Raw genomic sequence first — 54,876 nt, forward strand, 5'->3', positions numbered from 1 at the left:
ACGACGATGCGTTCTGAACCCGATAAACCTTGAGAAACAATTCGCAAACCATTGATTTGCTCACCCAAAACTACCGGGCGGTACTGTACTTGGTTGTTTTCATCTAGCACCAATACAAACTTATTGTTTAAGTCGGTTCCAACGGCTTTATCGTCAATGAGCACGGCTTGATAAGAGCTGCTTCCAGCAATTTGTAAGCGAGCAAACATGCCCGGCAGTAATTCACCACTGGGGTTACTAAAGCTGGCGCGCAAGCGAATAGTGCCAGTGCCGCTAGCAACAGCATTGTCGATAAAGTCAATTTGGCCTAAGTGCTTGAAGATTTGCTCATCGGCTAAGGCCATTTGCACAACCGCTACGGTGTCTAGTGCGCCTTGCAACGGCAATACATTGTTTAGCTCTTGGTATTTCAAAAAGCTTTGCTCGTCTACGTCAAAATAAGCATGCATATGCTGGGTAGAAACAATCCGCGTAAGCTGACTAGCGCCGAGGTTTACATAGTTGCCCTCGGTGATTAGCGCGTTAGACACACGGCCACCAATGGGAGCGCGCACCTCGGTAAAATCTAAATCCAAACGAGCTCGCGATAAGGCGGCGGTGATAGATGCTACAGCAGCCGCACCTTGCTCTCGCGCCGAAAAGCGATTATCTAAAATCTCATCGGAGATAGCGTTTTGTTTATTCAAGGCCTGGGCGCGTTTATAGCCTTTCCTAGCCAGCTCTAAACTGCTTTTAGCACTTTGTAGCTCAGCCTCTAGGCGGGCAACTTCGGCGGCAAAAATGCGGCTATCGATCTTAAATAGCACATCACCTTTGTTAACTAGGCTGCCCTCGGCAAACAATACTTGCTCGATATAGCCTGACACTCGCGGCACGACCATCACGGTTTGTGGTGCTTGTAGGCGACCAGTATAAACATCGGTCTCGGTAATGCGCTCAAGCAATACTTCGGCTACATCTACACTTGGTGGTGGAGGTGCTTGATTGGTCGCAGCTTCCGGTTTTCCGCAAGCCACTAGGAAAATGCTTAAAGCACTTACTGCGATGAGTTTTGGTAGATCAAAAACTGATGCCATCTTCGTTCCCTAAAGTGATGATTAATTGATATCTGAATGATATTTTGTTTTGTACTGGCTGGTATATTAATCACTAAATATGATCGGGATCAAGATATTTTTGTACCAAGTGGTATTTATTTATCTAGACAGGTCTGAGCGGCTTAGCTATGATCAATTCAATGTTAAATTGAGGTAGAAAAATGTCCCCCAAGTGCTGTTCTCACATTGGTCGTCCACGCAGCTTTGACGCGAATCAAGCGCTAGAAAAAGCCTTAGAAGTATTTTGGCAAAAAGGTTACGAAGGGGCATCCTTAAACGATCTAACCCAAGCCATGGGCATTAATAAACCCAGTATGTATGCGGCTTTTGGCAATAAAGAGCAGTTGTTTTTGCAGGCCATAGAGCTTTACGAATCTCGACCACAAGCCTATTTCTACCCCGCCCTAGAGCAAGATACCATTTACGACGTAGTGGATTACATGTTGAAAGGTGCCGTGGCAAACTTAAGCGACCCCTCACAACCGCAAGGCTGCGTGATTGTGCAAGGTGCGTTGTCGTGTAGTGAGTCTGCTAGCACCATTAAGCAAGCCCTGCAGGAACGCCGGGCCCAAGGCAGTATCGCCTTACAGCAACGCTTTGAGCGCGCCAAAGTTGACAAAGATTTGACCGCCGATGCCGATCCAGAAGCCCTTGCCCATTACTTAGCCACAGTGCTGCAAGGCTTAAATGTTCACGCCACTAATGGCGCAACAGAGCAGCAATTACAGCAAGTGGCTTCACTCACCCTAGACACTTTTAAACGAGTAAGCAGTGCCAAAGTCGCAGCGAGCTTACAAAGCATCAACAAATAAGCGCCATTGGCTAGGTCACTAGCCAGCACTTACTTGCTAGTTTGAGCTAGTTGTAATTACGCCGATAACGCCCAGGCGAGACTCCAAAGCTTTTTTTAAAGCGGTGGGCAAAGGCAAAACCGTCTTGGTAACCTAACTGACTGGCGATAACCTCTATCGACCAGTGGCTTTCACGTAATAAATAGCTGCCATGCTCTAAGCGTAATCGCGTGAGATATTGCTTAGGACTCACCTTAAACTCTTGCTGAAATAAACGATAACAGTGAGCTTCTGACACCGACAAGCGTTGCGCCATTTCGGCTACTGTCCAAGGGTAGTGCAAGGAAGATCGCAATTGCTGCTCGAGTTTATGTAAGGGGCTTGGCTCAGCATTTTTTAGCGGTTTAAGCAGTTGCAATAAGTAGCGTTTTATCAGCTGAGTTAAAGCCGATTCAACCAGCGGATCGGCTTTCGCCTTAGTTTCCTCATCTAGCAGTAACTTCATGCACTTATCAATGTTTTGACTCGAGCTAATGTTCAGCACTTTGGCTTTTTTGGGGAAACGATACCAGCTAATATCAGGTGAAAACTGAAACCAATTGTGCCGCCAAAAGTGACTGGCTAGACTAAACGAATAATGAGTTCCAGCGGGTAGAATGACCAGCTCATTTGGTCCTAAGCGTTGCCGTCCCTCGGCGGTATGCAAACTTCCAGCGCCAGCCATAGAAATTAAAACAGAGTGCTCCTGCGGTGCTCGCCGACTCACAAAGTACTCACCTCGAATATACGATACTCCCGCCAAATTCACCTGAAGCTTGGTGAGCTCAGAAAAGCGCTCGGTGGTTAAGAAGCGCTCAACACACGCTGGGCCTATCTCAAACTTATCTTGCCAATGTTGCTCATTCATAGATGATAGTTTTGAACATATTTTTGATAGCTTCAATTATGTGGCACTTCCTATATATAAGATAGGATCGCAGCCATAAATTTAAATCACCACTTCTAACTAGATAGTTTATATCTGATGCAAGTCACATTTTGAGGTTGTTATGCACGCATCTCCTATTTCATTGAATCGCTCATGGCTAGAGCAGTTCTGGCGCCTAGCTTGGCCTATATCCTTGCAAGCAGTATTGCTAAGCCTATTAGGCTTAGTAGATGTACTGATGGTTGCCACCTTAGGTGATGCCGAAGTGGCCGCAGTAGGTTATGCAGGGCGGGCATTTTTTGTTGCCATCGTCATTTTAAATGGTTTCTCAACTGCTTGTGCCATTTTGAGCGCGCAACACTGGGGAACAAAAAACTGGACGGCGATTGGCCGTACAGTTGCATTATCTTTTTATGCTGGGCTTATTTTTACCTTAGCCACCTTAGCCTTCATGGTATTTAGCCCAAGTACCATCATGCAGTGGGGCAGCAACGACGCACATCTTATTGCCATTGGCAGCGACTATATTCGTGCCACCGCATTAATGGTGTTATTCACTTTACCAGTGATAGTGATTGAATCGGCACTGCGCGCTAGCGGTAATACCAAGCTGCCGCTGTATATTAGTGTGTTTGCGGTAGTCGCCAACATTGCGCTAAACCAACTGCTTATTTTTGGCCTTGGGCCTATTCCAGCAATGGGCATTGTAGGCGCAGGTGTAGCTACGGTGATTGCTCGTTTACTGCAGTTTGTGGTGCTGTGGGCCAGCCTTTGGTGGCAATCTCATCCATTATTGAAAGTATGTATGATCGGCTTTTGGCAGTTTAAGCAAACCGAGCTAAGCAAATATGCCAAGCTTGCCGTGCCATTGGTGATTAACTTTAGCATTTGGTCGAGCGGTGTATTTGTATTTGCCACTTTATACGGCCAGTTAGGGACCAACGCGCTGGCAGCAATGAGCTTGATTAGCCCAATAGAAGGCATTGCTATCTCTTGCTTCATGGGGTTCTCGGCAGCTTGCTCGATAATGGTGGGCAATAAACTTGGCGCTAACCAGTTTAACCAAGCCTGGGTAGATGCCCGTTTAGCACTGCTAGTAAGCCCCATTGCGGCAATTGGTATTGGTGTGGCAATTTGGTTATTGAGCTATCCTTTATTGAACTTGTTTGGCGCTTTAGAGTCTGAAACATTGCAACTGGCACAACAGCTAGTATTAGTTCTGGCAGCCTCTACTTGGCTACGCATATTTAATATGGTGCTAATTAACGGAATTTTGCGTAGCGGAGGCGACAACAGCTTCTGCCTTATGTCGGATACATTTTGCCAATGGGGCGTAGGTTTAATGCTTACTTCCATCGCCATTTTTGTCTTCGATGTAAGCTTAATAACGGCTTTTTGTATAGCCTTAAGTGAAGAAGTATTTAAGGCCATGCTGTGTTTTTGGCGGATGAATCAGAAAAAATGGCTACGTAACCTTACTACCGAGCCTCTCGCCGAAACCAACTGATTAGACCAGAAAAATGCTGCCATTTTCTGCGAAAACCCTATAATTGTCGAAAATGTCGATGACTTAGCACATTTATCCTTGATAAATGTGCTAATCTTAAGAAATCGACACGTTCTATAATTTAAGCTGACTTTTCAACGAAAATGACTAATAAATTCTCTATTTTGTTACTCAACGGTCCAAATTTAAACTTATTGGGCAAACGTGAGCCCGAGGTTTACGGCCACCAGAGTTTAGATGACATTGTTGAACAACTACGCCAACAAGCCAATGACATGGGTGTCACCCTTCAGGATTTTCAATCCAATGTCGAAGGCGAATTAATTAACCGCATTCATCAAGCCATGGGCGAGATAGATTTTATCATCATCAATCCTGCGGCTTTTACTCATACCAGCGTGGCACTGCGCGATGCGCTACTTGGTGTGAACATTCCATTTATAGAAATTCACCTATCTAACGTACATGCACGTGAATCATTCCGTCATCACTCTTTCCTTGCCGATAAAGCTGAGGGAGTGATATGTGGTTTAGGTAGTCAAGGATATCAATTTGCTTTAACTGCAGCGCTAAACAAGCTGCAGAAATAGCTGTTTAATTAACCTAATACGATAAAGAGAGCCCTTATGGATATTCGCAAGATTAAAAAATTAATCGAATTAGTTGAAGAATCTGGTGTAGCTGAATTAGAGATCACCGAAGGTGAAGAAGCAGTACGTATCAGCCGTAACTTCAGCGGTGCAGCTCAAGCCGTATACGCTCCTGCACCTGTAGCAGCACCGGCTCCAATTGCCGCGGCTCCAGCCGCAACTGCTGCAGCACCAGCTGCCAGCGAAGCAGTTTCTGGCCACCAGTTACTATCGCCAATGGTAGGTACGTTCTACCGTTCTTCATCTCCAGAAGCGCAACCATTTGTGCAAGAAGGCCAGCAAGTAAACGTAGGTGACACCCTATGTATAATTGAAGCTATGAAGATGATGAACCAAATTGACGCTGACAAATCTGGTGTTGTTAAAGCCATTTTGGTTGAAGACGGTGAAGCCGTTGAGTTTGATGAACCGCTATTCATCATCGAATAAAGAGGCATTTGTATGCTAGATAAAGTAGTTATTGCTAACCGTGGTGAAATTGCTCTGCGTATCTTACGCGCTTGTAAAGAGCTTGGCATTAAAACGGTAGCTGTGCACTCAACAGCCGATCGTGACCTTAAACACGTATTGTTAGCCGACGAATCAATTTGTATTGGTAAGCCTGCGGCAACCGAAAGTTACCTAGACATTCCGCGCATTATTGCCGCTGCAGAAGTGACCGATGCAGTAGCGATTCACCCCGGTTATGGTTTCTTATCTGAAAATGCCGAATTCTCTGAAATAGTAGAGAAAAGTGGTTTTATCTTCATTGGCCCTAAAGCTGAAACCATCCGTATGATGGGTGATAAAGTTGAAGCGATTAAAGCGATGAAGAAAGCCGGTGTACCTTGTGTACCGGGTTCAGATGGCCCATTGGGCAGCGATGAAAAACAAAATGCCGCCATTGCCAAGCGCATTGGTTACCCGATTATCATTAAAGCCGCTGGTGGCGGTGGTGGTCGTGGTATGCGTGTTGTTTACAAAGAAGAAGAACTACATACCTCTATCGATTTAACCCGTACAGAGGCTGGCTCATTCTTTGGCAACAACATCGTTTACATGGAGAAATACCTAGAGAATCCTCGTCACGTAGAGGTACAGGTATTGTCAGATGGCCAAGGTGGCGCTATTCACTTAGGTGAACGTGACTGTTCAATGCAGCGTCGTCACCAAAAAGTGGTTGAAGAAGCTCCCGCTCCGGGCATTACCGAAGATATGCGTCGCAACATTGGCGAACGCTGTACTCGCGCATGTATCGAGATTAACTATCGCGGAGCCGGTACCTTCGAGTTCTTATATGAAAATGGCGAGTTCTACTTCATTGAAATGAACACCCGTATTCAGGTTGAGCACCCAGTAACAGAAATGGTTACCGGTATCGACTTAATCAAAGAGCAGCTGCGCATTGCCGCTGGCCAACCTTTGTCATTTAGCCAAGAGCAAGTGAAACTAACCGGCCACGCAATTGAGTGTCGTATTAATGCCGAAGATGCGGAAACCTTTATCCCATCTCCAGGTCGCATTAATCGCTTCCACCCACCAGGTGGTATGGGCATTCGCTGGGACTCGCACGTTTACGCAGGTTACTCGGTACCGCCTTACTATGACTCGATGATTGGTAAGCTAATTACCTACGGTGAGAATCGTGACATCGCCATTGCGCGAATGAAAAATGCGCTTTCTGAGCTAGTGATTGACGGCATCAAAACTAACGTTCCGCTGCAAGAGAAAATCATGCAAGACGAGAACTTCCAGTTTGGTGGCGCGAATATTCATTACTTAGAGAAAAAACTCGGTATGTAATTCACCAGCTGTTGATACTAAAAAGGCCTTAAGAATACTTAAGGCCTTTTTTCTTTGTTTGGAAAAACTACTTAATATCCCGCCACCAGGCTGCTGTTTTTTGTGCTTGCCCAACTGTAAACACTTCGCCTATTTTCGGTGTCACTAGCTGCACATCGGCGAGTTCACTTAATTGGCTAATTCGCTCAAGCGGCTCGTACCAAGAGTGAAATGCCAAATCAAAGGTGGAGTTATGCACTGGCATTAAGGCTTTACCTTTTAAGTCCAAGTGAGCTTGCAAGGTTTGCTCGGGCGTCATATGTACCGCCGACCAATCTTTGTCATAGGCGCCGGTTTCCATCATGGTTAAATCAAAGGGCCCATAGCGCTCGCCAATTTGTTTAAAGCCGTCGAAGTATCCAGAGTCACCACTAAAGAATATCCGCTGCTCGGGCGCGTCAATCACGTAAGATGCCCAAAGCGTTTGGTTACCATCAAATAAACCACGACCGGAGAAGTGCTGAGTAGGCGTAGCAGTTACGGTTAGCTCACCAAAGCTTGCCGATTGCCACCAACGCAGACGACTAATTTTGTTAGCCTCGACTCCCCAATCAAGCAGGTGTTGGTCTACACCTTCTGGCACTACAAAGTGCTGCACCTTGTCTTTTAACAGCTTGATGCTGTGTTTATCTAAATGGTCGTAGTGATCGTGCGAAATCAGCACGCCATCGATATTCTCCAAGTCGCTAAGTTCCACCGGCGGTTGATGGAAGCGCTTTGGGCCAATAAAGCTAAAGGGAGAAGTTCGCTGCGAGAATACCGGATCTATTAGCCAGCGCTGTCCAGCCACTTGCATATAAACGCTGGAATGGCCAAAACGAATAACGCTGCTTTGTTCAACGGGCAGAGCAGCCAGCTGAGAAGCATTTAAAGGCATCACCGGAATACCCTTGCTTGGCGCAGCATCTACACGCTGCTCACTCACATAACGCCATAAAATACCCCAAACAGAGGCATTGGCTGGCATTGCTTGGGCATTTTGGTATTTGCCATCATTAACTTGGGTGGTGAATAAGCTGGTGTCAGCCGCCATGGCTGAAGCTAAAGGTGTACTCATTAATCCTCCCAAACAAAAACTCATAAGCTTGTTACGTATGCTCAAAATAGCGCCCTCATAAATTACACCAAAGAGTTTACTTTTAGATCAAACAAAAGTAAACCCACTAGTTTACCTTTATTCTGAGCGTTAAATGTAAGCACTTTGTTACAGATAACTGAGGCTGGGCTTAGGGCTAAATCGGCAGTTTCAAAAATATGTCTTACACTTAAACCATCTTAGTTAGAGCAAAGTTATGCTTTGGGAAGTGATAATTTAGCCAACACCTAAAACGGAATTGAGTGCAATGCCATGATTATTAAACCAATCTATGAAATATTGCCGAGCCTTTATTTGGCTGCCGGCTCAAGCTCGGTAATATGGGTAGACTCAACCTTAGGAGTGGCTGGGGGTGTACTGCTATTTTGCCTAGGTTCACTGATATGGGTAATGCGTTCTAATTTTCGACGTTTAGACCAAGCCACTCATGCCGGTAAACGCTTCAACATTCCAGAGTCTCTATACGAGTTTATGCCCTTCTTGTTTATTGGTTTAGCCCTCTCTCTGGCGTCAACACAACAGTCTATTGCCGCCTACGCCATTGCTGCGCTCTGTTTATACCGCGGCTGCTCCTTACTCTATATGCGCCATCGCTATCGCCGCCAAGTTTGGCAAAAAGTGCCTAGTTCTGTGAAAACCAGCAATTAGCGCCAATCAACATACAAACAGACAATTTGGCTAAATCTTGTAACTGAGTCTATGCTTAATAATGTTAATGGAAGGTTACTAGATGTGACAGGGAGAGCTTATGCTACCACGAGCCATATACGAGATTTTGCCAAGCGGCTATTTATCAGCAGGCACAGGGTCAATGTTATTACTTGAACCTTGGTTGGCCCATGTTGGTGGTGCATTGCTATTTTGTATGGGCGCTCTGATATGGGTGCTTCGTTCAAACTACCGCCGTTACGATAAATACAAAAAGTCTTTTATCCGCAAAACTAAAGCTATTCCCGAACCAGTATATGAATTCATCCCCTTTTTGTACCTTGCCGGCAGCGTGCTGATTCTCAGCTTACTGTTTAACACACCAGCCCTAATTGTCGCGGCCTTAGCTGGATGTCGCGGTTTGGTACTGCTATATAAACGTGCACATTACCGCAACCGCGGTTTAAGCCCAGCCAAGTAACAAATACTTAAAGATGTCGCACTTACTACTGGTAAAATCCTTGGTAGCTAAATGCGGCTTTTTTACAAATTTAGTATTGTAAACATCGCCTCCCAGCATAGTCCCCCGTCGACTAGACTAATTTTATGATGATAAGCGCAAACTAACGCAGTACACTTGCCGCCTAATCGAGTAGAGGAGCGGACAATGCCTTGGATCCAGCTAAAAATAAACGCCACTAAAGATACAGCCGACGCCATTGGCGACATTCTTATGGAAACCGGCTGCCAAGCGGTTACCTTCTTAGACCGCCACGACACACCGGTATTTGAACCATTATTAGGTGAAACCCCTTTGTGGGGCGATACCGATGTTCAAGGCCTATACGACGCCACAACCGATATGTCGCCGATTATTAATTTCTTACGAGAAGCGCTGATCCTAGAAGACGGCAACTACAAACTAGACCAACTAGAAGATAAAGATTGGGAACGCGAATGGATGAAAGACTTTCATCCAATGCAATTTGGCGAACGTTTATGGATTTGCCCAAGCTGGACCGATGTACCCGATCCCAATGCGGTTAACGTTATGCTAGATCCCGGCCTAGCCTTTGGCACGGGTACCCACCCTACCACTGCACTTTGTTTAAAATGGCTAGACCAACTAGACCTTAGTGACAAAACCGTGGTGGACTTTGGCTGCGGTAGCGGCATACTAGCCATTGCCGCGATTAAGCTTGGCGCAAAACGCGTTGTAGGCATAGACATTGACCCACAAGCGATTTTAGCGAGTCGCGACAATGCCGAGCGCAATGGCGTGGCCGACAAGCTAGAACTCTACTTACCTAAAGACCAACCTAAAGATTTCCAAGCAGACATAGTAGTAGCCAATATATTAGCTGGCCCACTTAAAGAGCTCAGCGAAATCATTCTTGCCTACCTAAAACCGCAAGGTTCTATTGCCCTATCAGGCATTTTGGAAGAGCAGAGTGAGGCGGTAGTAACAGCCTATCAAACACAGTGCAATATGGATCCGGTTGTTCTTGATCAAGAATGGTGTCGATTAAGCGGAACTAAGCGCTAAGTTAACCAATATTGTGGCGCAAACCCATGACTAAAGGGTTTGCTGCCATATTCTGCATCTAAAAATCCAGCTTTTTTTTTGAAAAATGTTCAAAATATAGCCTTTTCAGCGTGCCTAAAAAGTCGTAAACTACGCCGCCCTGAGATTGAGAAGAACGACAGTCATGCAAATAGGCAGTTACAAGCTGGACAATCCGGTGATACTAGCGCCTATGGCTGGAATTACCGATCAACCCTTTCGTCGCTTATGTTGGCGTTTAGGTGCAGGGCTTACGGTTTCAGAGATGGTGTCCAGTAACCCACGGGTTTGGAACAGTAAAAAATCGCTAGACCGTATGGTTCACCTAGATGAATGTGGCATACGCAGTGTTCAGATAGCAGGTTCAGATCCAGAATTGATGGCTCTCGCCGCCCAACATAATGTGGCAAATGGCGCGCAAATCATCGATATCAATATGGGCTGCCCAGCTAAAAAGGTAAACAAAAAGTTAGCTGGTTCGGCGCTATTGCAGCAACCCGAGCTAGTAGAAAAAATTCTTGATGCTGTTGTGCAGGCGGTAGAAGTGCCAGTGACCCTTAAGATCCGTACTGGGTGGTCACCAGAACATCGCAATGCTTTGCAAATTGCCAAGCTTGCAGAAGCCGCCGGTATTCAATCTTTAGCCATACATGGTCGGACGCGAGCATGCATGTATAAAGGTTTAGCCGAGTACGACACCATTAAAGCAGTAAAAAAAGAAGTTTCGATACCGATTGTGGCAAATGGCGACATCACCACACCGGAGCAAGCCAAACACGTTTTGGATTACACCGGCGCGGACGCCATCATGATAGGTCGAGGAGCTCAAGGTAACCCTTGGCTTTTCAGAGAAATTAATCACTTCTTAAGCACTGGGCAGCATTTAGATGCCCCCAAGGCTGAAGAAGTGAAGGAAGTAATGCTTCACCACTTAGACAACCTGTATACACATTACGGGGAGTATCAAGGGGTACGTATCGCTCGCAAACATGTGGGGTGGTACTTGAAGCAGTTAGCGGACACGGATGAGTTTCGTAGCCAGTTTAACCAGCTTGAATCAGCCCTGGTACAAACGTCCGCGATTGAACAGTTTTTCGAATAGTTGTGATCATTAATTAATTAAAAAGAGCGTCAAGTATGTTTGATTCAAATACCACCACAAACACACTTTCTACTATGACTAGCAGTGCTACTAGCACTGAAGTGAAAGAACGTCCATTACGCGATTCAGTTGAGCAAGCATTGCGCAACTACTTCGCACAGTTAAATGGCGAAGATGTGTCTGAATTGTACGAATTAGTACTATCTGAAGTTGAAGCTCCGTTGCTTGACGTAGTTATGCAATACACTCGCGGCAACCAAACCCGCGCTTCAATCATGTTAGGTATCAACCGCGGTACTTTACGCAAAAAATTGAAAAAATACGGCATGAACTAAGCTAAGGCTTAGATTTTGCTCAAAAAGGCCTATCTGTTGATAGGCCTTTTTTATTGCGTTCGATTTATTCTTAGTATGTAGCTAAGCATAAAAAAGCCCAGCAGACCTAAGTCGTTTGTTGGGCAAAAATTCAGAAAGGACTGCCAATACATCAGACAAAATGTATTGGCACTTTATTGTTAGCCAAGCATCTTACGTGCGGCTTCTACAACAATGTTTACCGCTTGGTGTTCGGTGTTTTTCATCAAGCTCTCATCTGGAATTTCTTGCTGGGTGCGGTTTACAATAACTCCGGCTACACAGCCTGCTTTTAAGCCTTGCGATGCACACATGGTAAATAAGGTGGCGCTTTCCATTTCAAAGTTAAGCACGCCCATGGCTTGCCACTCTTCCATAGAGCCTTGGAAGGCTTTAACTACTCGGCCAGATACGGTGTCGTAGCGCTCTTGCCCTGGGTAAAAAGTATCACTTGAAGCAGTAACTCCCACATGACAAGTCGCGTTTGCATCTAAAGCCGCGCTATTTAAGGCCTGCATACATGAGAAATCGGCCACAGCGGGGAATTGCATCGGCGCAAAGTGGCTACTTGCACCATCTAAGCGAACTGAAGCAGTGGTAACAATGACGTCTCCCACATTAATGTGCGGTTGAATTGCGCCAGTGGTACCCACTCGCAGGAATGTACGAATACCTAGTTGAGCCAGCTCTTCTACAGCGATAGAGGTAGATGGGCCACCAATGCCAGTAGAACATACCACCACAGGGGTACCATCTAATTTACCTAGGTAAGAGGTAAACTCGCGCTGCGAGGCCAGCAATTCCGGCTCGTCTAATAAAGAGGCAATACGCTCTACCCGCTGCGGGTCACCAGGAATAATGGCTAAGGTTGCGCCTTTCAGCATGTCGGGATTTAAGCCAAGATGAAATACACTCGCTTGCTGGTTCATGTTTACCTACTTAATGTCGTCCAATGATTGATGAGCAGAGCATAGGACGAGAACTGAGCAATAAGTGTGAAACATCTCGCATTTGAAGTGAACTTAGCCGGGATTAGCTCGATAGTTACTGCTTGTGTTGATCGAAAAACCAGCTCAAAAAAACATTAAATTTATCAAAAATCGAACTTTTCTCGTCCGCTGTGTTCTACAATAGCTTGAAATAGTTTTTGTGCTTACTTGAGGTAACTACCATGAAAAAACAGCTACTTATTGGTTTAACCCTAAGCCTAGGCTTAATGGGCTGCGCCAGTAAACAATCGGAGCCAAGCATGGATTTAGCAGATAGCCGTTGGTATATGACCGGTGACTTTTACAACATTGCCGATATTAAATTGCCAGCATTCACTTTGGAAGAAAATGACCAAGGCTATAAAATCTCTGGCACTACTGGCTGCAACAACTTTTTTGGCCAGGCAGAGTGGGATGGTAAACAACTCACAGTAAATCAGCCTATTGGCATGACTCGCATGTTGTGTGACGACACCGCCAACAAGATTGAAATGGAATTTGTTCAAGCGCTGGAGAAGCCAATCATGAGCGATGGAGAAAACCTTCGCCTAAACAATGGCGCTAAGTTTAAGCGAGTCCCAAAAAGCTAATAATGGCAATCATACTAAGTAAGTAATGAGCAATAACACCGGAAAATACTCGAAAACAAAGCAGGACTTTTCGATAAGTAGTGATTCTACATTCAAAAATTCTAAGGCAGTTATCGAGTATTTTAATCCGTTAGCATGCACTGTTACTTGGTACGATTGGTATAAGACTTAAGCGGCAGTACTAAACCAACGCTGCCGCGCATCTTTAACTCCCGCCAACAGCATCAGTGCTGCAATCACTACACTACTACTTACAACCCACCAGCTATTCACCAAATGATGCTCTTGCCACTCAACTGGGTTTACCTGCCACTGCCATTGGCTAATCGCCCAATCTAGGCCCCAGCCAAATGCCATGGCACTAGCTATCACGCCCACCAAATAGGCAACTAAGGCGCGCATTCCCATTTCTTGGCGAACTAGCATTAAAGTCGCAATATTGGTCGCTGGCCCTGCGAGCATAAACACCAAGGCGGCACCGGGAGAGATCCCCGCAATAATGAGGCCAGCTGCAATAGGTGTTGAAGCCGTGGCGCAAATGTACATAGGGATCCCCACTAATACCATCACCACCATGGTGATCCAGCCTTGGCCCCAGCGCGTCATAAAGCTTTCGGGTAAATAAGTTTGAATAAGCGCGGCAAATACCAAACCAAGAAGTAGCCATAAGTAACTGTCGGCAACTAATTCAACAAAGCTATTGCTCCATTGTTTGGCTTTGCTGGCAATGCTGCAGTGTTTGGTTTGAGGTTTTGCTTCGCTGCCACAAGCGCTTTTGCTGCAACAAGTTTTCGCAGCGGCAGGCTGAGCCGCATCACTTTCATCTTTTCCCACTAATAAGCCAGCAACAATGGCACTTGCTACTGCCGCTACAGGCCTTACAACTGCCATTATCGGCCCTAACAAGGCGTAGGATACAGCGACTGAATCAACCCCCGTTTCTGGTGTAGCAATCAAAAATGAAGTGGTGGCGCTTTTAGATGCGCCAGCTCGGCGCAGCCCCATCGCTGCGGGGATAACACCGCAAGAACACAAGGGTAAAGGCGCGCCAATTAGCGCCGCCTTTACCGTAGTGCTCGCTTTGTTATTGCCTAAATGCTTGGCTAACCAGCGACTGGGCAGGCCAAGCTTTAAACTTGCCGCAATCACAAAGCCCAAAAACAACCACGGTGCTGCACTCAAAAACAAATCGATAAAATTATTCAATAGCATCATCTAAGGCCTTTAATATTGAGCAAGAGCGGGCGCTTTCGTCGCCACCACAGCATGCGTCGTGCAGTGTTTTTAAAGTAGTTTCAAAAGCTTTTAGCTCTGCCAATTGTTGTTGTACTTTCTCTAGCTTCTGGCCAACAACACTGCTCACATCGTTACAACTTGCTGTTTCTGCATGCTCACGCAGGGTGAGTAATTCCAAGATGTCTTTAATCGACAAACCTGCCTGCTTAGCGCGTTGAATAAAACCTAAACGCGCCAAATCTTGTTTGCTATACATACGGTAGAGATTCTCGCCACGGGCAGCCGGTACCAGCAAACCTTTTCGCTCGTAAAAGCGCAGCGTTTCTACAGTTAAACCACTTAGCTTGGCCAACTCGCCAATTTTGAACATAAGCATCCTCCAATTGTTCTATGATAAACCCTGTAGCTAGGTATAGGGTCAAGCCTTTTTAGCGAACAAACAAAAAAAGCCTGAAGATTCAGGCTTTGTGGCTTACAACATTGTTAATCGTAATGATTGCGTTGCTCGGGCAGATCAGACGAGTATTCCACAAATTCAATTTCATAATCATTGGGATCTCTAAAATACACATTTCGCCGATAGGGACTTTGAGCGCCTTCGTGATGAATGGCATATCCCGCTTTTAGCATTCGCGAAATTAGTCCATCTAAATCGACAGTACGATAAGCAAAGTGTGCCATCCCCACCTGATTACCTTGCAAGGGACGGTTCTCTCCGTAACCTTGGTCATTAAACGTAAGGTATTGGTCATTATCGCCAAAGTGTAACCAGCGACGCTCTACGCCGTACCACGTTTGTTTGCCCTCTCCGCGTATATTCCAATGAGGGAAAGCCGCTTGATAAAAATCTAAGCTTTGCTGCATGTCTTTCACTACTAAGTTGAGATGTTCTAATTGCATAAGGCGCTCCTTGGCAGGCTAAGTGCTAAATCAATTTACTGTGTTGTAGTTGCTAGCCTAAAACCTCAACTTAACTTGAGGTAAAGTAATTTTTTGCCTAGTCTTTTAATTTTTGGAGCGAACAGATGAATCAGCGGCCAAAGCAAGCTCTATCGATTGGCTTTGTAGCAAAGCGCTGCGGGGTTAAGGTATCTACCCTGCACTTCTACGAAACCAAAGGTTTAATCAATAGCTGGCGTAATCAAAGGAATCAGCGGCGTTATCACCCTGATGTATTGCGGCGCGTATCGGTAATCAAAGCCGCCCAAGCCATGGGCATCAGTTTGGCGGAGATAAAACAAGCCTTTGCCAAGTTACCTGAGCAACGCACGCCCAATAAAACCGACTGGCAAGCGCTCTCTCAGCAATGGCATCAAGGGCTTAATCAGCGGATTAAGCAACTAGAAAACTTGCGCGACTCTCTCACAGGCTGCATAGGCTGCGGCTGTTTATCAATGAAAAGCTGCCCGCTTTATAATCCTGAGGATAGCTTGGCTAGCGAGGGACAAGGACCGGTTATTTTAAATCGAAACAATCAGCCCTCATAAAAAATTCATGAATTGCTGCCATACTGAAGAACTATTTTCAGCCTTGGTACGTTCTATTAGTAACAACAAAGGAGTGTTTATGTTTAATTTTCTTAAACCCAATCCACTAAAGCGGAAACGTCAAAAGTATGATGCCTTGCTCGAGTCAGCAATGTTGGCGCAACGACGCGGCGATATTATGACTTACTCGATGTTAAGTGCAGATGCCGACGAGTTATGGAAAGAGATCGAACAGCTAGAGTCTCAGCAAAAATAACTAACAAACTCCACAGCAGCTGTTTCGCAAGTTACTAATATAAAAGTTATTTTATGGAAAATAGTTGAGTCATGCTGCTTAGCCGTCCATACTGGCTAAATATCAAGCAATTGTAATTTCTTAGTCAAATGGCCGACAAAACGACCGCACCACCACAGTTTAATGCTAAATACGTCAAACTCGGAACCGTAGTAGTGATGGTGTCGCTGTTTAGCTTGGCGATTTTGGCGATTGTACTTACCGCACTAGAAAACATCGAAGAAGAAGTAGAGCAAAAGGTTAAAGAGTCTCTTCAAACGGTGCTTCGCGCCACCCAAGAAGCTCACCATATTTGGATTCAACATCGGCTTTTAGAGCTGGGCAATACCGCTCAGTCGGAGCGAATAGTAGTCGCTACCGACATTCTCAATAACCCTGCAAGCCCCTCAATAATGCGCTCTAGTGCTGAAGCTAACATTGAACGTAGTTTCAGCCAAATGATGGAAACCTATCAAGATAAAGCTTATTGGATTAGCGACTCACAAGGGCAGGTGCTTTTCTCAAACCAAAGGACTCCCCCCAAGCAAGTTCATCCCTTGTTTGAATTAAAGCGCGACAAAATGGAACAGGTGATTGATGGCGAAAGTATGTTTATTACCGGCTTGCCGCAACATAACAAACATAGCAATAACATGTATTTCAGCGCGCCTATTATAGACTTAGATCAGCAGGTGCATGGTGTATTGATTGTTAGTGTAAATCAACGCGATCATTTCAGTCGCATCACCCAACTAGGTCGAATTTGGAACTCCGGCGAAACCTACGCTTTTGACCGAAACGGCTTAATGCTCTCTGCTAGTCGCTTTGAGGAGCAACTGCATCGCGTTGGTATACTAGAGCCTGGCCAAGATGCAATTAATAGTTTGTATATTACCGAGCCTAAAGAGAATCTAAGCAATGCTTCGCAAGCCCTTACCTTGATGGCGCAAAGTGCGATTAAAGGCAATACTGCCTTTAATATTAAAGGCTATCCCGATTATCGCGGCGTCAATGTGGTTGGCGCCTGGACTTGGCAACCCAGTTATGATTTTGGTTTAACCACCGAAATAGACAAAGCCGAAGCTTTTCAAATTTACTATCGCACCCGCAACATTGTGGTACTGGGTATCATCAGCTCTTTGCTGGTAGCGGTGAGTTTGTTTTTGCTGCTCTACTTTAGCCAGCGCAATGCCAAACAAGATCTCCGACAAGCAAGGTTGGTATTGGAAGATAGAGTAAAAGAGCGCACTGCCGATTTAGAAGCTTCACAACAAGAGCTACGCACCGCCTATCGCGAGCTAGAAAAATTGGCCGTTACCGACAGCCTTACTGGCATACCTAATCGCCGCTGCGCCGATGAGTTTCTTGAGCAAGAATGGCGCCGCGCTCAGCGTGGTGGCTACCCCATTACCATTATGCTTATCGACATCGACCACTTTAAACTATACAACGATCACTACGGTCACCCAGCGGGCGACGTGTGTTTAGAGAAGGTTGCAAAAACACTGATCGAGACCGGTATCTGTAAGCGCCCCGGTGATTTAATTGCCCGTTACGGCGGTGAAGAGTTCATTGCTATTTTAAGTAATAGTGATTTCGATTATGCCGAGTTCTCGGCAAATCGCTTGGTAAAAGCCATCAACAATGCTGAAATCCCCCATCAATTTAGCTTGGTTGAAAACCAGAAAAACGTCACAATTAGCGTAGGCGTATCGATTGCCGAAAACGCCGACATTGGCTTAGCAGAAATCATCGATTTGGCCGATAAAGCCCTTTATTTAAGTAAACAAAACGGTCGTAATACTTTTCGCTTTAAGCTGCCAGAGGCCGACTCGGCCAAGCCAAATCCCGACTCAAGCGCCAAAGCAAATGGATAAGCAACTAAGCAAGATTTATTAAAGACAAATAACACGCCTTAAAGCTTGTTATCCAAGCTAAGGCCCAATTAATGTTTACCAAGTGGTCAACTAAGACTATTTAACAGCTTGGCCTAACAGCCAATTTGTCCATTTGATTCACTTGTTTTGGCCTCCATACCAACATTTCTCTGCTAAAAACGGCGCATTCTTCACACTTTTGCTGTAAAATGCGCGCCTCAAACCTAAGTTGTTTATTTTTCGGGCAACTTGTACCGCTAGCGCATGTAACTGCTAATGAGGATAAAACCCCAATGGAAAACGCTCGACCGATTCGACGTGCACTGATTAGTGTTTCAGATAAAACAGGCATTATCGAATTCTCACGATCTTTAGCCCAGCAAGGTGTAGAGATCTTATCTACTGGTGGCACCGCAAAATTACTGGCCGATAACGGCATCGAAGTTATTGAAGTTTCTAACTACACTGGCTTCCCAGAAATGATGGATGGACGTGTTAAAACCTTACATCCAAAAGTACACGGTGGCATTTTAGGTCGACGCGGTACCGATGATGAAGTAATGAACAACCACGGCATTAATGCCATCGATATGGTTGTTGTTAACCTTTATCCTTTCGCAGCAACTGTAGCCAACCCAGATTGTAGCCTTGAAGATGCTGTAGAAAACATCGACATCGGCGGCCCTACTATGGTGCGCAGCGCGGCCAAAAACCACAAAGACGTAAGCATTGTAGTTAATGCCTCAGATTACGACCGCGTACTAGCCGAAATGGCAGCTAACGATAAGTCACTAACGCATGCAACGCGCTTTGATTTAGCCATTGCAGCCTTTGAGCACACTGCGGCTTACGACGGCATGATCGCTAACTACTTTGGCACCATGGTACCAAGCTACGGCGACAACAAAGAAGGCGACGAAGACAGCAAGTTCCCACGCACCTTCAACAGCCAGTTTATTAAAAAGCAAGATATGCGCTACGGCGAAAACAGCCACCAAGCTGCCGCTTTTTATGTTGAAAACGATATTGAAGAAGCTTCGGTATCTACTGCCACTCAACTTCAAGGTAAAGCCTTGTCGTTTAACAACATCGCTGATACCGATGCTGCACTAGAGTGTGTGAAAGAGTTCGACGAGCCTTGCTGTGTAATTGTAAAACACGCTAACCCATGTGGTGTAGCACTAGGCGGCAATATTCAAGAAGCGTACGAGCGCGCTTATAAAACTGACCCAACTTCTGCCTTTGGCGGCATTATCGCGTTTAACCGCGAGTTAGACGCCGATACTGCTGAAGCCATTGTGTCTCGTCAGTTTGTTGAAGTAATCATTGCACCTAAGATTTCTGAAGCTGCGGCGCAAATTGTTGCTGCTAAGAAAAACGTACGTTTATTAGAGTGTGGCGAATGGTCAACTAAAACTACCGGTTTGCAGCTTAAGCGTGTAAACGGTGGTTTATTGGTTCAAGACCGCGACCAAGGCATGGTAAGTCAAGACGAACTAAGCGTAGTAAGCAAGCGCCAGCCAAGTGAAGAAGAGCTACGTGACGCGCTATTCTGCTGGAAAGTGGCCAAGTACGTTAAGTCTAACGCCATTGTTTACGCTAAAGGCAACATGACCATTGGTGTAGGCGCAGGCCAAATGAGCCGCGTTTACAGTGCTAAAATTGCCGGTATTAAAGCGGCCGATGAGAAACTAGAAGTTGCGGGCAGCGTTATGGCATCTGATGCCTTCTTCCCATTCCGCGACGGCATCGACGCAGCAGCAGAAGCCGGTATCACCTGTGTGATTCAGCCAGGCGGCTCAATGCGCGATGACGAAGTGATTGCCGCAGCCGACGAACATGGCATGGCCATGGTGTTCACTGGCATGCGCCACTTCTACCACTAAAAAACCACAGCCAGCCTCGCGCTGGCTGTTTTGTATTTTGGCTTGGTGCGCCAAGCCCCGTTTACTCAGTATTGGATAGACAAACATGAACGTACTTGTGATTGGCGGCGGTGGCCGCGAACATGCTCTAGCATGGAAGGCTGCGCAATCTCCTTTAGTTGAAAAAGTATTTGTTGCCCCAGGTAACGCCGGTTCTGCACTAGAGCCAAAGTTAGAGAATGTAGCGATTGGTGTGGAAGACATTCCAGCGCTACTTAGCTTTGCTCAGCAAAACCAGGTTGAGTTAACTATTGTTGGCCCAGAAGCGCCATTAGTTATTGGTGTAGTTGACGCATTTAGAGCAGCTGGCCTTAAAATCTTTGGCCCTACCGAGAAAGCTGCTCAGCTAGAAGGCTCTAAGTCTTTCACTAAAGACTTTTTAGCCCGTCACGATATTCCAACCGGTTACTACCAAACCTTTACTGAGGTTGCTCCGGCCATTGCTTACGTAAAAGAACAAGGCGCACCTATTGTGGTTAAAGCCGATGGCTTAGCGGCAGGTAAAGGCGTAATTGTAGCGATGACCGAAGCCGAAGCTATTGCCGCCATTGAAGACATGCTTGCCGACAACGCCTTTGGTGAAGCCGGCTCTCGCGTAGTGATTGAAGAGTTCTTAGACGGCGAAGAAGCCAGCTTCATCGTTATGGTAGATGGCAGCAATGTATTGGCGATGGCCACTAGCCAAGATCACAAACGTGTTGGCGATGGCGACAGCGGCTTAAACACTGGCGGCATGGGTGCTTACTCACCTGCTCCAGTAGTAACGCCTGAAATCCACCAGCGCATTATGGACGAAGTGATCATGCCAACGGTTAAAGGCATGACCGCAGAAGACAATGAATACACCGGCTTCTTATACGCGGGTTTGATGATTATGGCCGACGGTTCGCCAAAAATCATTGAATACAACTGCCGTTTTGGTGACCCAGAAACTCAGCCAATTATGATGCGCATGCAATCAGACATTGTTGAACTGTGTTTAGCTGCGGTTGACCGTAAACTGGATACTAAAACTGCCGAGTTTGATTCTCGCGCCGCCATGGGTGTGGTACTAGCAGCAGCCGGTTACCCAGGTTCGTACCCGAAAGGCGATGTCATCACTTTGCCTAGCCTAAGCGAAGAAACTAGCAGTGCTAAAGTATTCCATGCAGGCACTAGCGATAAAGATGGCAACATTGTAACTAACGGTGGCCGCGTCTTGTGTGCAACAGCACTAGGCAACAGTGTTACCGAAGCACAAGCAAATGCTTACGAGCTAGTGAAAAAAGTATCGTGGGAAGGCATGTTCCACCGTAACGATATTGGCTACCGCGCAATTGCTCGCGAGAACAGCTAAGTAAGTTAAGCCAAGCACAAGCTGAGCGATATAAAAAGCCACTGGAAGTTCACTTCGTAGTGGCTTTTTTTGTTTTTAACGATTAGTGCAGCGAGTTATCTCAAAGCTAGACCATAAGTGCTATTATTCACTATTCAAAATCACTTCTTAAGCTCAGCGGTCTAATGGAACAACATAATTGGCTAGAAGATTTCTTAGCATTATTGATTGGCACCACGATGGTAGCTTTGGGTGTATTCTTTTTTAAAGAAACCCAATTGCTCACTGGTGGCACAGCCGGTTTAGCGCTGCTGGCCGCGCAGTTTTTTGGGTTGTCATTTGGCCAACTCTTCTTATTAATTAACCTGCCCTTTTTTATTCTAGGTTTTGCCAAAATGGGCGCAGCCTTTACCTTTAGAACCATGGCTTGCGTAGTGCTGGTATCGGTATTTACCGACTATATGCACTTAGTCATTGAGCTAGCAGAGCTTAATCGCATCTACGCTGCGCTAAGTGGTGGCTTTTTAATTGGTACCGGTATGCTGATATTAATTCGCCACAAGGGCAGCCTAGGTGGAGTAAACATTCTGGCGCTGTATTTACAAAAGCGCTTTAATATTCGCGCTGGCCACGTACAAATGGCATTAGACGTAGTGATAGTAACGGCTTCCTACTTCTTAGTGCCTCTGAGTGTGTTACTGTGGTCAATTGTTGGCGCTTTTGCCTTAAACATTGTTATTGCACTCAACCATAAAAGTGGTCGCTATCAAGGGCTGTCTTAATCTTTTACTATGTTTAACCAATCACTCGAAGCCATTTTTCTCCAGCACGACCAGTTACTCCAAGGCTACCAGCAATACTGGCAATTTAGCCCTTTTCAGCAACACGCTTTACCTTGGGACAACAAGCCGCTGCTAGCGAACCTTCAAGCCTTGATCCCTCAAGAGATTGAGGCCTTGGAGCAACAACCAGAAGAAGCAGTCTTACATTTTTCAGAGCACTTTCCAGAGCTAAGTACTTGCTTGGCCGAGTGGCAGCTAGCGCCTAATCATGCCGCTAAAATGAAAACACCATTTTGGCTAACCAACGGCATAAAAGGTCGCAAGGCCGAGCAAATCCAAGCCTTTAGTGAACAGCTGCAAGGGGAAAACTTAGCGGTGCTAGAATGGTGCGCCGGTAAAGGACACTTGGGCCGCTTAATTAGCTTTCACCACCAATTGCCAGTTACCAGTTTAGAATGGCAAGCAACCTTGTGTGACAGTGGCGAGCAACAAGCCAAACAGCTTAACTTACCTCAGCAGTTTCATCATTGTGATGTATTAGAGCCTCAAGCCCAGCGCTACTTACAAAGCCAACAACATGCTGTTGCCCTGCACGCTTGTGGAGAACTACACCTGCAGCTGCTGCGCCTAGCGGCCCAACACAAGCCACAAAAGCTAAGCATTTGCCCTTGCTGTTATCACCTTATTAATGACACGCACTACGCCCCCCTGTCTGACATTGCCCAGCAAACCAAGCTGCGTTTGAGCAAAACAGATTTACGCTTGGCGGTTGCGCAATCGGTTACCTCTGGTCAGCGAGTACAAACCTTACGCCAACGCGAACTTCACTGGCGACTTAGCTACCAATGTTTGCGTGAGGAACTCACCCAACACAGCCATTACCAAGCACTTCCTTCCATCGCTAAGCAATGGTTTAGTAAAGACGCTAAGTTTAAAGACTTTGTTGAGTGGGCCTGCCAACAACATAAAATAACTTCGCCAACCGAGCTTGATGAGCAGCGCTATCTAGAAAAAGGCCAACAGCGCCACTTGCTAGTAAGGCGTTTAGAATTAGTCCAGCAGCTATTTCGCCCCATCATGGAACGTTGGCTATTGTTAGATAGGTGTTTATTTCTTCAACAACAAGGCTATCAAGTTGGATTAGTGGAACTTTTTCCCTTTAAAACGAGTCCACGTAATGTATTAATACAGGCACAGCTAGGCTGAGCTGGTTTACACTTTTAATTGCTACACTCGCGGCTTTATAAAAATGCCGCTTGTTTAATCTTTGGAGACACTATGTCACGCAGTTTAATTTTGGTTTTGTTATGGTTCTGCTTCAGTGTCTCTGCAACAGAACAAGCAGACCAATACGAAGAAGCCCCAAGCCCAAAGCGTTCTGACATAGAAGGAACCACAACAGAGAGTAGCGAGCAGCCAGCTGAAGTGAGCTCCAATGTCACCGAGCCCAATGCAGAAGCTGATTCAGTTGAAGCAGAAGAAGCTGCCAGCGCTAGCCAGCCGCAAGCAGAACCGGCGCTGCCAGATCAACCCAAGCCCATCATTCCCATCGTCGCCGGTAATACTGACCAAGCCAATGCCAGCCAAGCCACCGAGGAACCGCCGCAGGAAGAAGTATGGGGGCCACTGTCTTTACTCAATACCGAACTTAGCCCAAACAGTAGCGCCACTCTAGACTGGTACTCAGGCCATTTGCCCGGTGGATTTGAAGTCGCCACCCCTGTCATCGCTATACACGGCAGCGAGCCCGGTCCAAGAGTCTGCATTACCGCGGCCATTCATGGTGACGAGTTAAATGGCGTTGAGATAGCCCGACGAGTGGTTAAAGGGCTCAGTCCTGAAAACCTTAAAGGTACGGTGATCTCGGTTCCAGTAGTCAACATCGACGGACTTTGGCGTCAAGATCGCTACATGTCTGACCGCCGCGACCTAAACCGCGCATTCCCTGGTAGCCCAAACAGCTCAACCGCCTCACGGGTTGCCTATAGCTTGTTTAACAGCATTATTCTCCACTGCGATAGTTTGGTGGATTTACACTCTGGTTCAATGTTTCGTGAGAACCTCACCCAACTTCGCGCAGACCTCACCATTCCAGAGGTCGCCGATGTAGCCAAGCAGTTTGGCGCTATTTCGGTGTTACAAAGCATTGCGCCTTCTGGCAGCCTGCGCGGGGCTGCAACTGCAGCAGGTATACCTGCCGTAGTTATGGAAGTAGGCGGCCCCTATACCGTGGATGAGAAACAGGTAGAGACCGGAGTTAAAGCCGTACAAAGTTACCTTAGCTCGGTAAACATGCTGCCACGTTCGTTTTTTTGGTCTTCGCCACAGCCGGTCTTTTATGCTTCTCAGTGGTTACGCGCACGCGATGGCGGCATCCTGCTGAATAAAGTCGACTTAGGCACCCGGGTAAATAAAGGCCAGCTATTGGGGACTATTTCTAATCCAATCACTGATGATGAAGAACAAGTTTTGGCGCCATTCAACGCGGTGGTCTTAGGTCGAGCACAAAACCAAGTGGTCAGTGCTGGCTTTGCCATATACAACTTGGGAGAGCGTCGCAGCATTGAAGATCTTGAACAGCAAGGTGAGCAAATCAAAAAACAAGTGGCTGCGCAAACTGTTGAGCAATTGGGCTTAAGCGAAACCAAAGAAGAAGAAACCAACAGCGAGCAAGCAACATCTGATGCAGACCTTGCCCAGCCAAACCAAGTTGAACAACAGACTCCATCAACCGAAGAAACTAGCGGTAAATCACTTGAACAAGCTCCAGCAACAAGTAATGAGACGCAACCAAACAGCCAAGCTCAAGACGAGACTCAAGCGCAAAATACCGAAGCTCCTGCCCAACAGGAATTAATCGAGTTGATTCCGGAAGAACGGATGCCACAACCTGAAGATGAGGATGGTTAATGTCCACTTTGCAACGTTGCCCTTGGTGCGGAAGCGATCCCTTGTATCAAGATTATCACGACAAGGTGTGGGGTCGTCCTGTTTACGACTCCGTCGAGCTATTTGCCAAGCTTTGCTTAGATGGTCAACAGGCCGGCCTATCGTGGATAACCATATTGCGAAAGCAGCAAAGCTACTATCAAGCTTATGCTCAGTTCCAACCAGAAAAAATTGCCTTGTTTACAGAGCAAGATTGTCAGCGCTTAATGGAAAACACAGGGATCGTTCGCAATAAACTTAAGATCAACTCCATCGTGAAAAATGCCAAAGCCTATTTGGCCATTGAGGCTAACGGCCAAGCTTTTAAGGATTACATCTGGCAGTTTGTAGGCGGTAAAACCATTGTAAACAGCTACGCGAGTTTGCAAGAGATCCCAACTGAAAGCCCAGAGTCACAAGCCATGTCGAAAGCCTTAAAGAAAGCTGGTTTTAGTTTTGTTGGCCCCACTATTTGTTATGCATTTATGCAAGCGGTAGGTATGGTGAACGATCACATCACTGGCTGTCATGTGTATCAAGAGACGGTAGCGCTAGCAAGAGTGTAATAACCAGAACAGCAGACAGCGTTAAACGCGTAACTCTTCACTGAGTTGCGATTATCGGTGTAGTGTAGTTGGAGTGTGTACTTGAGATATTTGCTTCCTCGGTGATATTGAGGAGAGCCGGTTCGCCTGATCGGCGATTACATCATTGTTACTGTGAATCTTTACTTATTTAACTGCTTTCTGAGATTAACGGCTTAGTTCAGCAATGCGTTGTTCTTCAGTTTTTTTGTTTTGTAGGTAACTTAGTGCAACCCAACCCATAAAATCCATCATAATAATTCTCTCTCTATTAGTGTTTAGTTTAACGGCTACGTTCTTGAAGTTTTTGTTCTTCAGTTTTGTTGTAACCAAAGTAGTTAAGGGCTACTAATCCAAATAAATCGTACATAATCTTGTTCCTATTGTTAGTTTTTAAACTAGCGGCTACGTTCAGCTACAGTTTGTTCGTTGTTTACGTTTTTAGCGCGAAGTGCGTAATATAAACCGAATAATTCCATAATTTTTCCACCTATTTGTTTAAGTTAATCTTGAAAGAAAATAACCGCTGCCAAAGGCTTTTTGTTACTAACTTTCTCTTACGGTTTTAATTTTATGCGACACAACGCACACTTAGTATTATGAAATTTGATTTTAATATTACTAAATTTAACTTTTGGTAATTTAATTACCAAAATGGCACTTTGAAAACATTTTCATTACAGTTTTCTTTTTGGCCGACAAAAAATAATTGCTGTTACAGCCCACAAAAAAGCATTTAAGACCTTACCTCGTTCACTTATAGCTGCAATTATTTGCACTATGTAGGGTCAGTTGATCTTTCGAGCTGATTTTTGCAGCCGTTTGTGGCTTATTTATACAAGGCTGAAGTTTTGATCTGTAGCTAGCCTGCATGAGAAAGCGATAACGCAGTGAAATGAGCCACCAACGCCGCCCAAAGGGTTCGTCTAAAATCGTTTTAGCCGCGATAGCTCAACAAACCCTAGAAAAAAGATCTTCTTCTATAAATAAGGAGCAACAATGCAAGCCATCCAAGCCCAACATCATGGCGATACACTTAGCCTTGAGCAGACTGACGACTTAAAAGCGAATCAAGATCAAATCCTGATAAAGGTTGAGGCGGCTGGCGTAAATCCGGTTGATACCTATATAGTGGCGGGAACCAATAACTACACAGCCACCTTTCCCCATACTCCAGGCAAAGATGCTGCCGGCACTATTGTGCAATTGGGCGCAAAGGTAAGTGGTTTTAAACTTGGCCAGCGCGTCTATTGTGCAGGCTCCTTAAGTGGCGCCAGTGCCGAGTTATGTTTAGCCAGCCCACAGCAAGTTCATCCCCTTCCCGACTGTTTAAGCTATGAACAAGGCGCTTGCTTAGGTACGCCCTATGCCACTGCTTGGCGCGCCTTGTTTATTCGTGCTCATTGCCAATCGGCAGAAACTGTATTAATACATGGCGCAAGTGGCGGCGTAGGTTTAGCCGCTATTCAACTGGCTAAGGCCGCAGGCTGCAGAGTATTCGCCACCGCAGGCAGCGAGGCTGGCTTGGCCTTATTGAAGCAACAAGGTGCCGATGTGGTTGCCAATCACCACCAAGCCGAGCATTACCAAACGCTGCAACAGGCCGGCAAGGTAGACGTGATTCTTGAAATGCTAGCCAATCAGAACTTGGGGGATGACTTACCCTTACTGAATAAAGGTGGGCGAGTAGTGGTAATAGGCAGTCGTGGCAGTGTTGAAATTAACCCTCGCGACTTAATGGCTCGAGATGCCTGCGTAATGGGCATGGCTTTAGCTAATGCTGATAGCCAACAACTAACTCAAATACATGCTGCTATTTACGCTGGCGCAACAGCAGGCTTTATTCGCCCAGTCATCAGCCAGAGCTTTAACTTAGCCGACACCACTTTAGCCCATGAGGCGGTAATGCAAGCCGGTGCCACCGGCAATATCGTGGTTAAAGTAACCGACTAAACAATGCAAAGGCATTTAGCCAAGAATAAAAAAGCGGCTTATGCCGCTTTTTTATTAACCTAGACTTACAAATCTTTGGTGCTTTCTAGGTAACCTAAATCAGAAATCAGCGTATAGGCACGCGCTTTTTCAGTGAAGCTTTGTTGCGACTCAATAATCTCTTTCGCTAGTGGATCACGAGCAGCGTGTTCCGCTAACAACTCATCATTGGCTTTTTTCAATGCCACTAATACTTCTTTAGGAAAAGTACGCACTTTAATATCTGGATACTCTTGCAACATAGTTGCCCAGTTGTTGGTGCTCATTGCAGTAGCTTCCACGTAAATATCAAAGGCCGTTGCGCGCATAGCGGTTTCGAGTATCGCCTGTAAATCAGCGGGCAAAGATTCAAACTTCTTTTTGTTCACAAGAAACATGTTCTCTGATCCTGGCTCATGCCAACCAGTGTAGTAATAAGGCGCGATTTTGTGAAAGCCCATACGTAAATCCAGTGATGGCCCCACCCACTCCAAGGCATCAATGGTATTGCGCTCAAGTGCGGTATATAGCTCAGCCGGTGGAATGTTTACTGGCGTAGCGCCCAACTTGGCTAATACTTCTCCGGCAAAACCAGGGATCCGCATTTTAAGATTTTGTAGGTCATCAACGCTGTTTATTTCGTTACGAAACCAGCCACCCATTTGCACACCAGTATTACCGCCTGGAAAAGTAAGCAGATTGTGCGGCTGATAAACCTTGGCCATTAGCTCTTTACCACCACCATAGCTATACCATGCGTGTTGCTCCATGGCTGTCATGCCAAAAGGCATAGTAGTAAAGAACATGGTGTTAGGTACCTTGCCTTTATAGTAGTAAGAAGCAGAGTGGCCCATGTCATATTGGCCGCTTTTTACTAGATCAAATATGCCTAAAGGCGCTTTATGTTTATTGGCAGAATCTACTCGAATTTGTAAGCGGCCATCTGACATCTGTTCGGCCATCTTGGCAAAACGCTGTACTCCGGTATCTAGCAAGGGGAATTTGGTTGGCCAAGACTCTGCCAGTTTAAGCTTATAAACCTTGCCCTCGGCAACGGCATTAATTGAAAAGCAGCTCGCCAACAATGCAGCGAAGCAGAGCAATCCTTTTCTCATGATAGGTCCTTATGTGTAGGTAGTTGTCCATTAATTTTTATTATGTTGTGTCGCTGAAACCTATATTGATTTTTGGTTTCATTAACAGAATGATAACAGAGCCTTAGCCCGTCTCATAACTGCAATTAGTGGGTAAATAGAGACTAAAAAGCCTTTCTAAAAAGAAAGGCTTTAAGCGAGGCTTGATTGAAGCTGAAAAGTTAGTTTTTAGCCGATACCTGCTTATACATAAGGGCTGCACATACTGCGCCTATTAGCGGTGCCACCCAAAATAGCCAAAGCTGGCCTAAGGCAATGCCGCCCTCTATAAGAGCCGGTGCTGTACTTCGTGCGGGGTTAACCGAGGTATTAGTCACTGGAATAGAGATAAGGTGAATAAGGGTTAAACCTAAGCCAATAGCAATGGGGGCGAAACCCGCTGGGGCTCGTTCATCGGTTGCGCCCAAAATAATGAAGATGAACATAAAGGTCATCACTATTTCACAAACCAAAGCAGCGATTAGTGTATAGCCACCGGGTGAGTGCATGTCGTAGCCATTGCTGGCTAAACCGTGACTGGCTAAATCATAATCACCATTGCCACTGGCGATTAAGTACAAAATAATCGCTCCCACAAATCCGCCAAGCAATTGGGCACATATATAAGGGAAAACATCCACTTTAGAAAAGCGCCCTGCAACGGTTAAACCAATAGTCACCGCGGGGTTTAAATGGCAACCAGAAATATGGCCAATGGAATAAGCCATAGTGAGTACTGTTAAGCCAAAGGCGATAGACACGCCCACTAAGCCAATTCCCACCTCTGGAAACGCTGCGGCTAAAACCGCACTACCACACCCACCTAATACCAACCAAAACGTACCGATCCCTTCGGCAATTAAACGATTAAACAACGGCATGTTTGCTCTCCTTTTCAAACATTTAGTTAACAATACAAGTTGTCTTGCAGCAGCCTAACTATAGGTCACAAATAGCTTCATCACTGAGTTTTACTACAGATAGGTGAACTAGCATGTTGAACAAAGCTTACAGTTAAGGAGAGCAGTTTAATCAATTCACCTAAAATATCGTATAAATCAGTTTTTACATTCAATAAGTACAATGTAATCAGATAATAACTTAGATAAATGGTATGATCGCGGCGTTTTAGTCTGATTAGAGCTTATTGTAGGAGAATTATGTTTAAGCGTTCTTTGTTAGTGGCGAGTCTATTCGCTGTAAGTAGTACCGCAGCCTTGGCGAGTTCAATTAAGTTTGACCTTAATAACGACGTTTTTGAAACCGGCTTTGCAACAGAAATTGCACCTGGCGCCGAGATGTCAGCCAACTACATGTACTCTCGTCCAGAGGGTGATTTAGCAGACTTCGGTATTAAAGCGACCCACCAGCAAGACATTCATAAGTTTGCCATTGGCGCTAAATTTACCAAACTTTGGGCAAACCATCGCGCAAATCCTCATGCTTTCGCTATTGGTGGTGATTACACTATTGCCATTGCTCAAAACCTTAAAGTATCTGGCAGTGCTTATTATGCGCCTTCGGTACTAACCAGCAGCGAGCTCAATCGTTACTACGATTTAGATGCAAAAATTGCCTACTCCATCATGCCTCAAGCAGATGTTTACCTAGGCTACCGCGCGATTCAGTTCCGTTACACCAACGAACCCGATTTAGATTTTACTAAAGGCCTTTATATTGGTGCTGCCTTTAACTTCTAAAAAGAAAAGCCCTGCTAAGCAGGGCTTTTTATTATGGATATGTCGTTAAGGAAGTTGTTGCGAGTTTATTTAAAAGTACGCTGACGCGTTTTCTCTAAGCCTTTCAAAATCTTGTCTAGGCGATCTGGGTGCACCATAAACTCTTGGAAACCCTTCATGCCTGCTTTAGCCATTGCTGGATCAGTATCGCGGTCATAGAACTGCGCGGTACCAGCAGCTGAACCTAACATTGCCACACCTTTATTTAAGAACTCATTGTCTTCTGCTTTCGCTTTCTTGTTAGGTGGAATTTGTAACAAGGCTTTGTTGATTCGAGTTTGATTCTCAGGACGAGCCATAAACGCTAGGTATTTTCTAGCATCTTCTTTGTTTTTAGCTTTGGCTGGAATATGCAAGGTATCCATTGGCGCATCTTCTGCTACACCCACAGTTGGATCGATAATTGGGAACTGGAAGAAGCCCATTTTGTCCTTAACTTCATCTGGGAAGTTAGGAGTAATGAAGTTACCAATTAGGTACATAGCTGCGTCGCCGTTGTACAAAAATGGTTGTGCTTCTTGCCATGAGTATGACGCGTGGTTCTCTAGGAAGTAACCCGGCTCGATCATCTCTTTCCATTTTTCCATGGTTTTAACTACGCGCGGGTCGGTGTAAGGCACCTTGCCGTCCATTAACTCCATGTGAAAATCTAAGCCATTCACACGCAAGTTCATGTAGTCGAACCAACCTGCTGCAGTCCATAGGTACTTAGTACCAATAGCAATAGGCGCTACTCCATTTTCTTTTAGGATTTTAGAAGCCTCAACCAACTCTTCCCATAGGTAGGGTTCTTCGATGCCATACTTTTCGAAAATGTCTTTGCGGTAGTAAATGCCCCATTGGTAATAGGTGTAAGGAACACCCCATTGCTTACCGTCAATGGTCATTGCTGGCGCTGCCGTTGCAAAGTCAGCCGCCATATCGTTTTGTTGCCAAAGATCGCTAACATCTTCAAACAAACCTTTGTCAACAAAGGCCTTCATGCGGTTACCTGCATACCAATGCACTACATCAGGCGGCGACGTTACTAGCCAGTTACGAATGGTGGTTTTGTAGGCTTCGTGATCGTACAAGTTGTACTTCACTTTAATGTCTGGGTACTCTTTTTCAAATTCAGCAATGATTTCTGCAAATGCGGCTTTAGGTGCAGGGTCAGAAGCGTCAGAGTTAATAATCAGTTCGCCAGCGTTAACGTAGCCACTAATTAAAGTAGCTAGCGCTAAGGCTTGACCACATTGTTTAAGTTTACTCATCATTTACATTCCTTAGTTTTTGTTGTCCTTGAGCAGGATTTATCGCTTCCCTCATTATTGCTTGAGGGTGTGTTTAGCCTTTAGTTGCCCCGAGGGTCAACCCAGCAATAAAATGACGTTGCATGGTAAAAAATAGTATGACCGGAGGTAAGGCCGCTACTACTGCACCGGCTGATATCAACTGCCACGATGCCAACCACTGTCCTTGCAACGCACTGAGCCCGGCAGTAACTGGTCGCACTTCATCGCTTTGTACCAGTACTAAGGCCCAGAAAAAATCGTTCCAAATAAAAGTAAATACCAACACCGCTAATGCCGCTGTAGCTGGTTTTACTAATGGCAACACAATGTGCCAAAAGATCTTAAATTCGCTTACTCCCTCTACCCTTGCAGACTCAATAAGTTCGGTAGGTAGGCCAACAATAAAGTTACGCATAAACAGGGTACAAAAGCCGGTTTGAAAGGCTACATGAAATAGAATCAGCGCCCAATGGGTGTCGTATAAACCAAACTGAATGGTTAAGTCTCGCACCGGAATCATCAAGATTTGAAAAGGCACAAAGTTACCCGCAATGAAGGTAGCAAAAATCCAGATGTTGGCTTTAAAGTTGTACTTAGCTAGCGCAAAACCAGCCATGGTAGATAGGGCCACACAACCTGCCACTGCAGGCAAGGTAATTAACAAGCTGTTCAACAAGTACTGGAACATCGGCGTAGATGTAAATACCTGAGTGTAGTTTTCGATTAGCATCCACTCGCTGGGCCAGCCCCAGTAATTACCTTGGTTGATATCATTGAGTGAACGCACCGACGTGGCCATTACTGCCAACAGTGGCAATAGCCACAATACGATCGAAATAGGCAGTGCTACACGGTAGCTAATGTTCGTGAAGGCGGACGCCTTTTCTATAGGACGTGGGTACATTATTTCTCACTCCTTATCATCCGCCACAAGAAGTAAGCGATATAGATATCCATAATTAAAAATAGCACTACAGCTACCGCGGCTCCGTAGCCCATGCGATAGTTGAAAATTGATTCTTCATACATCATGTAGGCAAGTACCGTTGAGCTGCCCCACGGGCCGCCCGCTGTCATGGTGGCGACTAAATCGAAAGAACGCAGCGCTCCAATTACTGTTACAACAATGGCAATAAAAGTGGCAGGCCTTAGTTGTGGCAACACGATGTACCACAGCATCTTCCAGCCTTTGGCATTGTCTAAACGTGCGGCTTCTAACTGCTCATGATTAAGATTATTAAGGCCTGTGAGATACAAGATCATGCAGTAAGCGATTTGCGGCCAAAGCCCCGCGGCGATAATGCCGTAGGTGACTAAGTCTTCATCGGCCAATATAGAAACCGGATCTCCACCAAAGAAAGTAATCACACTGTTCAAAACGCCAAAACTAGGGTCGTAGAACCAAGAGAACACCAAGCCCACTACAACTTGTGAAATAACAAAAGGAAAAAAGAACAAGGCTTTAACTAAGCGGATCCCGTAAACCTGCTGGTTAAGGAATAAGGCAATGGCTAAACCCATAGGCGGCGCCAACATAAACAACACCATCCACATAATGTTGTTGGTTAAGGCAGTCCAAAACTGATCGCTATCGAACAATTCAACATAGTTACCAAAACCGATAAAGGTCTTTTCACCTAGGCCATCCCATTCAAAAAAGCTTAGCCAGATACTTTGCAGCACAGGAAATAGCACATAAATGGAAAAAATGATTAATGCCGGACCTAAAAACATCCAAGGTGCGACATCACTAGCGCGTAATCGTTTACCCGCAGTTAACTCAGAAGCCGAATTAACGGCATTTTCTGGAGATTTATTTGAAGAACTCGACGCCATTCCATGTTCCTTTTTTGCCTGCAGGTATCAAACAATATAGCTATATATAGCGGTTTGCCCTTGATACACATCGCATTTCAGCAATTTTAACCACCCTCACGAGCGATCAATTAACTATTGTTATAATCAAACTTAGATCAAAATTTGTGACAAGTAAACGTTTTCACAAGGAGAATGTTAAGGTAAAGTAAGATTTATGATCAACATCATACTTGTTCCGTTGCTAAGATTTACCAACGACCAAAGATAGGGATAGAAAATGGCAGATATAAAACTTACCGGCTTAGTGAAACGCTACGCCAAAATTGAAACAATTCACGGCGTTGACTTAGATATTAAACACGGAGAGTTTGTAGTATTTGTTGGGCCTTCGGGCTGCGGTAAGTCTACCCTACTACGCATGATCGCGGGTCTAGAAGATATTTCAGACGGCCAGTTAAGCATTGATAATCAAGTAGTTAACAATGTTGACCCCGCTGAGCGCGGGGTGGCAATGGTATTCCAATCTTATGCTCTTTACCCGCACATGACCGTGGCCGAAAACATGGGTTTTGGCATGAAGATGAACGGCGTAGAGAAAGCCGAAATCGACAAACGCGTGAACCTTGCAGCAAAAACCCTGCAGATGGAAAACTTGTTACAAAGAACCCCTAAAGAGCTCTCTGGTGGACAACGTCAGCGAGTTGCAATTGGTCGTGCGATCGTTCGAGATCCTCGGGTATTTCTTTTTGACGAACCTCTTTCTAACCTTGATGCTGAATTGCGGGTGGAAATGCGTTTACAAATTGCCAAGCTACATAAAGAACTGCAAACCACCATGGTATATGTGACCCATGATCAGGTGGAAGCCATGACCTTAGCCGATAAAATTGTTGTTCTACGCGCTGGTAACATTGAGCAAGTTGGCTCACCGCTTGAGCTTTACAACTACCCAGAGAACCTATTTGTCGCTGGCTTTATCGGCTCACCTAAAATGAACTTCATGCCTTGTAAAGTCCATGCCTTACAAGGCGATCAAGCCGATATTCAATTGGCCGATGGACAGCATATTAACATTACAGTTCGTGATAATAGTGTTGCTGTAGGAGAAGAGCTTAAACTCGGTATTCGCCCTGAGCATCTGCGCTTAGACGATACAGGTGAACTCAAACTTGGCTTTAAAAACGAAGTGAGCGAGCGCCTCGGTAATGCAACTTACCTATTTGGCCAACTCGGTGATATTGATGGAATTAAAGTACATGTGAATGGCGACCATCAAGTTGCTCGCTATACCGACATTACGCTGAGCTGTGAACTGTCTGAATGCTACCTGTTCAACCATGCCGATGAAGCAGTACGGGTTTATAATAAATCCGTACATTAAGGCTTACGACGCTACGTAAACATCCCTATCTAGATAATTATTGCTTATAGATTGAATTTTATAAGCAATAATTGCTTACCAATAAACAAACAAAGCAATATTCGCAAACACTCTCCCCCCGATACTACTTACACTTTATCTATATTCACTAGCTGAGATAAACACTATGACTTTTCCGCTGCGACTAAGCCACAGTCAGCGCATTAACTCGCCAAGCGCTGGCTGCAAATAGGCCTTTCTTACTCTTTAACTCTTATCAAGGATGTCGCAATGTCTCAGTTTAATCACAATAAATACTCTTCGTTTAAGCCCGTTGTCTTAGCAGATCGCCAGTGGCCAAATAACAGCATTGATCAAGCACCCCATTGGTGTAGCGTAGATTTGCGCGATGGTAACCAAGCGCTAATCGAGCCGATGTCGGTAGAACAAAAGCAACGTTTGTTTGCACTATTGATCAAACTTGGTTTTAAAGAGATTGAAGTAGGCTTTCCAGCAGCTTCCACCACTGACTATGACTTTGTGCGTTGGTTAATTGAAACTAATCAAATTCCTGATGATGTGTCGATTCAAGTATTAACTCAAGCGCGACCAGCCTTGATCTCTCGTACTTTTGAGGCTTTAAAAGGCGCTAAAAATGCCATTGTGCATTTATACAATTCCACCTCTAAGGTGCAGCGCGATAAGGTATTTAAACTAGATAAAGCCGGCATTATAGACATTGCCGTGCAAGGCGCTAAAGAATTGCAAAAGCACGCGGACCGTTACCCGCAAACTAATTGGCAATTCCAATACTCTCCCGAGAGCTTTACCGGCACAGAATTAGACTTTGCAGTAGATATTTGTAATGCAGTTGTTGCCGAGTGGCGCCCTAAAGCACAGCAGAAAATCATCCTTAACTTGCCCGCCACGGTGGAGATGTCGACACCAAATGTATATGCCGACCAAATAGAGTGGTTTATTCAGCATATTGCTCATCGCCAAGACATTACTATTAGTCAACATACCCACAATGACCGAGGTTGTGGCATAGCCGCTGCTGAGCTAGGCCAATTGGCTGGAGCCGACCGTGTAGAAGGCACCTTGCTAGGCAATGGTGAACGCACCGGCAACATGGACATTGTTACCATGGCAATGAACCTGTACAGCCAAGGTGTCGATCCAAAATTGGATTTAGCCGACATTGACGAAATTGTACAAGTAGTGAAGTTTTGCACCCAATTGCCGGTTCACCCGCGTCATCCTTATGTGGGCGAACTTGTGTTTACCGCTTTCTCGGGCAGCCATCAAGACGCGATTAAGAAATGTTTAGATATTCAACAAGCCGATCAGCACTGGGATGTAGCCTACTTACCGATAGACCCGGCTGATTTAGGCCGCGATTATCAAGAAGTGATCCGCATTAACAGCCAATCAGGTAAGGGCGGCATCGCCTATATCCTTGATAAGGACTACGGCATCCAATTACCTCGTTGGGCCTTGATTGAATTTAGCGCAATAGTCCAAGCAGATGCAGAGCAAAGCGGCGAAGAGATTAGCCCCGGAAAAATTTGGTCACTATTCCAAAGCCACTATTTGGATCAGCCTCAAGGTTATCAATTAGCTAACTACCAAGTTAACTACCAACAGCAAGAGCAAATTCAAGTGCTTATTGAGCGCCAACAACAATCTTGTGACATTCAAGCCAGTGGTAACGGCGCATTAGCCGCATTTGTGGTGGGCTTAGAGGCAGAGTTTGATCAGCAAATAGAAGTCCTTGATTATAACGAACATGCCTTAAGTAAAGGTGCGGAAGCAGAAGCGGTGTGTTACATAGAGGCCAAAATTGCTGGCAAACGCTACTTAGGTGTCGCCATTGATAAAGACATATTAACCGCCAGCCTTAAAGCAGTATTGTGCGCAGTTAATCAGCAGCTGATTACTCAAGAGCAAAGCCACGCTCAACCAGCCTAAACGATAACTCGCGTAGCCTATGCTACGCGAGTGAATTGTTAGTGTTGATGGCCACCAGCACCGTGGGCATGGCCATGAGAGAGCTCTTCTTCACTGGCGGCACGCACTTCCACTAGCTTAATCGCAAAGTCTAAGTGTTTGCCTGCATAAGGGTGATTAGTATCGATAGTGGCCATAAACTTGCCCACTTTAACTACCGTAACCTGACGTGGCCCTTGCTCGGTTTGCACCACAGCTGGCATGCCTGCTTTCCAGCTTTTAGCGCCCTGTAAGTGCTTAACAGAAACGCGCTCTACTGCGTCTTCATTACGCTCGCCGTAGCCATTTTCGGGGGTTAAACTCAAGGCGACTTCAGCGCCGGCCTCTTTACCTTCTAAGCCTTCTTCAATGGCAGGGATCATCGATTTATGCCCGTGAAGATAAGCCACCGCATCTCCCTTGGTGCTTTCTAATAACTCACCGTCAGTTTCATGTAAGGTATACTCAAACCGAACCACGGTATCTTTAGCAACTTTCATAATTAGTTCTCAAATTAAACGTTGCCACACTACAACAAAACGCAGTGGATTTGCCAAGCATTAACTCTGTAGAGTTTTCAGCTCTAGCATTCAGTCCAAACACTGCACAATACAGCTTTCCGAGACTGTTGCTAATGACTCTTTAGCAAGTTGTTGATTGTCGCGCAGCTTTGTGGAAACGTTTACATCCAATTCCGACTTAGGCAGGGAATTTCTTCTATTGCGACGCCTTCTACTGGGTAGTAATGACAATTCCATGTCTTTAGCTTGATTGGCTAACATTGTGTGCTCCCTGCAATTGGCTTTTTAATTATTTTTTGAGATGTTAAACAATCAGCCTAGACGAACTTTAAGGCATCTTCACCTCGACCTTAGTCTTATTTACATTTTTCTTGCAAAGCTTTTTAGGCACTTAGTAACTAATTCATTTTTTACATATCAGCAATAACCGAAACTTGCTTGCGAGGGGCCTTGAAAAGCTTATCATAGACTTTTAACGCTGCAATATTAATCAACAAGGAGGTTGAAAATTAGGAGATAGCCGATGAGTATCGACAACGTAGTACCCTACCCGTCCAATCAAGCCCCGTCTAATGCATCGCAAGCATTAATGGAACATTTGTTCTCTCTACGCAGCTTGCCACAACAGCAACACATTGATGAACTAGCCAGCATAAGCTTGAGCATTGGCTCACTAGATCAGCTAAACCAACTCTCCGTGCTAAGAGAAACCGCAGAGCGCCAACAGCTTTTTGAGCACTTTGAAGCGAGCTCTTGGTTTGTGCAAGAGGGAGGCGATTACTTGTACCGCCCAGAGTTGCTGCGTTCGGCTCCGCTCACCAAGGTGGTGCTGCTGCTAAAAGAGACCCTAACCTATCGCAACTGGAATGACCTACTTCGCTTAGCCCACCCGCATTACCTATCTCAATTGCTAGAGCGATTAAGAGACTTTGCTGAGCTTAAACAACCAGCCTAGGCCAGCTAGACGTGTTATGCCAACAAACAAGCCAGGCACAACAGCTGGGCTACATTGCCACAGCTAAATAGAGACTGTGGCAAACCGCCCCGCCAAGCTTCGAAGGCCAAGTAGAGCGACTAGCTAACCACAACCCTGTTTGTAACAACTACAGTGCTTGGCCAATTAACTCGGCCAAATCATCAAAGCCACCTAGAGCGACTAGCTAACAACAACTCTGTTTATATCAACTACAGCGCTTGGCCAATAAATTCGGCCAAACCATCAAAGCCACCTAGATGCGGCAACAGCTCTATGTTTAGGTCGGGGTGCTCGTTAGTGGCTTGCTCAATAATGCGTGGCAAGTCATTCACCACATGGGTTCCAGCGGCTAAAAAATGCGGATACAAAGTAATTTGCTTCGCGCCAGCCTGGTAACAGCGCTCTATTTGCTGGGGAATAGTCGGCTCAACCAACTCCAAAAAAGCGGCATGTACTTGAGAGTAATGACTTAGCTTTTCAGCCAATTGCTTGGCAAGCTCAACCACTTCTTGATTTGATTGAGGACGGCGGCTTCCATGTGCCACGACCAATAAGGCTTTCATACACTTCCTAAAGGTTACAAGATGAGTTCAATTCAAACGTTAGGTAATTGAATTGGTATTGAAGCTATCTTACTGAAAGTGTCTAGAGATGGGAAAGGGGATATTGAAGAAAAACCAGCCCTCAGAGAAGAGGGCTGGTTTTAAAGAAACTATTTAACAGCGTCTTTTAATGCTTTACCAGCTACAAAGGCAGGTACATTGGCTGCTGCAATTTGAATCTCAGCGCCAGTCTGAGGATTGCGACCAGTGCGCGCTGCACGATGATTAACTTTGAATGTACCAAAGCCGATTAGCTGAACTTGGTCGCCTTCTTTAAGCGCGTCAGTTACTGCACCTAAAGTTGTTTCTAGTGCTAGTTTAGCTTGAGCTTTAGATAGGTCAGCTTTTTCAGCAATAGCATCAATTAGTTCAGTTTTGTTCATAATGTCTAAATCCTTTATGTTCGTTTTAAATAATCCAGCTTCACTTTAAGAGAAAAAAAAACGCTTCGCAAAGAGTTTTTCCCCTTTAGAGCCTTGTTTGGCGGGGCTTTAACCAATTTATGCGTAAACAGTCACAAAAACACCGTTAAAAAGAGGATTATTCCTTAGCCATTGTCTTCTAGGCAGATCCCTAAATTGCTCACACCTTGGTTAATAGCCAGCGTTTTCAAGGCCTGCATAGACGCTTTGCCTAGTTCAAGTTGCTCAATTAGGTCAAGTAATTCACTCTGAAAAGCCAACTCTTGTATCACTAAATCTTGCGCTAAGAACTCTTGTTCTTTTTGTTCTCCAAATTGCAGCTCTAACAAGCTTAAAACACTAGCTAATGAAGTTTGACTAGCTTGTTCAGCTTCTTGACCAGTTGGTTCAAGTAAAGCGTTAAAGAGGCACTCCACTACCACACAACAATCTAAGGCAGGATAAACCCCATACATGTCGTAACTTTGTGGGTCGGGGATTAAACTATCAAAACGCTCACGCTGTGCGGAAAAGTTAATTTTAGTTTTAGGGTGAAGTGCGCTTTCCCAAAATAGATTAAGCAATTTGTTAAAATCTGCGTCGTGCTCTAAGTTCACGGCCTGACAGAATAATAGGTAGTTGGGTGCCATTCGCTGGCACAAAGCTAAACAGTATAGCGATTGCTGCTTACTACTTAGCTGAGCTAAACGGTCGATATCACAAGGGGTAAGCATGGTTTGCTCCGCACTCAATAAAACGATTAAGATAATCAGGGCTAATTTGCTATGCAGCTTAACACCAGCATGCTCGCTTAGCGAAGTTTAGTCTTAATCAATCATAAGGCGATCTATGCAAATAACCGTTGTAACTCCACACGCTGAACGCTACGTAGATACCTTAAGGCCACGTTTTCCCCTTTGCCAATGGGTCTATGCCGAAGAGGCGCATAAACTAGAATCGAGCGGTTTAGCTAGCGAAGTGCTATTAGCCACACCTAGCGAAGCAGCTAAAATCATTTTGCAGATGCCAAACTTACAATGGTTGCACTCTAGCTTTGCCGGTGTCGACGCGCTATTACAAGCTCATCTACCTAAACACTACTTGCTTACCAACAGCAGAGGTGTATTTGGCCCCTTGATGAGCGAGTATGTATTTTCTTACCTACTTGCCCACGCTCAGCAGCACGATGTTTACCAAGCCCAACAGCAGCAAGGCTTATGGCAGCCGCAAACCGGCCAAAGCTTGCAAGGAGAAACGTTTTGCTGTGTCGGCAGCGGCAATATTAGCCAGCATCTAGCTAAAACTGCCGTTCATTTTGGCATGCGACCAGTAGCCTTAAGTCATAGCGGCAACGCTAAAGCGCCTTTTAGCCAAGTAGCCAGCTTTGAGCAGCACCAACAGCTATGCTCCAGTGCCAAGGCGGTGGTGGCTGTATTGCCTAACACGCCTAATACTCGGGGCTTATTAAGCACTGATTTTTTTGCCAGCTTAGCCGACGAGGTGCTGTTCTTTAATGTTGGACGTGGCGACACTTTAGACCAAGATGCATTACTTCGCTTTTTACAGGCAAAGCCCATGGCTAAAGCTATTTTAGATGTTACAAGCCCAGAACCCTTGCCAAGTGTCCATCCTCTCTGGTCACAGAGTAACTGTATTATTACTCCTCATATCGCCGCACCTAGTCGCATGAGCGATATCATTGAATTATTTGCGAGCAAGCTGGAACATTATTTAGCTGGGGAAGAGTTAACTGACAGGGTTGATTTTACAAAGGGGTATTAACAAGGAATGTTGTTTAGGCAGCGAAGACTCGCTGCCTTGTAACGATTTAAGAGTCACCTTCAAAGGCAATTTGCTTTTCTAAATCAAAAGCTGCAAACGCACGGTCTCCCAAAGAGTTAAGTACTTTTACCTCTCCATCGAGAATGGCGATAATTATTTTACCTGCTTTGTCTTCATTAGGAATAATCACTCGGCCTTTGCTACTTTGGCTTAGCCCCGACAATACCTGTTGTTGTAACAACAGCGGGTTATCCTCATTGTAATAAAGCATGGTTACTTTCATAGTAGGTCCCTAACTCTTAGCCATTCACGCAACAATAGCAACAAATAAACTAACAAATAGCAACTTTGGCCTAGCCAAAGCTCTGCTTCCTCTGTACTAAGTAGAGGACGCTATTGAACAATTGCCTTTAAAAACAGATTGTTCAAAACAACATCCCTTATTTAACATTAGCATAGCATCTACTTAGTGGTTAATGATGGTTTTGCTTTTAAGCATAGCTTATAGTCGCATTTAAGGTTAAATGAAGAGAGATATTATGGCTTATAAAGAGTACAAAGTTTTAGCAATTACCGAAGGCGCTTTAGGCACCTTATTTTTGGGCGCATCGGGCATGCCCTTACAAAAAGTAGAAGCTACCTTAAATAAAGAAGCCGCCAATGGTTGGCAGTTAGTATTTCAAGTTATTGAGAATCGTCGCTTCTGGCTTTTTTGGAGCCGCGAGACAGTGATTGTCACCTTAGGGCGCTAAACATGTTAAACCGCGAGCAGGTCGAACTACAACAAGAGCAATTGCGAGAGCAAGTTGCTGAGTTGCCTCAAGAGCAGCGTCAGCGCTTTTACCAGCACTGGCAAAAGCAGGTAAAAGATCCCGACAGCTACGCGGTACTTAACTATTTGTTATTGGCAGGTTTGCATCACTTTTATTTAGGAAAATGGCAACGTGGAGCGATCAACTTGTTGGTATCGCTAGTTGCTATCTTACTCATCACCTTAGGAATTTGGTTTGTGGGAATGGGTTTATTGGCAGCAATAACCCTGGTCGAACTGCCTGCTCTATTTCGCTCAGAGTTAGTGGTACTAGACCATAACAACAAGCGAATGCAGCAATTGTTAGAGCAGGTTAAATCGACTTAGTCTTTTGGCCCTTTTACTAGCCACAATAAAAACCCAACTAAGGGCAACAAGCAGATCAAAAATACCCATAAATACTTACGCCCTACTTCGGCGCTACTTTTTAAGATTTTTACGATGGCAAATACATCACAGACTAAAATGCTGATAGCTAATAGTAACGACATGCTGACTCCTTGTTGAAATTGCGCTTATTCTAAATCAATTTTACGGCGCAAGTTGAAAAGAATTTGCTGACGTTGCTGCGCCGCTTGGTCGTCAGGTTGCATGCTCAATTTTTGCGTCACCATCTCAAGCTCAAAATACAGCCAGCTTCTTACAAAAACGCCGTATCGCGTATCTAAGCCAAAAGCGATTAAACGGGCGTAATCTTGCGCAGGTGGATCTTGATAAAGGCCTTCTCGAGACTCCACCAGCACCTCACCTAAATACTCTTGAGATACCCCATTACAAGCATAAGCAGAATATATGCTGCTAAAGAAAATCAGGATGCCTAATATCAGTGATTTCACAAGTACACTCCTATTCTGTGAGTAATTTAATAGCCATAACTAGCAACAACAGCGCAAAGGCTTGTTTTAGTCGTCGCGCGGGCAAGCGATAAGCCAAACGGCTGCCTAAGCGAGCAAAAATAGAACTGGTTAATACAATGCCACACCAGGCAGGCAAATACACATAACCCAAGCTCCAGCTAGGTAGCTCTGCAACATGCCAACCGTTGTAGATATAAGAAATAGTGCCAACCAGCGCAATGGGGAGCCCACACACAGCAGAAATAGCGACGGCTTTTGGTGCAGGCACGCCAAACCAACTAAGACTAGGGAATGTAATGGTGCCTCCACCAATTCCAAACATTGCTGAAATACTTCCAACCAGCGTGCCTAACAGCCCTGTACCAATGGGTCCTGGTAAGCTTCTCTGCGCTTTGGGAGTTCGGCCAAACGCCATGTACGTAGCCATAAACAATAAGAAGGCAGCAAAGTAAGTGCTTAAGTGATCAGCGTGTAATTGTGTGGCTACCCAAGCGCCAATCATTGAACCAATAATTAGTCCAATGCCTAAGCGATTAACCACTTGCCAGTCAATCGAACCTCTGCAGTAATGGGCATAACTGGCGCTACTGGCGGTAACAATAATCGAGGCTAACGAAGTGCCAATGGCGAGATGAATAGCAGAGTCACTGGCAAAGCCCATGGCGCCAAAGCTACCAATTAGCACCGGTACAATCACAAGACCACCACCAATACCAAACAGCCCCGACATCAAGCCGGCTACTGCACCAATAAGCAGAAAGCTTAAAAACATCACAACAATAACAGCGCTATTTGTTAGTTAATGCGCTCAGTCTGCGATATGCGTAAAGGTTGCGCAAGATTTTCTGCATCAGAATGGGAAAAATGCGAAGAAATATAAGGATGTACGCTGGACTCACCTACGCTTTTTAACTTGTAGGTGACAACAACTATCAGCATCAATACAACAACAATGCCTATTTGTAATGGGGATTTCATAACATCAAGCTCTCTGTTACGGGTATAAACGAACTTCATCCGTAAAGAGTTCTAAGACGCCCACTATAGCAAAAACATTTACAATAGCGAACGCTTTCCAGCTCAATAACTAAGCGCGGCGCTTATATGTGTTATTTAACTTTGTAATATGTGGATGACGCCACATATAAATCTATTTGTGGTATTGAGCACTAAACTCATGAACAGCATCAATAAATGCTCCAGCGTGCTCAGGATTTACATCTGGGTGAATACCGTGACCTAAGTTAAACACATGGCCGTTACCTTCGCCAAAGCCCGCTAAAATAGTTTGTACTTCTTCGCGGATCCGCTCTAACGGTGCGTACAACATAGAAGGGTCCATATTGCCTTGCAGGGCAACCTTGTCACCTACACGCTTTTTAGCATCGGCAATATTAATGGTCCAATCTAGGCCAACTGCGTCACAACCGGTAGCGGCGATTTGCTCTAACCACTGGCCGCCATTTTTAGTAAACAAGGTCACAGGCACAGCTTGACCATTAACACTGCGGGTTAAACCATTAACGATCTTATGCATGTATTGCAACGAGAACTCGTTGTAGTCGCGTGGCGACAACACCCCGCCCCATGTATCAAATACCATCACCGATTGCGCACCAGCAGCGATTTGGGCATTCAAATAAAGAATTACCGAGTCGGCCAGTTTATCTAACAACATGTGCAGTGTTTTTGGCTCACTAAAGGCCATTTTTTTAATACCAGCAAAGGATTTGGTTGTGCCGCCCTCAACCATATAAGTTGCCAAGGTCCACGGGCTGCCAGAGAAGCCAATCAAAGGCACTTCACCTTTTAGCTCACGCTTAATGGTGCGAACCGCATTCATTACGTAGCCCAGCTCTTGCTCAGGATCTGGCACACCTAAGGCCTCAACCTGGGCTTTGCTGGTGACTGGGCGTTCAAACTTAGGGCCTTCTCCAGTAGAGAAGTACAAACCTAAGCCCATAGCATCGGGAATAGTAAGAATGTCTGAAAACAAAATAGCGGCATCAAGATCAAAACGACGCAATGGCTGCAAGGTAACTTCACAAGCCAAATCAGCGTCGCGGCATACCGACATAAAATCACCGGCGCCAGCGCGAACTTCGCGATACTCTGGCAAATAGCGCCCAGCTTGACGCATCATCCAAACTGGCGTCACATCAACTGGCTGCTTTAACAGTGCGCGCAAATAGCGATCGTTTTTGAGTTCCGACATACCTTTCCCAATTATCTGAAATTTTAGCTAGAGCATTGTAACTAGCTGCCTTAACAACTCAAGCCTTTAGCACTAGCAATGGGCAATTCTGTAACGGTTTATCACTTATTGTGGCTAAGTTGCTCAGTCCAATGGTCAATCATTTCGCGGGCAATGGTGCCTGGTGGGGGTAAATGCGGCAATTGGCTAACATCAAACCATTGTGCATCGGCCAATTCTCGGCGATCGATGTGAATGTCACCGCTGTCATATTCTGCAAAATAAGCAGCCATTAACGAGTGTGGGAAGGCCCAGGGTTGGCTTTTCCAATAGCGTAGATTTTTTATTCGCAAACCGGTTTCTTCACTCACCTCACGATGAACCGTATGTTCCAGCGTTTCACCAGCCTCTACAAAACCAGCAATAGCAGTGTAAATAGGCTGCTCTTGCTTTTGATGACGACGATGATTAGCCAGCAGCACCTTAGTGCCACGGCTAATCAATACTATAATGCTTGGTGAAATGCGCGGGTAAGCGCGGAAGCCACATTGCTGGCATTGCATCGCTAACTCCCAGTCCACTCTCTGCAATGCCTCGCCGCAGCTACCACAAAAGCGGTGAGTTTTTAGAAACAAAGCGAATTGCTGCGCCTTACCCACTAAATCAAATAGCTGGCTATTCAGCAGCGCCATACTGGCACGCAGCTCTACCCATTCGCCCATGCCCAAATCAATCGGCTCGGCAAGTTCTAGGCGCAAGCAAGCTTCACCTCGATAGTGAGAAAAACGTTCAACTTGGGAAAAATCCAACTCTGGCAATGGCAGATCGTCAACATCGCCATAGGGGATCCGTTCCCCTTGAGGAATAACGAGTATTTGGTTACCACAGGTGAAAAACCACCAGCCAAATTGCTTATTCACGGTTCGTCCTTTTCTATCGTGCGCTTGCTCAATTAGCGAATAATGACCAAGCTTACACTACATAACAAGCTTTTACCGACTGACAAATGTTTAGCCACGCCGCACTTAAACTAAATATCGGTTGACGAGAGCCGCGATTTTATTTAGTTATAGTTACATAAATTAGGGAACTAGGAGCAAGAGCGATGCTAAGCAAACTAGAACAAGCTCAAGCCAAATGGGGAGGCGCCAGTCAAGTTATTGATGCTTGGCTAGATGCCAGAAAACAGTTACTCATCGCTTATTGTGAATTGGCAGGGCTACCACCTTACGACAGTGACGAACGCTCACTGCCCGCACTATCTCAAATTACTCAGTTTTGCCAACAGCTGGTTGATTACGCCTCCACCGGCCATTTCGAAATCTACGAGCAAATTGTTAGTGAATGCGCCAACGACGGGGACACTCTACCCGGCGAGAAGTTGCTTCCACAAATTACCGAAACAACCGACACGGCCTTAGCCTTTAATGACAAATACGCCGAAGTAAATGAAGATTTAGAACTAGGCAGCTTTGATAAAGATTTGTCGCTACTGGGTCAAGAAATGGAAGTGCGCTTTGCCATTGAAGATGAGTTACTGGATCACCTTTACCAGCACAGTCAACAAAGCGAAGCGGCGGAATAAATACCAAGGCCTACGATAGCCCTTGGTAATACAAAAAAGCCATAAAAAAACGCAGCACCTAGTGCTGCGTTTTTTGTTTTAGCTTCAAGCTTGATTAGCTAGCTGGAGTTTCTGCAGCTGGTGCATCAGCTTTTTCGATTTCGATTAGCTCAACTTCGAATACCAAGATAGAGTTTGGTGGAATGCTACCAGCACCGTTTTCACCATAACCTAACTCAGAAGGGATGAAGAACTTGTACTTCGCACCCTTAGACATTAGCTGAACGCCTTCTGTCCAACCAGGGATTACACGGTTAAGTGGGAATGTTGCTGGCTCACCACGGTCGTAAGAGCTATCAAAAGTAGAACCGTCAGTTAGGGTACCTTTGTAGTGAACTGTTACAGTATCTGCAGCGCTTGGCTTGTCGCCTTCAGCAGCTGTTAGTACTTCAAATTGAAGACCAGACTCAGTTACCGTTACGCCTTCACGCGCAGCGTTATCGGTCAAGTACTTGTCGCTTTCAGCTTTAGCAGCGGCTGCATCTTCAGCAGCTTTAGCTTCAACTAAACCAGCAAGTTTTTCGTCTAGTGCTTTAAGAGACGCTTGAATGTCTTCTTCAGACATAGCGACTTCGCCGCTAAGTCCGTCTTGCATACCTTTAAGAACCAATGCGTTGTCTAATTCAAGACCAAGTTCTTTTTGCTGTTCTAAAGTTGTCGCAATGTAGCGAGAAACAGAAGCACCGATAGCATAAGCTTGCTGTTGGTCTACATTTTCTAAGGCAACTTGAGCTGCCGCTGGAGCTTCAGCTTTTTCTTCCTGACAGCCAGTTACGGCCAAAATCGAGGCGGCTAAAACCGACACGGCAAAATACTTTTTCATTCATTTATCTCCAATAGAGTCGCATTAAATCTGTGGCATTGCGTGCAAGATCATTATGAATAATTAAACACTTAGCCGACAAAGCCCTTATACTAACCCTATTAGTCAACACAACCTAGTGACAGTTCCGTAAAAAAACGTAAAAAAATGACATTTATTAAGTTGTTTGTGATTTATGGTATCGCTTTACTACTCAGTAGTTGTAGTGACGATGCTCCCCCGCTAAGTAGTTGGCAACAGGCTACCGACGGCGCTTATGCAGCCGATTTCTCTAGTGACGGTAGCTTGAGTTTAGTCTCATCAATTCATCATGGTTTAAGCCTTTGGGATGTAAAGCAACAACGTCAACTGTTTCAGTGGGATCATCAAAACCAGCAAAATAACCAAGTATTTTTGGTTAAAATTGCCGAAGGTAGTCAGTTTGCGGTGAGCGCTAGCCGCGATGATTTTGTCGTTTGGGACATCAATAGTGGGCAAGCTTTAGGTTACTGGAAGCTCAGCGAATCAAGCATTCGCGACATCGCTTTATCCAGCAATGGCCAACAAGTGCTAATTGGCTTGGGCGATGGCAAAGTGATTCACCTTAACTTGGTATCAGGCCGCCGCTTAGAGTTTTTAGGCCACAGCGAAAAAATTAATTCAGTCGCGCTATCGGCCAACGGGCGCTATGCCCTCACTGGCGGCAACGACTACCAAGCGCTGTTTTGGGATACTCAAAGCGCCCAAGTCATTTTACGCTTCCCTCACCAAGGGCGAGTCTCTTCGGTGGCCCTTGAGTCTAATGGCAACTACGCCTTTACCTCTGACAACGGCAAGCTTGCCCGAGTATGGGCGCTACCAAGTGGCGAGCAGGTGAGTAAGCTCAAGCTCACCGCCAGACAAAACATTTTCTCTTATGTTAGCTTTACCAATAATGGTGAATGGCTAATCACTGGCTCTGCGGCGAGAAAGCTCAGTTTATGGCACGTGTCCAGCGGCCAAGCCTTGCAAGATTGGCTGGTCACCCCTACCAAGAAAACCCGCCCCAAAAGCGCAGTTGTGTATAGCGCAGTGATGCTTGATAATGGCCAGCTAGCGAGCGCAAGCTCCAGTGGATTGGTCGAAATTTGGCAGGTTAAAAAGTAGTATGAATCAGCAAGAATTAGAAAGTGTTATTGAACGCTTAGAAACAAAACTGGCCTTTCAAGAGGACACAATAGAACAACTAAATCTCGCCTTGCAGAGCCAGCAAAACCAATTAGAAACTTTAGAGCACCAATTTAAGCTGATTAGAGCCAAACTGTTTGAGGGCGATGGCAGCGCGGCAGTTGCTCCGCAAGAACAAGAAACACCTCCTCCTCACTACTAAGCGCCGCTATGTCTCAGTCATTTCGTTTAGCCCAGCAGGCCGATTTGCCCAGTATTGTGGAGATCTATAACTCCACTATTGCCTCTCGCAAAGTAACGGCTGATACCGAGCCACAATCCGTGGCCTCTCGCCAAGCTTGGTTTGAGCAACATCAAAACCCCAAGCGCCCTTTGTACGTGCTTGAGCAGGCTGGCGAAGTGATTGCTTGGTTAAGCTTTAGTGATTTTTATGGTCGGCCGGCCTACCAACATAGCGCAGAGATAAGCTTATACTTGGCAGAAAGCCAACGTGGCAAAGGTTTAGGTAGCAAGTTATTAATTGAAGCTGAAAGCTTAGCCAAAAAGCTCGGAATAGAAATCCTACTGGCCTTCATATTTAGTCACAACACCCCAAGCTTACAGCTATTTGAAAAGCTCGCTTATCAGCACTGGGGGCAACTTCCTAATGTAGCCAGAATGGATCAACAAGACTTTAGCTTAACTATTTTAGGCAAGCCACTCACTTAAACCGGCCCAAACTCCACCAGCAACAAACTTAGTTAGACAAAATGGGAGAAAATACCACTGGCTGGCTAAGCAACATAACGCCCCCGATAAAACAAATCAGACTAGCCGCAACGAGCTTAGCGCTAAGGCGAAACACTTGGTATTTTCGACCAGAAAGCGCCGAGTAGCGTTTAGCGAACTTCCCTCCAGATAACGACAGCCAAGCTAACAGCCCAATTGCTACCGCAGTGCCAAAGCCCATGGCCAAAGCACTAATTACGCCCAACCAATACACGTTCAGAGACTTGGCAAAAATAAGCGCCATTAAAGCGCCACTGCAAGGGCGAATGCCGATACTAAAAACAATGGCTAAGTAGTCTTTACGGCTGTTTGCGTGGCTAAGCATGTCTGCGTTGGCGACATGCTGGTGTCCACAATCACAAGTGTCACTAGCGGCGCTTCCAACTGCTGCAAAGGGAACAGCGCTCACTTTAAGCTGCTCGCCTATTATTGGCTGCTTAATGCTAACAATACTCTTGGATTTTGTTGATGCGAAATACTGCTTAAGCGCTTTCCAGGCGACGATTAAACCGAGCAGTATCATTGCAACATAACTCATGTTAATGAGGTGCTCAGCTTGGGCATTAATTTGGCTAATACCGCTATCAAGTACCAGTAAAAGTACACTGACTAAGCTAATCGCGACTATGGCTTGCAACATGGCGGCACATAAAGAGAGCTTGAGGCTCGTTTTAAGCTTCGCCGGATGAGTGCTGAGATAAGTCGACATAATCACCTTGCCATGCCCAGGGCCAACCGCATGTAAAAAGCCATAACTAAGGCTAGCAATTAAGGTGGTCCACATAGCCTCAACCGGGTGCTGTGACGCCAAATTGAATAGCTGACTAATATAGCGACTCAGTTCCATTTGCCAGCGTTGAGACTGCAGCCAAAATTGAGGAAACGCCTGCCACAAGTAAAAACCTACTAAGCCTATTAGCAGCAAAGTTGTTAGCAATAACAGCGCAGGTCGGTGGTTACGATTCATCATTAATACTCTAGGGGAGTTCACAGCTAATTAAACCTTGTTGAGTAAATAGTTTTCCCAGTTCTTGGTCTGGCGCGGCATCGGCTGGCAAGGCGAGAGCATAACTAATCTGCTCCGCGCTGGGTTTGGGTTCTTCAATCGATTTGCTACAAGCCGCTTGTAATTCGATGGCTAGTTCAAGATCTGTAGCGCTACGCCAAGCCATGTCGATGTAATAACTAGGATCAAAAACTTGAACATCTAAATGCCCTTGCTGCAATTGAATAGGCTCTTTAAAGGTGAGATAGAAACTAAGGCTAACGTTAAGCCCTTGAACACTAAGCCGCTGCTTACTTGCCCCCGCCAAGGCTACCGGCTGTTGCTCCCAAGTAACCTGAGTAAAGTAGGAAAACTCACTAATATTATTAACGATGTCTTGCGCCATTCGCGCCAGTGTTTGCTCGCGCGAGCTTGCTTCTAGATTTTCACCTTCCAGCATATAGGCTGATGTCATGGGGTCAAATTGCCACACCATGCCGATACCCTTGATTTGCTGATTTTTGCCATCAACATAGCTTTTCACATCAACCCAAGAGTGAGGGTGGGCATTCACGCCTAAGGGCGCCAAGCAAAACATGGCGGCCCATAGGATTAAAGCGGGTAATCTCAGCCCCGTTAAACACTTACTTAAGTGCATTAACCAAGGTAGCAATATTGTGTTGCATCATAGTGATATAAGTAGCAGCAGGTTCATCGGCACTTGATAATGCATCAGAATAAAGCTCTCCGCCAATCACAACACCGGTTTCGCGAGCGATTTGCTCAATTAAACGCGGATTAGACACGTTTTCCACAAACACCGCTTGAATATTTTGTTCACGTATCTGGTTAATAATTTTTACTACATCGGCCGCTGAGGCTTCTGCTTCGGTACTCATGCCCTGAGGAGCAGAGAAATGAAAGCCGTAATCTCTCGCTAAGTAACTAAACGCATCATGCGAGGTGATAACATTGCGTTTATTGGCCGGTACCTGCGCCATTTGATTTTCTAATGAAGATTGCAGCTCAGTAAGTTCTGCTAGGTATGCCTTAGCGTTAGCCTCAAAGTAAGCTTGGTTCTCTGGAGAAACCTTAATCAAAGCGGCCAGAATATTACTCACATAAGTGCGCGCATTTATCACACTGTGCCAAGCATGTGGGTCAAATTCGCCATGATGATGCCCGTGATGAGCGTCAGCATGGTGTTCTTCTTCATCATGATGTGCAGTTTCGCCTTCATGGTGCTTCTCTTCGCCATGATGCCCTGCTTCGCCTTCATGATACTTTTCTTCATCATGGTGCGCGGTTTCGCCTTCATGATGCTTTTCTTCGTCGTGATTAACGGCTTCACCTTCATGGTGTTCTTCCTCATCACCATGGTGTTCATCTTCGTCTTCTAAGCGAATAATATCCACGCCATCGCTAGCGCTTAGCAATAAACCTTTAAACTCGGCCGCTTCTACCAAGCGCTCCATCCACCCTTCAAAACCCAAGCCATTTATCACTAAAAGATCAGCATGAGCAACCGCTTGAGCATCTGCCGGAGAAGGCTGATAAACATGAGCATCTCCATTTGGTCCCACCAAATTAGTGAGTTCAACTTGCTCGCCGCCAACTTGCTGCACTAAGTCTTGTAGCACACTAAAACTGGTGACTACTTTCACCGGTGCGGCAAAACTCAATGAGGGAATAAGTAGTAACAAACAGAGCACACGGGGAGTAATGTATCGGCGAATCATGAAAGCATATCCTTATGGTTAAAAGAGGGAGCAGTTCTACAACGAATTAATATGCCATTCACCGGGCTAATAACGACGGAGATTGAGTAACAAGCCGCCAGTAACAGCACAATGCTAGGGCTGGTTGGAAAACCAAAGTAATAAGACAACAACAAACCGGCCCAGCAAGCCACCACACTTAGTGCTATCGACAATAGCAACATGGGCTCTAGCTTACGGGTCCAAAAACGAGCGATACAAGCGGGTAGAATCATCAGGCCTACCGCCATTAAAGTGCCAAGCGCATGAAAGCCAGCCACTAAATTAGCCACTACCAAAAACATAAAGGCCAAATGGGCAATCTTGCCACTGCTTCCAAAGCTATCTAGGTAGTCTTTATCCAAAGAACCCAACACCAAAGGCCGATAGATAATCATCAGTAGCAACAAGCTCACTAAACAGGTAACCAGCAATAAGGTGAGAGCAACGTTGTCTAGCGCTAAAGCAGTGCCAAACAACACGTGCAATAAATCTATGTTGCTGCCCTTGGCCGAAATCAGTAATACACCTAAGGCTAAGGAGCCCAAATAAAACGCCGCCAAGGTACTATCTTCACCGCTCTTGGTTCTAAGGGCGGTAGCACCAGCCAACATTGCCACCAATAAGCCAGCAACTAAGCCGCCTATGGTCATAGCAACCACCGATAAGCCACTCATCAAATAAGCCAATGCAACACCCGGCAAGATGGCGTGAGCCATGGCGTCTCCGGTTAAGCTCATACGGCGCAGCATTAAAAAAACGCCAATTGGCGCCGAACCTAAAGACAATGTCGCGCAACCAATTAGCGCTCTGCTCATAAACTGATAATCAACAAAGGGATCAAATAACAAAGACAGTAAATCAAGCATGTTTTTTGTCTCGTGTTAAATGCTGATAAAAGGATGTGGTTTTAGCAATACTGGCAACCGGCTTAGTCAATGTTAGCTTGCTTGGAGTGAGTAATTCTTGGCAATCAACTTGAACCACCGTACCGCTATCAAACAACAAACACTGATCAAAATGCTGCGTTACCAACTCTAAATCATGAATGGCTGCCACAATGGTCGCGCCATTCTCACGACAGCGCTTTAGTTGCTGAAGCAAAATTTTCACGGTTGCTTCGTCTACACCATTAAAAGGTTCATCAAGCAACAACAGCTTACTGTTTTGCAGTAGCATACGTGCGAACAAGGCGCGCTGTAATTGCCCACCAGACAGCTCCTCAATCAGCTTGCCGGCAAGTTGCTCGATACCTACTTGCACCAGTGCCTCTCGCACCTCTTGCTGATAACGGCGCATAGGTCGCCACCAGCCGGTTTTTGCCCACAAGCCAGTACTTACAAATTCTTCTAAACAAATCGGAAAACTACGGTCTACACTGCACAGCTGTGGCATGTAAGCAATGTCTTTGCGAGGATCTAGGTGGTAATGCAAACCACCATCAAGCGGTTTTACTAAGCCTAAAATGGTTTTTAATAATGTTGATTTACCCGCACCGTTAGGCCCCACCAAGGCCAGCATGCCATTACTGGGAACCTGCGCGTGAATATCACTAACCACCGCTTGATGATTTCGATGGCCAATCGCTAGATTGTCCATCTCCACAATTGCTTGCATCGCCTATATAGCCCCATAGGTCAATAAAACAAGCATTGCAGCCACCAGCACCAAGGCGCCTAAACGCACCACTAAGCTGGAATAATAAAAATGCATAACTTCACCATCGCCAAATCCAATGTTATGATACAACGTATCATTTATAAGATTATTATGTAAAGAGAAGAAATTGTTGAGAACTCCACTTCCCGATGTAGCCAGCGCAGTACTCCCAAGTCATCAAGCATCAATCAATTGGGTAGGAATGGATGAAATAAGCGTACCGGTTTATTTGAACGAACCCGCCGGACAACAGCACAGCCATGCCAATGCTAGTATTGCCGTAGATTTACCTGGTGGAGAAGGTGCCGCGCGCGGTATTCACATGTCGCGCCTGTACTTTTTATTAAATGAGCTTTCGCAGTTAGAGCTCAACCCTCAGTCTCTAGAGAAGTGCTTGACTCAGGTATTAGCCACTCATAAAGACCTAGGCACCAGTGCCGCGAGAATCGAATTACAGTTCGACTTTTTATTAAAGCGCCCTGCGTTAATCACCAATAGTGGTGGCGGGTGGCAACGCTATCCCATCAACTTATCCGCAGAGCTAGTGGAAGGACAACCGCTTTTAATAAACCTGCAACTAGAGTTTCAATACTCGTCAACCTGCCCTTGTTCGGCGGCTTTAGTCCGAGAAAGCTTAGCCCAAAACTTTTTACAGCAATTCGACGATGAGCAGGCAATCTCTCCGTCACAGGTTGCAGAATGGCTAAAGAAAAACGGTACGCTAGCCACACCACACAGCCAACGTAGTGTGGCGCTGGTTTCTAGTCAACTACCCAATCAAGCAAATGCCTTGGGGCTGGTGAAGCTAATCGAACAACTCGAATCGATTACCAAAACCCCTTTGCAAACCAGTGTAAAACGCGCCGACGAACAAGCTTTTGCCGAACTAAACGGACAAAACCTAATGTTTGTTGAAGACATTAGCCGACGCCTCACTGAACAACTTCGTCCCCATTATCCAAGCGTGGCTATTCAAGTTAGGCATTTAGAAAGTTTACATGCCCACAATGCTTTCGCGCAGGTATTACCCAGCAACACCGCAGTACATCCTCAACCCCAGTTTACGCACAGAGGCAGACAATGACGGCACAAAATCGCAAAGCAATCGTGAATCAAAGCAGCGCTGCTACCGCATTAACTGA

General features: G+C 45.5%; 64 protein-coding genes (2 of these 64 cut by a window edge). 34 read left to right on the top strand and 30 right to left on the bottom strand.

Annotation, left to right across the window (positions count from 1 at the left end; genetic code table 11):
* Positions 1 to 1,076, bottom strand: partial view of an efflux RND transporter periplasmic adaptor subunit gene (locus G6R11_RS18845; RefSeq protein ID WP_163134605.1) — the 5' portion only. It extends 148 nt beyond the left edge of the window; 1,076 of the gene's 1,224 nt are visible here — the first part of the coding sequence; the start codon lies at positions 1,074 to 1,076; its stop codon lies off the left edge, out of view.
* A gap of 182 nt (positions 1,077 to 1,258) precedes the next feature.
* Here G6R11_RS18845 and G6R11_RS18850 point away from each other — a divergent pair, with 182 nt between their 5' ends.
* On the top strand, positions 1,259 to 1,909 hold the full coding sequence (locus G6R11_RS18850) for a TetR/AcrR family transcriptional regulator (RefSeq protein WP_163134606.1): 651 nt from the start codon (positions 1,259 to 1,261) through the stop codon (positions 1,907 to 1,909).
* A 46-nt stretch (positions 1,910 to 1,955) separates the two neighbouring features.
* On the opposite strand, the gene G6R11_RS18855 is transcribed toward G6R11_RS18850, so the two are convergent.
* A complete protein-coding gene (locus tag G6R11_RS18855; RefSeq protein ID WP_163134607.1) occupies positions 1,956 to 2,795 on the bottom strand; it encodes an AraC family transcriptional regulator in 840 nt (279 codons plus the stop codon).
* Between the two features lie 142 nt (positions 2,796 to 2,937).
* On the opposite strand from G6R11_RS18855, the gene G6R11_RS18860 reads away from it, so the two are divergent.
* The 4 genes from G6R11_RS18860 (at position 2,938) to accC (ending at position 6,755) form a co-directional block, all read left to right on the top strand.
* A complete protein-coding gene (locus G6R11_RS18860) occupies positions 2,938 to 4,323 on the top strand; it encodes an MATE family efflux transporter (protein ID WP_163134608.1) in 1,386 nt (461 codons plus the stop codon).
* 143 nt (positions 4,324 to 4,466) lie between these two features.
* Positions 4,467 to 4,913: a type II 3-dehydroquinate dehydratase gene (gene aroQ, locus G6R11_RS18865; RefSeq protein WP_163134609.1), complete on the top strand. Its 447-nt coding sequence runs from the start codon at positions 4,467 to 4,469 to the stop codon at positions 4,911 to 4,913.
* Between the two features lie 36 nt (positions 4,914 to 4,949).
* Positions 4,950 to 5,402, top strand: a complete 453-nt coding sequence (accB, locus tag G6R11_RS18870) for an acetyl-CoA carboxylase biotin carboxyl carrier protein (protein ID WP_163134610.1) — start codon at positions 4,950 to 4,952, stop codon at positions 5,400 to 5,402.
* Positions 5,403 to 5,414: 12 nt separating this feature from the next.
* Positions 5,415 to 6,755, top strand: coding sequence for an acetyl-CoA carboxylase biotin carboxylase subunit (accC, locus tag G6R11_RS18875; RefSeq protein WP_163134611.1), 1,341 nt, complete (start codon positions 5,415 to 5,417; stop codon positions 6,753 to 6,755).
* A 67-nt stretch (positions 6,756 to 6,822) separates the two neighbouring features.
* Here accC and G6R11_RS18880 read toward each other — a convergent pair whose 3' ends face one another.
* Positions 6,823 to 7,851 (bottom strand): MBL fold metallo-hydrolase, encoded by a 1,029-nt coding sequence (locus G6R11_RS18880; RefSeq protein ID WP_163134612.1) that lies wholly within the window; start codon positions 7,849 to 7,851, stop codon positions 6,823 to 6,825.
* Between the two features lie 291 nt (positions 7,852 to 8,142).
* Between G6R11_RS18880 and G6R11_RS18885 the strand changes: the two genes are divergently transcribed.
* The 5 genes from G6R11_RS18885 (at position 8,143) to fis (ending at position 11,539) form a co-directional block, all read left to right on the top strand.
* A complete protein-coding gene (locus G6R11_RS18885) occupies positions 8,143 to 8,538 on the top strand; it encodes a hypothetical protein (protein ID WP_163134613.1) in 396 nt (131 codons plus the stop codon).
* 100 nt (positions 8,539 to 8,638) lie between these two features.
* Complete coding sequence (locus G6R11_RS18890) at positions 8,639 to 9,019, top strand: hypothetical protein (protein ID WP_163134614.1); 381 nt, start codon at positions 8,639 to 8,641, stop codon at positions 9,017 to 9,019.
* A gap of 186 nt (positions 9,020 to 9,205) precedes the next feature.
* The gene (gene prmA / locus G6R11_RS18895) at positions 9,206 to 10,084 is read left to right on the top strand and encodes a 50S ribosomal protein L11 methyltransferase (protein ID WP_163134615.1); all 879 of its coding nucleotides are present in this window, start codon (positions 9,206 to 9,208) and stop codon (positions 10,082 to 10,084) included.
* A gap of 163 nt (positions 10,085 to 10,247) precedes the next feature.
* Entirely contained in the window at positions 10,248 to 11,204 is a 957-nt protein-coding gene (gene dusB / locus G6R11_RS18900; protein ID WP_163134616.1) for a tRNA dihydrouridine synthase DusB, read from the top strand.
* A gap of 35 nt (positions 11,205 to 11,239) precedes the next feature.
* Positions 11,240 to 11,539: a DNA-binding transcriptional regulator Fis gene (gene fis, locus G6R11_RS18905; protein ID WP_016402072.1), complete on the top strand. Its 300-nt coding sequence runs from the start codon at positions 11,240 to 11,242 to the stop codon at positions 11,537 to 11,539.
* 179 nt (positions 11,540 to 11,718) lie between these two features.
* Here fis and udp read toward each other — a convergent pair whose 3' ends face one another.
* On the bottom strand, positions 11,719 to 12,486 hold the full coding sequence (gene udp / locus G6R11_RS18910; RefSeq protein WP_163134617.1) for a uridine phosphorylase: 768 nt from the start codon (positions 12,484 to 12,486) through the stop codon (positions 11,719 to 11,721).
* A 242-nt stretch (positions 12,487 to 12,728) separates the two neighbouring features.
* On the opposite strand from udp, the gene G6R11_RS18915 reads away from it, so the two are divergent.
* Entirely contained in the window at positions 12,729 to 13,136 is a 408-nt protein-coding gene (locus G6R11_RS18915) for an META domain-containing protein (RefSeq protein WP_163134618.1), read from the top strand.
* Between the two features lie 168 nt (positions 13,137 to 13,304).
* Here G6R11_RS18915 and G6R11_RS18920 read toward each other — a convergent pair whose 3' ends face one another.
* The 3 genes from G6R11_RS18920 to G6R11_RS18930 all read right to left on the bottom strand — a co-directional run bounded on the left by G6R11_RS18920 (position 13,305) and on the right by G6R11_RS18930 (position 15,272).
* Entirely contained in the window at positions 13,305 to 14,351 is a 1,047-nt protein-coding gene (locus tag G6R11_RS18920; protein WP_163134619.1) for an SO_0444 family Cu/Zn efflux transporter, read from the bottom strand.
* Positions 14,335 to 14,742, bottom strand: coding sequence for a Zn(2+)-responsive transcriptional regulator (zntR, locus tag G6R11_RS18925; RefSeq protein ID WP_163134620.1), 408 nt, complete (start codon positions 14,740 to 14,742; stop codon positions 14,335 to 14,337). Before zntR ends, G6R11_RS18920 begins: the two co-directional genes overlap by 17 nt.
* Positions 14,743 to 14,855: 113 nt before the next feature.
* Positions 14,856 to 15,272 carry a VOC family protein gene (locus G6R11_RS18930; RefSeq protein WP_163134621.1) on the bottom strand — a complete coding sequence of 139 codons (417 nt, stop codon included), beginning with the start codon at positions 15,270 to 15,272 and terminating at the stop codon, positions 14,856 to 14,858.
* Between the two features lie 125 nt (positions 15,273 to 15,397).
* Between G6R11_RS18930 and soxR the strand changes: the two genes are divergently transcribed.
* The 10 genes from soxR to G6R11_RS18980 all read left to right on the top strand — a co-directional run bounded on the left by soxR (position 15,398) and on the right by G6R11_RS18980 (position 27,497).
* A complete protein-coding gene (gene soxR, locus G6R11_RS18935; RefSeq protein WP_163134622.1) occupies positions 15,398 to 15,859 on the top strand; it encodes a redox-sensitive transcriptional activator SoxR in 462 nt (153 codons plus the stop codon).
* Positions 15,860 to 15,938: 79 nt separating this feature from the next.
* Positions 15,939 to 16,115, top strand: a complete 177-nt coding sequence (locus tag G6R11_RS18940; protein WP_163134623.1) for a DUF6435 family protein — start codon at positions 15,939 to 15,941, stop codon at positions 16,113 to 16,115.
* A 128-nt stretch (positions 16,116 to 16,243) separates the two neighbouring features.
* Positions 16,244 to 18,010, top strand: a complete 1,767-nt coding sequence (locus tag G6R11_RS18945) for a diguanylate cyclase (protein ID WP_163134624.1) — start codon at positions 16,244 to 16,246, stop codon at positions 18,008 to 18,010.
* Between the two features lie 293 nt (positions 18,011 to 18,303).
* The gene (gene purH / locus G6R11_RS18950) at positions 18,304 to 19,896 is read left to right on the top strand and encodes a bifunctional phosphoribosylaminoimidazolecarboxamide formyltransferase/IMP cyclohydrolase (RefSeq protein WP_163134625.1); all 1,593 of its coding nucleotides are present in this window, start codon (positions 18,304 to 18,306) and stop codon (positions 19,894 to 19,896) included.
* A gap of 85 nt (positions 19,897 to 19,981) precedes the next feature.
* The gene (gene purD, locus G6R11_RS18955; RefSeq protein WP_163134626.1) at positions 19,982 to 21,271 is read left to right on the top strand and encodes a phosphoribosylamine--glycine ligase; all 1,290 of its coding nucleotides are present in this window, start codon (positions 19,982 to 19,984) and stop codon (positions 21,269 to 21,271) included.
* A gap of 164 nt (positions 21,272 to 21,435) precedes the next feature.
* Entirely contained in the window at positions 21,436 to 22,032 is a 597-nt protein-coding gene (locus G6R11_RS18960; protein WP_163134627.1) for a YitT family protein, read from the top strand.
* A 9-nt stretch (positions 22,033 to 22,041) separates the two neighbouring features.
* Entirely contained in the window at positions 22,042 to 23,238 is a 1,197-nt protein-coding gene (locus G6R11_RS18965; protein ID WP_163134628.1) for a methyltransferase, read from the top strand.
* 72 nt (positions 23,239 to 23,310) lie between these two features.
* Complete coding sequence (locus G6R11_RS18970) at positions 23,311 to 24,942, top strand: succinylglutamate desuccinylase/aspartoacylase family protein (protein WP_163134629.1); 1,632 nt, start codon at positions 23,311 to 23,313, stop codon at positions 24,940 to 24,942.
* Positions 24,942 to 25,526 carry a DNA-3-methyladenine glycosylase I gene (locus tag G6R11_RS18975; protein ID WP_163134630.1) on the top strand — a complete coding sequence of 195 codons (585 nt, stop codon included), beginning with the start codon at positions 24,942 to 24,944 and terminating at the stop codon, positions 25,524 to 25,526. Before G6R11_RS18970 ends, G6R11_RS18975 begins: the two co-directional genes overlap by 1 nt.
* 1,017 nt (positions 25,527 to 26,543) lie before the next feature.
* A complete protein-coding gene (locus tag G6R11_RS18980; protein ID WP_163134631.1) occupies positions 26,544 to 27,497 on the top strand; it encodes an NADPH:quinone reductase in 954 nt (317 codons plus the stop codon).
* A 65-nt stretch (positions 27,498 to 27,562) separates the two neighbouring features.
* Here G6R11_RS18980 and G6R11_RS18985 read toward each other — a convergent pair whose 3' ends face one another.
* Positions 27,563 to 28,630 (bottom strand): TRAP transporter substrate-binding protein, encoded by a 1,068-nt coding sequence (locus G6R11_RS18985; RefSeq protein WP_163134632.1) that lies wholly within the window; start codon positions 28,628 to 28,630, stop codon positions 27,563 to 27,565.
* A gap of 200 nt (positions 28,631 to 28,830) precedes the next feature.
* Positions 28,831 to 29,529, bottom strand: coding sequence for an aquaporin Z (gene aqpZ, locus G6R11_RS18990; RefSeq protein ID WP_163134633.1), 699 nt, complete (start codon positions 29,527 to 29,529; stop codon positions 28,831 to 28,833).
* A gap of 279 nt (positions 29,530 to 29,808) precedes the next feature.
* On the opposite strand from aqpZ, the gene G6R11_RS18995 reads away from it, so the two are divergent.
* The gene (locus tag G6R11_RS18995; protein ID WP_163134634.1) at positions 29,809 to 30,348 is read left to right on the top strand and encodes a YfaZ family outer membrane protein; all 540 of its coding nucleotides are present in this window, start codon (positions 29,809 to 29,811) and stop codon (positions 30,346 to 30,348) included.
* 65 nt (positions 30,349 to 30,413) lie between these two features.
* Here the strand turns inward: G6R11_RS18995 and G6R11_RS19000 are convergent, their stop codons facing one another.
* The 3 genes from G6R11_RS19000 to G6R11_RS19010 all read right to left on the bottom strand — a co-directional run bounded on the left by G6R11_RS19000 (position 30,414) and on the right by G6R11_RS19010 (position 33,497).
* Entirely contained in the window at positions 30,414 to 31,643 is a 1,230-nt protein-coding gene (locus tag G6R11_RS19000; protein WP_163134635.1) for an ABC transporter substrate-binding protein, read from the bottom strand.
* Positions 31,644 to 31,713: 70 nt separating this feature from the next.
* A complete protein-coding gene (locus G6R11_RS19005; protein WP_163134636.1) occupies positions 31,714 to 32,565 on the bottom strand; it encodes a carbohydrate ABC transporter permease in 852 nt (283 codons plus the stop codon).
* A complete protein-coding gene (locus tag G6R11_RS19010; RefSeq protein WP_163134637.1) occupies positions 32,565 to 33,497 on the bottom strand; it encodes a carbohydrate ABC transporter permease in 933 nt (310 codons plus the stop codon). The genes G6R11_RS19005 and G6R11_RS19010 overlap by 1 nt, the downstream gene beginning before the upstream one ends.
* Before the next feature lie 259 nt (positions 33,498 to 33,756).
* Between G6R11_RS19010 and G6R11_RS19015 the strand changes: the two genes are divergently transcribed.
* Together G6R11_RS19015 and leuA are read left to right on the top strand one after the other, a co-directional pair.
* Positions 33,757 to 34,860, top strand: coding sequence for an ABC transporter ATP-binding protein (locus G6R11_RS19015; RefSeq protein ID WP_163134638.1), 1,104 nt, complete (start codon positions 33,757 to 33,759; stop codon positions 34,858 to 34,860).
* A gap of 270 nt (positions 34,861 to 35,130) precedes the next feature.
* The gene (leuA, locus tag G6R11_RS19020) at positions 35,131 to 36,810 is read left to right on the top strand and encodes a 2-isopropylmalate synthase (RefSeq protein WP_163134639.1); all 1,680 of its coding nucleotides are present in this window, start codon (positions 35,131 to 35,133) and stop codon (positions 36,808 to 36,810) included.
* 38 nt (positions 36,811 to 36,848) lie between these two features.
* Here leuA and G6R11_RS19025 read toward each other — a convergent pair whose 3' ends face one another.
* Complete coding sequence (locus G6R11_RS19025; RefSeq protein ID WP_163134640.1) at positions 36,849 to 37,328, bottom strand: peptidylprolyl isomerase; 480 nt, start codon at positions 37,326 to 37,328, stop codon at positions 36,849 to 36,851.
* Positions 37,329 to 37,418: 90 nt separating this feature from the next.
* The gene (locus G6R11_RS19030; protein ID WP_163134641.1) at positions 37,419 to 37,610 is read right to left on the bottom strand and encodes a hypothetical protein; all 192 of its coding nucleotides are present in this window, start codon (positions 37,608 to 37,610) and stop codon (positions 37,419 to 37,421) included.
* A gap of 262 nt (positions 37,611 to 37,872) precedes the next feature.
* Here G6R11_RS19030 and G6R11_RS19035 point away from each other — a divergent pair, with 262 nt between their 5' ends.
* Complete coding sequence (locus G6R11_RS19035) at positions 37,873 to 38,304, top strand: hypothetical protein (RefSeq protein ID WP_163134642.1); 432 nt, start codon at positions 37,873 to 37,875, stop codon at positions 38,302 to 38,304.
* Positions 38,305 to 38,534: 230 nt separating this feature from the next.
* Here the strand turns inward: G6R11_RS19035 and G6R11_RS19040 are convergent, their stop codons facing one another.
* The 3 genes from G6R11_RS19040 to G6R11_RS19050 all read right to left on the bottom strand — a co-directional run bounded on the left by G6R11_RS19040 (position 38,535) and on the right by G6R11_RS19050 (position 40,062).
* Positions 38,535 to 38,888 carry a sirohydrochlorin chelatase gene (locus G6R11_RS19040; protein ID WP_163134643.1) on the bottom strand — a complete coding sequence of 118 codons (354 nt, stop codon included), beginning with the start codon at positions 38,886 to 38,888 and terminating at the stop codon, positions 38,535 to 38,537.
* Positions 38,889 to 39,037: 149 nt separating this feature from the next.
* Entirely contained in the window at positions 39,038 to 39,310 is a 273-nt protein-coding gene (gene hupA / locus G6R11_RS19045) for a nucleoid-associated protein HU-alpha (RefSeq protein ID WP_016402104.1), read from the bottom strand.
* A gap of 164 nt (positions 39,311 to 39,474) precedes the next feature.
* Entirely contained in the window at positions 39,475 to 40,062 is a 588-nt protein-coding gene (locus G6R11_RS19050; protein ID WP_163134644.1) for a YjaG family protein, read from the bottom strand.
* Positions 40,063 to 40,177: 115 nt separating this feature from the next.
* Between G6R11_RS19050 and G6R11_RS19055 the strand changes: the two genes are divergently transcribed.
* Positions 40,178 to 41,110: a D-2-hydroxyacid dehydrogenase gene (locus tag G6R11_RS19055; RefSeq protein WP_163134645.1), complete on the top strand. Its 933-nt coding sequence runs from the start codon at positions 40,178 to 40,180 to the stop codon at positions 41,108 to 41,110.
* A gap of 46 nt (positions 41,111 to 41,156) precedes the next feature.
* Here the strand turns inward: G6R11_RS19055 and G6R11_RS19060 are convergent, their stop codons facing one another.
* Complete coding sequence (locus G6R11_RS19060; protein WP_163134646.1) at positions 41,157 to 41,393, bottom strand: TIGR02922 family protein; 237 nt, start codon at positions 41,391 to 41,393, stop codon at positions 41,157 to 41,159.
* Between the two features lie 241 nt (positions 41,394 to 41,634).
* Here G6R11_RS19060 and G6R11_RS19065 point away from each other — a divergent pair, with 241 nt between their 5' ends.
* On the top strand, positions 41,635 to 41,862 hold the full coding sequence (locus G6R11_RS19065) for a DUF4177 domain-containing protein (RefSeq protein WP_370525676.1): 228 nt from the start codon (positions 41,635 to 41,637) through the stop codon (positions 41,860 to 41,862).
* 2 nt (positions 41,863 to 41,864) lie between these two features.
* Positions 41,865 to 42,248 carry a TM2 domain-containing protein gene (locus G6R11_RS19070; RefSeq protein WP_163134647.1) on the top strand — a complete coding sequence of 128 codons (384 nt, stop codon included), beginning with the start codon at positions 41,865 to 41,867 and terminating at the stop codon, positions 42,246 to 42,248.
* Here the strand turns inward: G6R11_RS19070 and G6R11_RS19075 are convergent.
* From G6R11_RS19075 to nudC, 6 genes are all read right to left on the bottom strand, one after another.
* Positions 42,245 to 42,412, bottom strand: coding sequence for a PLDc N-terminal domain-containing protein (locus G6R11_RS19075; protein ID WP_163134648.1), 168 nt, complete (start codon positions 42,410 to 42,412; stop codon positions 42,245 to 42,247). The genes G6R11_RS19070 and G6R11_RS19075 overlap by 4 nt on opposite strands.
* A gap of 24 nt (positions 42,413 to 42,436) precedes the next feature.
* On the bottom strand, positions 42,437 to 42,757 hold the full coding sequence (locus G6R11_RS19080) for a hypothetical protein (protein ID WP_163134649.1): 321 nt from the start codon (positions 42,755 to 42,757) through the stop codon (positions 42,437 to 42,439).
* Positions 42,758 to 42,767: 10 nt separating this feature from the next.
* Entirely contained in the window at positions 42,768 to 43,550 is a 783-nt protein-coding gene (locus tag G6R11_RS19085; RefSeq protein WP_163134650.1) for a sulfite exporter TauE/SafE family protein, read from the bottom strand.
* 23 nt (positions 43,551 to 43,573) lie between these two features.
* Positions 43,574 to 43,756: a hypothetical protein gene (locus tag G6R11_RS19090; protein WP_163134651.1), complete on the bottom strand. Its 183-nt coding sequence runs from the start codon at positions 43,754 to 43,756 to the stop codon at positions 43,574 to 43,576.
* A 172-nt stretch (positions 43,757 to 43,928) separates the two neighbouring features.
* Complete coding sequence (gene hemE, locus G6R11_RS19095; RefSeq protein WP_163134652.1) at positions 43,929 to 44,993, bottom strand: uroporphyrinogen decarboxylase; 1,065 nt, start codon at positions 44,991 to 44,993, stop codon at positions 43,929 to 43,931.
* Between the two features lie 101 nt (positions 44,994 to 45,094).
* Positions 45,095 to 45,892: an NAD(+) diphosphatase gene (nudC, locus tag G6R11_RS19100; RefSeq protein ID WP_163134653.1), complete on the bottom strand. Its 798-nt coding sequence runs from the start codon at positions 45,890 to 45,892 to the stop codon at positions 45,095 to 45,097.
* A 185-nt stretch (positions 45,893 to 46,077) separates the two neighbouring features.
* On the opposite strand from nudC, the gene rsd reads away from it, so the two are divergent.
* Complete coding sequence (rsd, locus tag G6R11_RS19105) at positions 46,078 to 46,557, top strand: sigma D regulator (protein ID WP_163134654.1); 480 nt, start codon at positions 46,078 to 46,080, stop codon at positions 46,555 to 46,557.
* Positions 46,558 to 46,651: 94 nt separating this feature from the next.
* On the opposite strand, the gene fkpA is transcribed toward rsd, so the two are convergent.
* Positions 46,652 to 47,419 (bottom strand): FKBP-type peptidyl-prolyl cis-trans isomerase, encoded by a 768-nt coding sequence (gene fkpA, locus G6R11_RS19110; protein WP_163134655.1) that lies wholly within the window; start codon positions 47,417 to 47,419, stop codon positions 46,652 to 46,654.
* Between the two features lie 147 nt (positions 47,420 to 47,566).
* On the opposite strand from fkpA, the gene G6R11_RS19115 reads away from it, so the two are divergent.
* The 3 genes from G6R11_RS19115 to G6R11_RS19125 are packed head-to-tail and all read left to right on the top strand — an operon-like array spanning position 47,567 to position 49,273.
* On the top strand, positions 47,567 to 48,544 hold the full coding sequence (locus G6R11_RS19115; RefSeq protein WP_163134656.1) for a WD40 repeat domain-containing protein: 978 nt from the start codon (positions 47,567 to 47,569) through the stop codon (positions 48,542 to 48,544).
* A 1-nt stretch (position 48,545) separates the two neighbouring features.
* Positions 48,546 to 48,767, top strand: coding sequence for a SlyX family protein (locus G6R11_RS19120; RefSeq protein ID WP_163134657.1), 222 nt, complete (start codon positions 48,546 to 48,548; stop codon positions 48,765 to 48,767).
* An 8-nt stretch (positions 48,768 to 48,775) separates the two neighbouring features.
* Positions 48,776 to 49,273, top strand: a complete 498-nt coding sequence (locus G6R11_RS19125; RefSeq protein WP_163134658.1) for a GNAT family N-acetyltransferase — start codon at positions 48,776 to 48,778, stop codon at positions 49,271 to 49,273.
* 28 nt (positions 49,274 to 49,301) lie between these two features.
* Here the strand turns inward: G6R11_RS19125 and G6R11_RS19130 are convergent, their stop codons facing one another.
* From G6R11_RS19130 to G6R11_RS19150, 5 genes are read right to left on the bottom strand one after another with little or no spacing between them, the layout of a single operon-like run.
* The gene (locus tag G6R11_RS19130; protein ID WP_163134659.1) at positions 49,302 to 50,303 is read right to left on the bottom strand and encodes a nickel/cobalt transporter; all 1,002 of its coding nucleotides are present in this window, start codon (positions 50,301 to 50,303) and stop codon (positions 49,302 to 49,304) included.
* 7 nt (positions 50,304 to 50,310) lie between these two features.
* On the bottom strand, positions 50,311 to 50,916 hold the full coding sequence (locus tag G6R11_RS19135; RefSeq protein WP_163134660.1) for a DUF1007 family protein: 606 nt from the start codon (positions 50,914 to 50,916) through the stop codon (positions 50,311 to 50,313).
* Positions 50,917 to 50,962: 46 nt separating this feature from the next.
* The gene (locus G6R11_RS19140) at positions 50,963 to 52,057 is read right to left on the bottom strand and encodes a metal ABC transporter solute-binding protein, Zn/Mn family (protein ID WP_163134661.1); all 1,095 of its coding nucleotides are present in this window, start codon (positions 52,055 to 52,057) and stop codon (positions 50,963 to 50,965) included.
* The gene (locus tag G6R11_RS19145) at positions 52,054 to 52,944 is read right to left on the bottom strand and encodes a metal ABC transporter permease (RefSeq protein WP_163134662.1); all 891 of its coding nucleotides are present in this window, start codon (positions 52,942 to 52,944) and stop codon (positions 52,054 to 52,056) included. The genes G6R11_RS19140 and G6R11_RS19145 overlap by 4 nt, the downstream gene beginning before the upstream one ends.
* Positions 52,937 to 53,692, bottom strand: coding sequence for a metal ABC transporter ATP-binding protein (locus tag G6R11_RS19150; RefSeq protein ID WP_163134663.1), 756 nt, complete (start codon positions 53,690 to 53,692; stop codon positions 52,937 to 52,939). Before G6R11_RS19150 ends, G6R11_RS19145 begins: the two co-directional genes overlap by 8 nt.
* A gap of 169 nt (positions 53,693 to 53,861) precedes the next feature.
* Here G6R11_RS19150 and folE2 point away from each other — a divergent pair, with 169 nt between their 5' ends.
* A complete protein-coding gene (folE2, locus tag G6R11_RS19155) occupies positions 53,862 to 54,818 on the top strand; it encodes a GTP cyclohydrolase FolE2 (protein WP_163134664.1) in 957 nt (318 codons plus the stop codon).
* Positions 54,815 to 54,876: the 5' end (the start) of a DUF1826 domain-containing protein gene (locus G6R11_RS19160; RefSeq protein ID WP_163134665.1), read on the top strand. Its footprint extends 544 nt past the window's final position; 62 of the gene's 606 nt are visible here — the first part of the coding sequence; the start codon lies at positions 54,815 to 54,817; its stop codon lies off the right edge, out of view. The genes folE2 and G6R11_RS19160 overlap by 4 nt, the downstream gene beginning before the upstream one ends.

Origin of the sequence: Agarivorans sp. Alg241-V36 (assembly GCF_900537085.1) — a bacterium.
GTDB lineage: Bacteria > Pseudomonadota > Gammaproteobacteria > Enterobacterales > Celerinatantimonadaceae > Agarivorans.

Bases quoted from the DNA above. Each gene is read 5' to 3' on its own strand.
- purH (WP_163134625.1), top strand. From the start codon at position 18,304: ATGGAAAACGCTCGACCGATTCGACGTGCACTGATTAGTGTTTCAGAT.
- G6R11_RS18855 (WP_163134607.1), bottom strand. From the start codon at position 2,795: ATGAATGAGCAACATTGGCAAGATAAGTTTGAGATAGGCCCAGCGTGT.
- zntR (WP_163134620.1), bottom strand. From the start codon at position 14,742: ATGTTCAAAATTGGCGAGTTGGCCAAGCTAAGTGGTTTAACTGTAGAA.
- G6R11_RS19000 (WP_163134635.1), bottom strand. From the start codon at position 31,643: ATGATGAGTAAACTTAAACAATGTGGTCAAGCCTTAGCGCTAGCTACT.
- leuA (WP_163134639.1), top strand. From the start codon at position 35,131: ATGTCTCAGTTTAATCACAATAAATACTCTTCGTTTAAGCCCGTTGTC.
- G6R11_RS19005 (WP_163134636.1), bottom strand. From the start codon at position 32,565: ATGTACCCACGTCCTATAGAAAAGGCGTCCGCCTTCACGAACATTAGC.
- G6R11_RS19055 (WP_163134645.1), top strand. From the start codon at position 40,178: ATGCAAATAACCGTTGTAACTCCACACGCTGAACGCTACGTAGATACC.
- G6R11_RS19035 (WP_163134642.1), top strand. From the start codon at position 37,873: ATGAGTATCGACAACGTAGTACCCTACCCGTCCAATCAAGCCCCGTCT.
- G6R11_RS18890 (WP_163134614.1), top strand. From the start codon at position 8,639: ATGCTACCACGAGCCATATACGAGATTTTGCCAAGCGGCTATTTATCA.
- G6R11_RS19070 (WP_163134647.1), top strand. From the start codon at position 41,865: ATGTTAAACCGCGAGCAGGTCGAACTACAACAAGAGCAATTGCGAGAG.
- G6R11_RS18960 (WP_163134627.1), top strand. From the start codon at position 21,436: ATGGAACAACATAATTGGCTAGAAGATTTCTTAGCATTATTGATTGGC.
- prmA (WP_163134615.1), top strand. From the start codon at position 9,206: ATGCCTTGGATCCAGCTAAAAATAAACGCCACTAAAGATACAGCCGAC.
- hupA (WP_016402104.1), bottom strand. From the start codon at position 39,310: ATGAACAAAACTGAACTAATTGATGCTATTGCTGAAAAAGCTGACCTA.
- G6R11_RS19010 (WP_163134637.1), bottom strand. From the start codon at position 33,497: ATGGCGTCGAGTTCTTCAAATAAATCTCCAGAAAATGCCGTTAATTCG.
- G6R11_RS19145 (WP_163134662.1), bottom strand. From the start codon at position 52,944: ATGCTTGATTTACTGTCTTTGTTATTTGATCCCTTTGTTGATTATCAG.
- G6R11_RS18880 (WP_163134612.1), bottom strand. From the start codon at position 7,851: ATGAGTACACCTTTAGCTTCAGCCATGGCGGCTGACACCAGCTTATTC.
- G6R11_RS19050 (WP_163134644.1), bottom strand. From the start codon at position 40,062: ATGCTTACCCCTTGTGATATCGACCGTTTAGCTCAGCTAAGTAGTAAG.
- G6R11_RS19090 (WP_163134651.1), bottom strand. From the start codon at position 43,756: ATGAAATCCCCATTACAAATAGGCATTGTTGTTGTATTGATGCTGATA.
- G6R11_RS19130 (WP_163134659.1), bottom strand. From the start codon at position 50,303: ATGATGAATCGTAACCACCGACCTGCGCTGTTATTGCTAACAACTTTG.
- G6R11_RS18975 (WP_163134630.1), top strand. From the start codon at position 24,942: ATGTCCACTTTGCAACGTTGCCCTTGGTGCGGAAGCGATCCCTTGTAT.
- G6R11_RS19060 (WP_163134646.1), bottom strand. From the start codon at position 41,393: ATGAAAGTAACCATGCTTTATTACAATGAGGATAACCCGCTGTTGTTA.
- G6R11_RS18850 (WP_163134606.1), top strand. From the start codon at position 1,259: ATGTCCCCCAAGTGCTGTTCTCACATTGGTCGTCCACGCAGCTTTGAC.
- G6R11_RS19085 (WP_163134650.1), bottom strand. From the start codon at position 43,550: ATGTTTTTAAGCTTTCTGCTTATTGGTGCAGTAGCCGGCTTGATGTCG.
- aroQ (WP_163134609.1), top strand. From the start codon at position 4,467: ATGACTAATAAATTCTCTATTTTGTTACTCAACGGTCCAAATTTAAAC.
- G6R11_RS19030 (WP_163134641.1), bottom strand. From the start codon at position 37,610: ATGTTAGCCAATCAAGCTAAAGACATGGAATTGTCATTACTACCCAGT.
- G6R11_RS18970 (WP_163134629.1), top strand. From the start codon at position 23,311: ATGTCACGCAGTTTAATTTTGGTTTTGTTATGGTTCTGCTTCAGTGTC.
- G6R11_RS18945 (WP_163134624.1), top strand. From the start codon at position 16,244: ATGGCCGACAAAACGACCGCACCACCACAGTTTAATGCTAAATACGTC.
- G6R11_RS18940 (WP_163134623.1), top strand. From the start codon at position 15,939: ATGTTTAATTTTCTTAAACCCAATCCACTAAAGCGGAAACGTCAAAAG.
- G6R11_RS19135 (WP_163134660.1), bottom strand. From the start codon at position 50,916: ATGTTTTGCTTGGCGCCCTTAGGCGTGAATGCCCACCCTCACTCTTGG.
- G6R11_RS18965 (WP_163134628.1), top strand. From the start codon at position 22,042: ATGTTTAACCAATCACTCGAAGCCATTTTTCTCCAGCACGACCAGTTA.
- G6R11_RS18915 (WP_163134618.1), top strand. From the start codon at position 12,729: ATGAAAAAACAGCTACTTATTGGTTTAACCCTAAGCCTAGGCTTAATG.
- G6R11_RS19015 (WP_163134638.1), top strand. From the start codon at position 33,757: ATGGCAGATATAAAACTTACCGGCTTAGTGAAACGCTACGCCAAAATT.
- G6R11_RS18920 (WP_163134619.1), bottom strand. From the start codon at position 14,351: ATGATGCTATTGAATAATTTTATCGATTTGTTTTTGAGTGCAGCACCG.
- G6R11_RS19075 (WP_163134648.1), bottom strand. From the start codon at position 42,412: ATGTCGTTACTATTAGCTATCAGCATTTTAGTCTGTGATGTATTTGCC.
- G6R11_RS19125 (WP_163134658.1), top strand. From the start codon at position 48,776: ATGTCTCAGTCATTTCGTTTAGCCCAGCAGGCCGATTTGCCCAGTATT.
- G6R11_RS18885 (WP_163134613.1), top strand. From the start codon at position 8,143: ATGATTATTAAACCAATCTATGAAATATTGCCGAGCCTTTATTTGGCT.
- purD (WP_163134626.1), top strand. From the start codon at position 19,982: ATGAACGTACTTGTGATTGGCGGCGGTGGCCGCGAACATGCTCTAGCA.
- G6R11_RS18980 (WP_163134631.1), top strand. From the start codon at position 26,544: ATGCAAGCCATCCAAGCCCAACATCATGGCGATACACTTAGCCTTGAG.
- dusB (WP_163134616.1), top strand. From the start codon at position 10,248: ATGCAAATAGGCAGTTACAAGCTGGACAATCCGGTGATACTAGCGCCT.
- soxR (WP_163134622.1), top strand. From the start codon at position 15,398: ATGAATCAGCGGCCAAAGCAAGCTCTATCGATTGGCTTTGTAGCAAAG.
- fkpA (WP_163134655.1), bottom strand. From the start codon at position 47,419: ATGAAAAAGTATTTTGCCGTGTCGGTTTTAGCCGCCTCGATTTTGGCC.
- hemE (WP_163134652.1), bottom strand. From the start codon at position 44,993: ATGTCGGAACTCAAAAACGATCGCTATTTGCGCGCACTGTTAAAGCAG.
- G6R11_RS19115 (WP_163134656.1), top strand. From the start codon at position 47,567: ATGACATTTATTAAGTTGTTTGTGATTTATGGTATCGCTTTACTACTC.
- G6R11_RS19025 (WP_163134640.1), bottom strand. From the start codon at position 37,328: ATGAAAGTTGCTAAAGATACCGTGGTTCGGTTTGAGTATACCTTACAT.
- G6R11_RS18995 (WP_163134634.1), top strand. From the start codon at position 29,809: ATGTTTAAGCGTTCTTTGTTAGTGGCGAGTCTATTCGCTGTAAGTAGT.
- G6R11_RS18860 (WP_163134608.1), top strand. From the start codon at position 2,938: ATGCACGCATCTCCTATTTCATTGAATCGCTCATGGCTAGAGCAGTTC.
- G6R11_RS19140 (WP_163134661.1), bottom strand. From the start codon at position 52,057: ATGATTCGCCGATACATTACTCCCCGTGTGCTCTGTTTGTTACTACTT.
- fis (WP_016402072.1), top strand. From the start codon at position 11,240: ATGTTTGATTCAAATACCACCACAAACACACTTTCTACTATGACTAGC.
- G6R11_RS18930 (WP_163134621.1), bottom strand. From the start codon at position 15,272: ATGCAATTAGAACATCTCAACTTAGTAGTGAAAGACATGCAGCAAAGC.
- G6R11_RS19150 (WP_163134663.1), bottom strand. From the start codon at position 53,692: ATGCAAGCAATTGTGGAGATGGACAATCTAGCGATTGGCCATCGAAAT.
- accC (WP_163134611.1), top strand. From the start codon at position 5,415: ATGCTAGATAAAGTAGTTATTGCTAACCGTGGTGAAATTGCTCTGCGT.
- G6R11_RS19065 (WP_370525676.1), top strand. From the start codon at position 41,635: ATGAAGAGAGATATTATGGCTTATAAAGAGTACAAAGTTTTAGCAATT.
- rsd (WP_163134654.1), top strand. From the start codon at position 46,078: ATGCTAAGCAAACTAGAACAAGCTCAAGCCAAATGGGGAGGCGCCAGT.
- accB (WP_163134610.1), top strand. From the start codon at position 4,950: ATGGATATTCGCAAGATTAAAAAATTAATCGAATTAGTTGAAGAATCT.
- aqpZ (WP_163134633.1), bottom strand. From the start codon at position 29,529: ATGCCGTTGTTTAATCGTTTAATTGCCGAAGGGATCGGTACGTTTTGG.
- G6R11_RS19040 (WP_163134643.1), bottom strand. From the start codon at position 38,888: ATGAAAGCCTTATTGGTCGTGGCACATGGAAGCCGCCGTCCTCAATCA.
- udp (WP_163134617.1), bottom strand. From the start codon at position 12,486: ATGAACCAGCAAGCGAGTGTATTTCATCTTGGCTTAAATCCCGACATG.
- G6R11_RS19120 (WP_163134657.1), top strand. From the start codon at position 48,546: ATGAATCAGCAAGAATTAGAAAGTGTTATTGAACGCTTAGAAACAAAA.
- G6R11_RS18985 (WP_163134632.1), bottom strand. From the start codon at position 28,630: ATGAGAAAAGGATTGCTCTGCTTCGCTGCATTGTTGGCGAGCTGCTTT.